The organism is Bartonella sp. AP11XZML, assembly GCF_042196445.1.
Taxonomy (GTDB): Bacteria; Pseudomonadota; Alphaproteobacteria; order Rhizobiales; family Rhizobiaceae; genus Bartonella.
In genome coordinates this window covers 57672-114464 of record NZ_JBHIQF010000019.1, presented here as the reverse complement: position 1 = coordinate 114464, position 56793 = coordinate 57672, and the positions used below count along the sequence as shown (strand labels likewise).

The following is a 56793-nucleotide window of genomic DNA, read 5'->3' as shown; positions in this document are numbered from 1 at the left end:
GTGGTCATGAATCCCATAAGTTCCCATACCTGTCTTGGAGATGCGGGTCCAAAATGCCAAAAAAGGTATGGCTCATCTCATCGTGAACAAAATAAGAAAAAAATCTTGGTATTAGTTTTCAGGAAGATATTGTTAATTGTGATGACAACGATGCTGTTAAGCAGCGTATAGGATTGATCAATGGTTATTTGAAGTCAGTAGTGAAAGAAGGTTGGGTGGATATTACTGAAGGGAAGAGCCTTTTTGATGATTGTATAATAGAAAAATCTAATAGTGGTTTTGTAGATTATTGTTTACAAATTAAATAAAGCAAATAACCTCTTTTTTATTTACATGAGAGAAGTAAAGGGTTTCGTTGGTTTTTTTGTTTTAAAGTCCTTACAGAAGTTCGCAGGCATAGAAGCAAAAATGGAATAATTTTTTTATTGGATGAGCCAGCAAATAATTTACATATTCATCCACAGAGAAAAATATTAAGCTCCTTACAAACTTTATCGAGCATAAAGGGCAATAAAGTAATTTATTCGACGCATTCCCCTTATCTTATTAACGACGATAATTTGGATAATTTGTTTACCGTACGTAATGAAGCAAATGATTTTGAAGCGCCTCGAATTGTTTGTGAAAGATTTCTGGAATTAACTACATCTCCTGAAGAAACTGTGAGGGCTGTTGAGCCTATTGTTCAAAAAACATGGATTACACACCTTGGAACAGGAGCTGATTGGATTATAAAAAAATTTAATGGAGTTGCTGCTAATGCAAAGAAAGTAAATCACATTGCTGATTGCGTGAAACATATTATTGGTGGATAATTTTCTCAGTTTATGCCGTAAAGCTTATACCCTTACGCGTTTTATTTAAATGCTAACACCCTTTGGTAAAATTTTACGGAAACTTCGCATTGATCACTCCGAACGCCTCTTAGATATGGCTAAGAAATTAGACATATCTGTAGGATTTTTATCTTCTGTCGAGATTAGCAAAAAATCTGTTCCTGTAGGGCTGGAGGAAAAGATCATAGAGCTTTATGGTTTAGATCAAGAGGCAGCAGAAATTTTGAGAAGAGAATCGGATGCTTGTTGTAAAAGTTTCACTATAAAGTCTTCTGATACATTTAGATGTGAAGCTGTTGGTATGTTTGCTAGACTGATAAACATTATTTCACAAGAAAAGATTTAGAACTATTAAAAAATTGTTAGAGAAAGCTGGCAAAAAGAATACGCTTTGTAAAGGAAATAGTGAAAACCCTATTCCCCTAACTTTATTAAGGCATCCCTCGCAGCAAAAAAGATATGAATTTCAAAAACTTAATAGGAATATAAAGCTATATGGTGGGCGATGAGAGACTCGAACTCCCGACATCCTCGGTGTAAACGAGGCGCTCTACCAGCTGAGCTAATCGCCCAATGCAATGATCAGCAATTGAATGGAAACTATTTAAGGAAGAATTTTTCTAAACGCAAGAATAAAGATGGGATTTGATAATTTTTTTTAAAAATGCAGAATCCTTCTTGACATAAACGCATGAACCCCTTACACGACCGCTTGTACCAAATTAAATTGGTTCGAAAAAAATGCGCGGGTGTAGCTCAGTTGGTTAGAGTGCTGGCCTGTCACGCCGGAGGTCGCGGGTTCGAGCCCCGTCACTCGCGCCATTTCGTGATTCCTTATGAAATTTCCTTTTTAAAATATCCATATGCTATGAGTAATGTGGTGGAGTGTTTGATTGGGAATAGATATGTTTTTTCTTTCTTTTTATATGGTTTATAAGAATAGGGCTTGCGTCTTTCTTTGCTCTGCGTTACCTATGCCGATAAGAAAAGTATCGCTCTGTATGCCTTTGAAGCAGTATGAATAGAGTTAATAGAGCGATTGTTAAATTTGTCTGTTTGGTCTCGCAATATTGAATCATTGTGTTAAACTCAGGCATTTCGTTATGATGGAAGAGGGTTATGGCTTATTTATTGAGCTCTTATTTACCAGTCTTGATTTTCATTATTATATCAGCGGTTATTGCTGGAGTTTTGTTGATTACACCTTACATTGTAGCATATCGTTCCCCCGATCCTGAAAAATTATCGGCTTATGAATGTGGGTTTAATTCATTTAGTGATGCACGCATGAAGTTTGATATTCGTTTCTATTTGGTATCAATTTTATTTATTATTTTTGATCTTGAAGTTGCATTTCTTTTTCCTTGGGCTGTTTCATTCGAATCAATAGGTATGTTTGGCTTTTGGTCGATGATTGTGTTTTTAGCGATTTTGACTATTGGATTTATATATGAATGGAAAAAAGGAGCCCTTGAATGGAATTAAGATCTAATAATTCAACGATTGAGGCTCCAAAACCAAAAGGAATCATTGATCCCAATACTGGTGGGCTGATAGGATCTGATGATAAGTTTTTTCGTGATATCAATGCTGAATTATCAGATAAGGGTTTTTTAGTTACCTCGGCAGATGCTTTGATTACTTGGGCACGTACCGGTTCTTTAATGTGGATGAGTTTTGGTTTGGCTTGTTGTGCTATCGAAATGATGCAATGCTCAATGCCTCATTATGATAATGAGCGTTTTGGATATGCACCACGAGCTTCACCCCGCCAGTCAGATGTGATGGTGGTGGCAGGTACTCTGACAAATAAGATGGCTCCTGCTTTAAGAAAAGTGTACGATCAGATGCCAGAGCCACGTTATGTGATTTCTATGGGATCATGTGCAAACGGTGGGGGATATTATCATTATTCCTATTCAGTAGTGCGGGGATGTGATCGTATCGTGCCTGTCGATATATATGTCCCAGGGTGTCCACCTACAGCAGAGGCATTATTATACGGCATATTGTTGCTACAGAAAAAAATCCGTCGTACCGGATCCATAGAGCGATAGAGAGTTTTCTTGTCATGGTGGATGAAACATTGGTTGAGCTTGCTGCTTATTTGGAAAACAAATTAAAAAATAAGCTTGAAGAGACTGTTCTTGCTTTTGGTGAATTGACCATTGTGGCACGTCTTGATGCAATTATCGATGTCTTAATGTTTGTTCGTGATGATTCTCGCTGTCAATTTATTAATCTTACAGACATTAGTGGTGTGGATTATCCTTCTCGCGATAAGCGCTTTGATGTTTCTTACCAATTGTTATCTCCTCGTGAGAATTTACGCTTACGTGTAAAAGTTCGTACAGATGAAAATACTCCTGTTGCTTCAGCTTGTACGGTTTATCCTGGCGCAGAGTGGTATGAACGTGAAACGTATGATATGTATGGGATTTTATTTTCAGGACATCCGGATTTGAGACGGATTTTAACAGATTATGGGTTTGAAGGATATCCTTTACGCAAAGACTTTCCTGTGACAGGATTTGTTGAATGCCGTTATGATAATGAAGCAAAGAGGGTGATTTATGAGCCTGTTGTTTTGCGCCAAGAGATGCGTAATTTTGATTTTCTTTCTCCTTGGGAAGGAGGACAGTATACTTTGCCATGTGATGGGAAAGCAGATGAAAAAAAATAATATTGGTTTTGATAAGGCATTATATTAGGGTACTGTATTTCTTAAATAATTAAATATTTTTTAGCGTGATAGATTTTTTTGATATTTGATATGAAGTTTTTTAAAAAGCAAGGGGTTGATTGTGGCTGAGGTCAATGTTCGAAACTTTAATATCAATTTTGGTCCGCAGCATCCTGCCGCGCATGGGGTTTTGCGCATGGTTCTGGAGCTGGATGGTGAAGTTGTTGAGCGTGTAGATCCACATATTGGGTTGTTGCATCGCGGTACTGAAAAATTAATGGAAACAAAGACTTATCTCCAAGCTGGTCCTTATCTAGATCGTTTGGATTATGTTGCTCCTATGAATCAGGAACATGCTTTTGTTCTTGCTATTGAAAAGTTATTAGATATAAAAGTTCCTAAAAGAGGGCAATTAATACGTGTTTTGTTTTCTGAAATTGGGCGTATTCTTAATCATTTGCTTAATGTAACGACACAGGCAATGGATGTTGGTGCTTTAACACCACCGCTTTGGGGATTTGAGCAACGTGAAAGATTGATGATTTTTTATGAGCGTGCCTGTGGTGCTCGTCTTCATGCAAATTATTTTCGTCCTGGTGGCGTGCATCAAGATTTACCAGAATCTTTAGTTGAAGATATTGGTGATTTTATTGATCCATTTCTTATTTCTCTCGGAAAACTTGATGCGCTTGTGACCCCAAATCGGATTTTTAAGCAGCGTAATGTGGATATTGGCGTTGTAAGTATTGATGAAGCTTGGGCACGCGGTTTTTCTGGGGTTATGATTCGTGGAGCTGGTGTTCCATGGGATTTGCGTAAAAGTCAGCCTTATGAATGTTACGATGAAATGGAATTCGATATTCCTATAGGTAAAAATAGCGATTGTTATGATCGCTATCTTATTCGTATGGAAGAAATGCGTCAATCAGCGAAAATTATGCGCCAATGTGTGGAGCGTTTACTGAGTACTGAAAAAAATGGACCAGTTTCGAGCTTGGATCGCAAAATTGTACCACCGACGCGGAGTGAAATGAAAAGCTCGATGGAAGCACTGATTCATCACTTTAAACTCTATACGGAAGGTTTTCATACACCTCCTGGAGAAGTATATGTTGCTGTGGAAGCTCCGAAGGGTGAGTTTGGTGTTTATCTTGTTTCTGATGGAACCAATAAGCCTTATCGTGTCAAGTTGCGTGCTCCTGGGTTTGCTCATCTCCAAGCTATGGATTTTTTAACCAGAGGTCATATGTTAGCAGATGCTACAGCTATTTTGGGTTCGATTGATATTGTTTTTGGGGAGGTTGATCGCTAATGTCCGTACGCCGTCTTGCAGATGATGTTTATCAGCCGGCTGAGTTTTCTTTTACAAAAGAAAATCAGATATGGGTAAAAAATACCATAAAAAAATATCCTGCAGGGCGTCAGCAGTCTGCTGTAATTCCATTATTAATGCGTGCTCAAGAGCAAGATGGTTGGGTGACACGTGCAGCGATTGAGCATATTGCTCAGATTCTTTCCATGGCTTATATCCGTGTCTTAGAAGTTGCTACTTTTTATACTCAGTTTCAGCTTAAGCCTGTTGGAACAAAAGCGCATATTCAAGTTTGTGGTACAACGCCTTGTATGTTACGTGGTTCTGACGAATTGATTAAAGTTTGTCAGAAAAAAATTCATCATGAACCTTTTGCGACCAATCAGAATGGAACCTTATCATGGGAAGAGGTAGAGTGTCTTGGTGCTTGTGTGAATGCTCCGATGGTTATGATTTTTAAAGATACTTATGAAGATCTTACAGCTGAACGCCTTGAAGAAATTATTGATGCATTTGCAGCAGGTAAGGGTTCTGAGATAGCGGTTGGTCCGCAAAATAGTCGTAAATCGTCGGAACCGATTAGTGGTTTAACTTCTCTTATTGATGATGAGAAAGAAAAAAAGATCTCTCAAGTCTTTACCAAAAAAGGATAAGGAAAGAATGGGGAACATAATTAAGTATTTTTCTTGAGAAAATATTTTATTATTCTACCCATGATGGCAACATTTAACGAAAAGTAAGAAATCTTGAAAAGATATTTAAAAATTGCATTTGAGGAAAAGCGGAAAATGCTATGGGTAATAGAAAAAAAGGTGGGGTATGCTAGCTGATAAAGATCGTATCTTCACCAATATTTATGGTTTAAAAGACAAATCATTAAAGGCTGCGATGTTGCGTGGGCATTGGAATGGTCTGAAAGAAATGATTGACAAAGGTCGTGATTGGATCATTGATGAAGTGAAGGCATCGGGTTTACGCGGTCGTGGTGGTGCTGGTTTTCCTACTGGAATGAAGTGGTCCTTTATGCCAAAGCAGAATGATGGGCGTCCTCATTATTTGGTTGTCAATGCCGATGAATCTGAACCTGGAACTTGTAAAGACCGTGATATTTTACGTCATGACCCCCACACTTTGATTGAAGGATGTGCAATCGCTACTTTTGCTATGGGAGCCAATGTTGCTTTTATTTATATTCGTGGTGAATATATTCGTGAACGTGAAGCGCTTCAAGCTGCCGTTGATGAATGCTATGATGCGGGTTTACTTGGCAAAAAAACGAAATATGGGCATGCTTGTGATATTGTTATTCATCATGGAGCGGGTGCTTATATTTGTGGTGAAGAAACAGCTCTTCTTGAAAGTCTTGAGGGAAAAAAGGGACAACCTCGGCTTAAACCACCATTTCCTGCCAATATGGGGATTTATGGCTGTCCAACAACAGTAAATAATGTAGAGTCTATTGCCGTTGTTCCAACGATTTTGCGGCGGGGTGCTTCGTGGTTTTCATCAATCGGACGAGCAAATAATGTTGGAACGAAATTATTTATGGTTTCAGGGCATGTTAATGCACCTTGTACATTTGAAGACGCTCTTGGTGTTTCATTCCGTGAATTAATTGAAAAACATACGGGTGGTGTTCGTGGTGGATGGAATAATCTTTTAGCAGTTATTCCAGGGGGGGCTTCTTGTCCAGTCGTTCGTGGTGAGGATATGATCGATGCGATCATGGATTTTGATGGGATGCGAGATGTCGGGTCTTCTTTTGGCACAGGGGGAATGATTGTTATGGATAAATCAACCGATATTATCAAGGCAATTTGGCGTATAGCTGCTTTTTTCAAGCACGAGAGTTGTGGTCAGTGTACACCGTGTCGTGAGGGGACGGGATGGATGATGCGTCTTTTAGGGCGTATGGTTGAGGGAAGAGCGCAAAAACGCGAGATTGATCTTTTGTTTGAAGTGTCTAAACAGGTTGAAGGACACACTATTTGTGCGCTTGGTGATGCTGCCGCATGGCCTGTACAGGGGTTGATACGTAATTTTCGTCCAGAAATCGAGCGTAGAATTGATGAATACACGCGAAATGTAGTCCAAAGCAAAAATATTGCTTTAGAAGCGGTTTAATAAAGGATTTTGTTCTAAGAGCGACCGAATGCAAATTTTAAGTGGGTTATCCGCAGGTTGGATGGGTGATGATAAATATTAAAGTTGATGGCAAAGAGATTGAAGTTCCTGATTACTACACGTTGCTTCAGGCTGCTGAGGCGGCTGGGGCAGAAATTCCACGTTTTTGTTTTCATGAATCTTTGTCAATTGCTGGAAATTGTCGTATGTGTTTAGTTGAGGTTAAGGGTGGTCCACCAAAACCTCAGGCTTCTTGTGCTATGGGGGTTCGTGATTTACGATTAGGGCCTAACGGTGAGGCACCTGAGATTTTTACCAATACACCGATGGTAAAAAAAGCACGTGAAGGTGTTATGGAATTTCTTCTCATTAATCATCCTTTGGATTGTCCAGTGTGTGATCAAGGGGGAGAGTGTGATCTTCAAGATCAAGCAATGCTTTATGGACGAGATTGTTCTCGTTATACAGAAAATAAACGTGCTGTAGAAGATAAATATATTGGACCTCTTGTCAAAACTGTTATGACACGGTGTATTCATTGTACACGGTGTGTTCGTTTTACAACGGAAGTTGCAGGTATTTCTGAGCTTGGTTTGATCGGTCGTGGTGAAGATGCTGAAATTACGACGTATCTTGAAAAAGCTATGACATCTGAATTACAGGGAAATGTTATTGATCTTTGTCCAGTGGGAGCTCTAACTTCAAAACCTTATGCGTTTCATGCCCGTCCGTGGGAATTGGTAAAAACGGAATCGATTGATGTGATGGATGCGCTTGGTAGTGCTATCCGTATTGATAGCCGCGGCCGTGAAGTTATGCGGATTATGCCGCGTACGAATGAAGATGTAAATGAGGAATGGATCTCTGATAAAACGCGTTTTATTTGGGATGGATTACGGACTCAGCGGCTTGATAAGCCATATGTACGCAAAGATGGAAAGCTTCAACCTGTCAGTTGGACAGAAGCTTTTGCAAAAATTAAAATGGTAATCTCTAAAATTTTTCCAGAAAAAATTGGAGCCATTGCGGGGGATCTTGCTTCTGTTGAAGAAATGTATGCCCTTAAAGCATTATTGAGTTCTTTGGGCTCAACGCTTTTTGATTGTCGTCAAAGAGGGGGGGCTTTATCGCCAGAGTTTGGGCGCTCGAGTTATATTTTTAATCCTACAATTGTAGGTATTGAACAGGCTGATGCACTGCTTATTGTGGGATCTAATCCACGTCATGAAGCAGCTGTTTTAAATGCGCGTATTTTAAAGCGCCAACGGATGGGCAATTTTCCTATTGCATTAATTGGAGAGAAAGTCGATTTACGTTATCCTTATTCTTACCTTGGATCTGGGAGTGATACATTAACGACACTTATTCGTGGAGAGGATGTTTTTTTTAATGTCTTAAAAGAAGCAAAGAGGCCCCTTATTCTTATCGGAGAGGGAGCGGTTTCAGGAAATGAAGGTTTATCTGTTTTAAAAAGTCTTGCTAAATTAGCTGATAGTATTGGTGCTCTTAGTGAGACATGGAATGGGTTTGGGGTTCTTCATAATGCAGCATCGATTGTTGGAGGGTTGGACATAGGCTTTACTTCTAAGCTTGGGGTTGCAAATATACTTAAAACCTGTGAAGTTCTATTTTTGCTTGGTGCTGATGAAGTAGAATTAGCCAATACAAAAGCTTTTACAGTTTATATTGGGAGCCATGGTGATAATGGTGCACATGCTGCTGACGTTATTTTGCCTGCATCTGCTTACACTGAAAAATCAGGGCTTTATGTGAATACAGAAGGACGTGTTCAAATGACAAATCGGGCTGGTTTTGCTCCAGGTGAAGCAAAAGAAGATTGGGCTATTTTGCGTGCTTTATCGGATATTTTAGGACAAAAGCTTCCTTTTGATTCTCTTTCTCAATTAAGGCAATGCTTGTTTAATGATTATCCACACCTTTGTGCTGTTGATGATATAGTGCCTTCTGATATAAGTGGTCTTAAGTCGCTTGGTTCAAAAATGGTTTCTCTCGAGAGTCAAGCATTTACTTCTATGGTTAAAGATTTTTATTTAACAAATCCGATAGCACGTGCTTCTGCTGTTATGGCTGAATGTTCATCTCTTGCAAAAAACCGTGCTACACAAACAGTAAAGTAAGGGCAAAGGAAAAGGAATAATGATGTATGATTTCTTTATGACTTGGCTGTTGCCATTACTCATTATAATCGGAAAAACACTTCTTCTTTTGGTCGTTCTTTTGGTCTTAGTTGCTTATCTTCTTTATGCAGATAGAAAAATTTGGGCAGCGGTACAATTGCGTCGTGGACCAAACGTTGTTGGACCATGGGGTTTGTTACAGTCTTTTGCAGATTTAATTAAATTTGTTGTTAAGGAGCCTATTATCCCTGCAGGTGCAAATAAGGGTGTTTTTCTTTTGGCTCCTTTTGTTTCAGCGACACTTGCTTTATCAACTTGGGCTGTTATTCCTGTCAATGAGGGTTGGGAGGTTGCAAAGATTAATGTTGGCTTGCTTTATATTTTAGCCATTTCATCTCTTGAAGTTTATGGTGTTATTATGGGGGGGTGGGCATCAAATTCAAAATATCCTTTCTTAGGAGCTCTTCGTTCGGCGGCACAAATGGTTTCTTATGAAGTTTCCATTGGTTTTGTGCTTGTGACTGTCATTTTAATAAGTGGTTCGTTAGATCTCACAACAATTGTTTTTAAACAAACGCACGGGCTTGGTACAACTCTTGGTCTTCCTTTTAACAGTTTTCTCGATTGGAATTGGTTGGTCCTTTTTCCAATGTTTATTATATTTTTTATTTCTGCGCTTGCAGAGACAAACCGTCCTCCATTCGATTTGGTGGAAGCAGAATCCGAACTTGTTGCTGGTCATATGGTAGAATATTCTTCAACGCCTTACATGCTCTTCTTTCTAGGTGAATATGTTGCGATTGTTTTAATGTGCGCATTAACAACCATTCTATTTTTAGGCGGTTGGCTGCCTCCCTTAGATGTTTGGTGGCTTAATTGGGTTCCTGGTATCATTTGGTTTGTTTTAAAAGTCTGTTTTGTATTTTTTTGGTTTGCTATGGTTAAAGCATTTGTTCCACGTTATCGCTATGATCAGCTCATGCGGCTTGGTTGGAAGGTTTTTCTTCCTCTCTCACTAGCAATGGTTGTGATAACTGCTGCTTTTTTAAAGTTTACGGATTTCGTTTAAGAGGAGATTTTACGATGTCAGGTTTCATTCAGGCGGCAAAGTCACTTCTTCTATTGGAATTTGTGAGTGCTTTTTTCTTAGCTATGCGCCAATTTTTTTCACCAAAGCCCACGATTAATTATCCTTATGAAAAAGGTTTTGTATCTCAGCGTTTTCGCGGTGAGCATGCATTGCGTCGCTATCCAAATGGTGAAGAACGGTGTATTGCTTGTAAATTATGTGAAGCGATTTGTCCTGCTCAAGCGATTACAATTGAAGCTGGGCCACGGCGCAATGATGGTACACGTAGAACTGTCCGTTATGATATCGATATGGTTAAATGTATTTACTGTGGTTTTTGTCAAGAAGCTTGTCCGGTTGAGGCTATTGTCGAAGGTCCAAATTTTGAGTTTGCGACGGAAACACGTGAAGAACTTTATTATGATAAAGAAAAACTTTTATTGAATGGAGATCGCTGGGAGCGAGAAATTGCTCGAAATATATTGATGGATGCGCCTTATCGTTAAGTGTATCGTTAAATGAGGTGTCGGATATTTTTCCGATAAATTGTAATCTGGTATGAAGTTTATACCAATTGTTTGAATAATTAAGGAGAAGCCTATGCTAACAGATCTAGCGGCGGCATTTTTCTATTTGTTTGCTTTTATTATGCTAACAAGTGCAGTTATTGTTATTACAGCACGCAATCCAGTGCATTCTGTTTTGTTTTTAATCCTCGCATTTTTTAATGCAGCAGCTTTGTTTTTACTTGCAGGAGCAGAGTTTTTAGGGCTTATTCTGCTTGTTGTGTATGTTGGAGCTGTCGCTGTTTTATTTTTATTTGTCGTTATGATGCTTGACGTTGATTTTGCTGAGTTAAAGAGTGGAACTCTTCGGTATGCTCCTATTGGAGCTCTTATTGGTGTTATTATCGCTGTAGAATTGATTGTTGTTTTTATGAGTAGCTATTTTTCTCCAGTCTTGAGAACGCATGTTACGCAACCAATGCCAGATTTAGCGCAGCGAACAAATACACAAGCATTAGGTGATATTCTCTATACGGATTATGTTTTCTATTTTCAAATTGCTGGAATGATTTTATTGGTTGCAATGATTGGAGCTATTGTTTTAACACTTCGTCATAAATTAGGAGTAAAGCGGCAATCTATTGCGGAGCAAGTTTCTAGAACGGTAGAAAGTGCCATCGAAATCAAACAAGTTGAATCAGGCAAAGGTATGTAAGGGGGGCTATGCAGATGTATATTGATATTACACATTATCTCACTGTTTCTGCTTTGATGTTTACAATTGGTATTGCTGGAATTTTTCTCAACAGAAAAAATGTGATTATTATCTTGATGTCCATTGAGCTTATATTACTTTCAGTTAATCTCAATTTTGTTGCATTTTCAGCATTTCTTCATGATCTCGTTGGTCAGGTATTCGCTTTATTTGTCTTAACCGTAGCAGCTGCTGAAGCTGCCATTGGTTTAGCAATTCTGGTCGTTTTTTTCCGTAATCGTGGTTCCATTGCGGTTGAAGATGTTAATGTAATGAAAGGCTAACCAGTAATGTATTATACGATTGTCTTTCTTCCGCTTTTGGGTTTTTTAATTGCTGCACTAGGTGGAAAAACGATAGGAGATCGTGCGAGTGAATTGATAACATGTAGCTTTATGGTTGTTGTTGCCATATTATCGTGGATAGCATTTTTCAGTACTGCACTTGGTCATATTCCAGCGATTGATGTATTGGTATTACATTGGATGACTGTTGGTGACTTAAGCTTTAATTGGGCTTTACATGTTGATGCATTAACAGCTGTCATGCTTATTGTTGTGAATAGTGTTTCGGCATTGGTGCATATTTATTCAATTGGTTATATGCACCATGACCCTTCAAGGTCTCGTTTTTTTTCTTATCTTTCTTTGTTTACATTTATGATGCTTATGTTGGTCACATCCAATAATTTGATTCAGATGTTTTTTGGATGGGAAGGTGTCGGACTTGCTTCTTATTTACTCATTGGTTTTTGGTTTCAGCGCGATTCTGCTAATAAGGCCGCAATGAAAGCTTTTGTAGTTAACCGTGTTGGAGACTTTGGTTTTCTCTTAGGAATCTTTAGTATTTTTGTTTTGTTCCAATCGGTTGATTTTGCCTCTATTTTTGCAAAAGCTGCCGACAAGAGCTTTATACAAAATATGACATTTTTAGATTGGCAATTTGATGGGCAGACGGCAATTACCATTACATGTCTTTTATTATTTATTGGTGCGATGGGAAAATCCGCACAATTTCTTTTACATACTTGGCTGCCTGATGCAATGGAAGGGCCAACCCCTGTATCAGCGCTTATTCATGCCGCTACAATGGTAACGGCTGGTGTTTTTATGATTGCGCGTATGTCGCCAATTTTTGAACTTTCTTCAACTGCTTTGACCGTGATTATTATTGTTGGTGCAACAACAGCGTTTTTTGCAGCAACTGTGGGGTTGGTGCAGAATGATATTAAGCGTGTTATTGCTTATTCTACATGCTCTCAACTTGGTTATATGTTTGTGGCATTAGGTGTTGGAGCTTATGGCGCTGCTGTCTTTCATCTTTTTACGCATGCTTTTTTTAAAGCCTTATTGTTTCTTGGTGCAGGTTCTGTGATTCATGCTGTATCTGATGAACAAGATATGCGAAAAATGGGTGGGTTACGCAAACATATAAAGGTCACCTATTGGATGATGATGGTCGGGACCATTGCCTTGACCGGAGTTGGAATTCCAGGAACACTTTTCGGGACTGCAGGTTTTTTCTCAAAAGATGCGATTATAGAGTCTGCTTTTGCATCTCATAATATTGCTTCAGGATATGCTTTTTATCTTCTTGTTTTTTCTGCCTTTTTAACAAGTTTCTATTCATGGCGACTTATCTTTATGACATTCCATGGTAAACCACGGGCAACAGTTGATGTGATGCATCATGTTCATGAATCGCCTCCAGTTATGTTGATTCCACTCTTTCTTTTATCTATTGGAGCAATATTTTCTGGTGTCGTTTTCCAACCTTACTTTTTTGGTGACTTGTATAATGCTTTTTGGAAGGGAGCATTGTTTACAAGCAGCCATAATCATATTCTTCATGATGCTCACCATGTTTTTAATTGGGTAAAATGGTCGCCTTTTATAGCAATGATTCTTGGGTTTATGTTGGCTTATTTATTTTATATTGTGGCTCCCTCTCTTCCCAAGAAAATGGTGCGTATTATGCCAGGAGTGTATCACTTTCTTTACCAAAAGTGGTATTTCGATCAATTATATAACTTTTTATTTGTTCGTCCTACCTTTAGAATTGGTTCTTTTCTTTGGAAAGTGGGAGACGGTAAGATTATTGATGGTCTAGGTCCCAATGGTATTGCAGCGCGTGTTGTTGATATTACAAATAGAGTTGTTCGAATGCAAACAGGCTATCTTTACCACTATGCATTTGCAATGCTTATCGGCGTTGCATTGCTCATTACATGGATGATGATCGGGGGCGTAAACTAATGACCGATTGGCCTATTCTTTCTACGGTTACATTTTTGCCGCTTGTTGGTGTTCTTCTGATTTTGTTTATCAAAGATGATAGTGAAGTAGCACGCCATAATATACGTAATGTCGCATTTTTTACGACTCTATTTGTTTTTATTATTTCTTTAATTATTTGGATAGGATTTGATTCTAGCAACCAAAATTTTCAAATGGTTGAAAAATCCAGTTGGTTAGGGGGTGGTATTAGCTATCATATGGGGGTCGATGGTATTTCTATTCTTTTTGTTGTTCTCTCGGCTTTTCTTTTGCCTTTCTGTATTTTAGCAAGTTGGGAGAATGTTAAAGAGAGATTAAAAGCCTATATGATTGCGTTTCTTCTTCTAGAAGTTGCGATTATTGGTGTTTTTTGTGCTCTTGATGCAATGCTATTCTATGTTTTTTTTGAAGGCAGCCTCATTCCAATGTTTATCATTATAGGTGTATGGGGAGGAGCACGTCGTGTTTATGCAAGTATAAAGTTTTTCTTATATACTTTACTTGGTTCAGTGCTTATGCTGGTTGCTCTTATGGTTATGTATTGGGAGGCTGGGACACTTGATATACCAACTTTACTCAATTATCAGTTTCCTGCTCATATGCAAATATGGTTATGGCTTGCATTTTTTGCTTCTTTCGCAGTTAAAATGCCAATGTGGCCAGTTCATACATGGCTCCCTGATGCTCACGTAGAAGCACCGACAGCGGGTTCTGTTATTTTAGCTGGTGTCTTACTTAAATTAGGTGGGTATGGTTTTCTTCGTTTTTCTTTGCCTATGTTTCCTATCGCTTCAGCAGATTTTGCGCCTTTTGTTTTCACATTATCGCTTATCGCTATTATTTATACATCACTGGTTGCACTTGTTCAAAGTGACATCAAAAAACTTATTGCTTATTCTTCAATAGCGCATATGGGGTATGTGACAATGGGTATTTTTGCTGCGAATGAACAGGGGATACAAGGGGCTATTTATCAGATGTTATCCCATGGAATTGTTTCAGCAGCATTGTTTCTTTGTGTTGGGGTTATCTATGATCGCTTGCATACACGTGAAATTTCAGCGTTTGGTGGTTTAGTGAATAATATGCCTAAATATGCTGTTGTTTTCTTAATTTTCACTATGGCAAATGTTGGTTTGCCTGGAAGCTCAGGATTTTTGGGTGAATTTTTAACCTTAATAGGTGTTTTTCAAGTAAATAAATTGGTTGTTGTTTTAGCAACAACAGGTGTTATCTTATCGGCAGCCTATGCCCTTTATCTTTATCGGCGTGTGGTTTTTGGTTCCTTGGATAAAGAGAATTTAAAAGTATTAATAGATCTTTCTTTAAGAGAAAAATTCCTCCTTTATCCAATGGTTATTCTTACAATATTCTTTGGTATCTATCCAACGCCTATTCTTAAGGCAACGGCGTTTTCCGTAGAAACCCTCATCAATAAACTGCACTAGATAAGGGAAGAATGCACATGCAAACTGAAATAATAGCGCAATTAGTCTTAATTCTTCCAGAGCTTTTAATTGCATTAGGAGCTGTCGTGCTGCTTATGATTGGTGTTTATTCCAATACACGTGCTTCTTTAACAGTGACAGGTTTAGCTATGGCACTTCTTGTGGCAACCATTATTATTCTTATAGTTTTTCCGAAAAATGGTTCATTTCAAACCAATGCGCTCGTTATCGATTCCTTTAGTCGTTATATGAAAATTTTAATGCTTATTGGTGCACTCTTTTCTCTTATTATGTCTGTTGGTTTTGCCAATGCACAAAAGTTTAATATATTTGAGTTTCCAGTACTTGTTCTTTTAGCAACCCTTGGAATGATGTTTATGATTTCAGCGGGTAATATGCTGTCGCTTTATATGGGGTTAGAGCTGCAATCTTTAGCTTTATATGTTTTAGCAGCGATTAATCGTAATAATGTAAAATCTTCTGAAGCCGGTATAAAATACTTTGTTTTAGGAGCATTATCTTCAGGGTTGCTTCTTTATGGTATTTCTTTGCTTTATGGTTTTACCGGTCAAATTGGTTTTCACGAAATTGCTCTTGCTTTAAAGGGCAAAAATGTACAATTGGGGGTCATTTTTGGAATTGTCTTTATTTTAGCTGGTTTGGCTTTCAAAATTTCTGCTGTTCCGTTTCATATGTGGACACCTGATGTTTATGAAGGAGCGCCCACACCGATTACAGCATTTTTTGCTGGTGCCCCTAAAGTTGCTGCAATGGCTTTAATCATCCGTATTATTGTGGTGACCTTTATTCCCCTAGGGCGTGTTGATAACGTGATGCCTGCATGGCAACAAATTTTGGTGTTCATGGCGATTACATCAATGATACTGGGTGCTTTTGCTGCAATCGGTCAGAATAATATTAAGCGCTTAATGGCTTATTCGTCGATCAGTCATATGGGTTATGCACTTGTTGGTTTATCTGCTGGAGATATGCTTGGGATAAAAAGCGTTATCCTTTATATGACTATTTATCTTGGAATGACGCTTGGTTCATTTGCTTTTATTCTTGGAATGCGCTCTCAGAATGGAAATGTTGAAAATATTTATGATCTTTCAGGGTTAGCAAAGACGAATCCGTTTATGGCTGTTGTGATGACAATACAGCTTTTTTCTTTAGCAAGCATACCTCCTATGGCTGGTTTTTTTGGAAAGTGGTATACATTTTCTGCTGCTGTCCACGCTGGACTTACGCCACTTGCTGTCGTTGGGATGATAGCGTCTGTAGTTGGGGCTTTTTACTATTTGCGAGTCATTAAAATTATGTGGTTTGATGATGCAAAAGCGCATTTTGTTGCTTTATCGAAAGAGCTTCAATTTTGTCTTGGTCTTTCTGTATTCTTTATTTTATTTTACGCGCTTTTTGGAGTTTGGTTCGCTGAGCTAGCAGAAAAAGCAGCAACAGCATTGTTTTAATGAATATGGTTTATACTTTATCAGATTTTGCACAAAAACAGGGATACACTGTTGAAGCGTACGATAGTGTTGATTCAACAAATCTTATTGCGCAACGAAAAGCGCAAACTGGTCATCAAGGTAATCTTTGGATTGTTGCACAAGAACAATCACAGGGAAGAGCAAGAAGAGGGAGGACTTGGTCTAGTCCAAAAGGGAACCTTTATTCTAGTCTTTTATTAATTGATGATATTGTTCATCAAACTGCGGCTCAACTTGGTTTTGTTGCTGGAGTAAGTGTGGTAGAGGCAATGAAACAATTGATAAAAGAGGAAAAGCAGACAAACAATATTGTGAGCTTAAAATGGCCAAACGATATTTTGCTCAGAGGAGAAAAAAGCTCTGGAGTTTTGCTTGAGATTTTAAAATTGTCATCACAACAATATGCCTTGGTTATTGGTATTGGAATAAATGTGAAATATAATTATGAAGATGCGCCCTATTCCACTTCAAGCTTAAAGAATATCGGGTTGCGTATTGATGCAGAACAATTATTTACGGTTTTGACGGAGTGTTTTTCTAAAAATTACCTTCTTTGGAAACAACCAAAAGGATGTGAAATAATCCGAAAAAAATGGCTTTTATATTCCGCTCATCTTGGGAAACATGTCAAAGTGGTGAATGATGAAAAAGTCATTGAGGGTATTTTTGATGGTCTTGATAGTGATTTTAACTGCATCATAAAGCGAAAAGACGGTCAGACAGCCATTATAACAGCTGGGGATGTTCATTTTGGTTTGGCTGATTCTGTTAATGCAGGCCGTTATTGAAAAATTATTTTATCATCAGATACCTTAATGATTTGGGAGATGTTTATGGTTGCAGCCAATAGATGTGAATTTGTTTTTTTACCTCTGGGAGGTGTAGGTGAAATAGGGATGAATTTAGCTGCTTACGGATTTGGTCCCCAATATCTTCGTGAATGGCTGCTGGTTGATATGGGGATTAGTTTTGCTGGTTCTGAATTACCAGGTGTCGATCTTGTTTTGCCTGATATTCGTTTTCTAGAAAGTGAAAAACACAATATACGGGGTCTTGTTTTAACACATGCACATGAAGATCATTATGGGGCCGTTCTTGATTTATGTCCAAAGTTACAAGTGCCGATTTACTGTACGCCTTTTACGGCAGGATTATTGGAAACTAAAAAACAATTAGATTTTGAATCTCAAAAAATTTTACTCAATATTTTTCAAGCTGGTGATTGTTTTCAGGTAGGTTCCTTTGCTGTAGAGGCTATAGCCGTTAACCATTCAATACCAGAATCTGTATCTTTAGCAATTACAACCTCTTTGGGGACTGTGATTCATACTGGTGATTGGAAAATTGATCATACCCCTTCACTCGGGGCTGTAACCGATGAAAAAAGATTTCGTGCTTTAGGCAAAAAAGGTGTTTTAGCATTACTTTGTGATTCCACAAATGCATGTCGGGATGGTATCTCTCCTTCAGAACAGCAAGTTCAAGCCAGTCTTTCAGAGATTATTTCTAAAGCTGAAGGGCGCGTTGCGATAGCAACTTTTTCTTCTAATATTGGTCGGATACGTTCTATTGCTCTTGCAGCTGAAGCTGCTGGACGTAAGGTGCTTGTCATTGGGCGTTCCCTTAAGCGAAGTATTATGGTTGCACAAGAGCTTGGTTATATGAATGGTTTAGCACCATTTGTAACGGAAGATGATTATGGGTACATCTCGCGAAAAGATCTTGTTTTAATTGTCACAGGGAGCCAAGGTGAGCCATGTGCTGCTTTGGCTAAACTGTCACGTGATGGAATGAAAAATATTGCACTTTCCGCTGGTGATACCGTTATTTATTCATCACGAAGTATTCCAGGAAACGAAAAAGCGATTATTGAGGTACAAAATCGTTTCATTGATTTGGGTATTAAAATTATTACGAATGAAGATGCACTTGTTCATGTTTCAGGTCATCCCCGTCGTTCAGAACTTTTACAGATGTATGATTGGATAAAGCCACAAATACTTGTCCCTGTACATGGGGAAGCAATGCATCTTAAGGCTCAGGCAACTTTAGCACGTCAAGCGGGTATTAAAACTGTTATGGATATCAGAAATGGCTATATGTTACGTCTTGCACCAGAGCCTGTAGAAGTTATTGATCAAGTTCCTGTTGGCCGCATCTATAAGGATGGTTGCTTAATTGGAGATGAAGATGAATTAGGGATTCGTGAACGCCGTAAACTAAGTTATGCTGGTCATGTTACTATTTCTCTCCATATAAATAGTAAGCATGAATTATTAGGGGATATAGGTCTAACAACATTCGGGTTACCTGAAAGTAATGGAAAGGGGGAAAGTTTAAAAGATATTCTTTTAGATATCGTAGAAAATACAGTTTATAATATCCCACGCATGAAACAGAAAAATAATGAACTTATTCGAGAGGCAACACGACGTGCAGTAAGAGCGGCTGTTCATGAAATTTGGCAAAAAAAACCTATCTGTACAGTTTTTTTACATCGGTCAAAATAAAAGAACTTTCCTATTACGTTATTTAAAAAGAGAAGAGCATTTTTATTTTATTGCTAAATAAGAAAAATAGAGAATAAAGCACAATAAATTTTTAAATGATAAGATCGTTATATTTGCAAGTATTCAGAATGCGGCTATAGATGAATAGAGGGTGTGATAAATTGTTCCGATATGATAGATCTGATTAGGAGTTAATTATTTCAATGCGTCTTTCTCAATATTTCCTTCCACTTTTAAAAGAGAATCCTAAAGAAGCAGAAATTGTTTCTCATCGCTTCATGTTGCGCGCTGGAATGATTCGACAACAAACATCAGGGATTTATTCTTGGCTTCCTTTGGGAAAAAAAGTGCTTGATAAAGTTTGTAAAATTATTCGTGAAGAGCAAGAACGTGCGGGTGCAATAGAAATATTGATGCCTACAATTCAGTCTGCTGATCTTTGGCGTGAAAGCGGTCGTTATGATGATTATGGTTTGGAAATGCTCCGCATTAAAGATCGTCAAAAGCGTGATTTACTTTATGGTCCAACCAATGAAGAGATGGTAACAGATATTTTTCGCTCTTATGTTCGTTCTTATAAAGATCTTCCGCTTAATTTATATCATATTCAATGGAAATTTCGTGATGAAATTCGTCCACGTTTTGGTGTGATGCGAGCACGAGAATTTTTAATGAAAGATGCTTATTCTTTTGATCTTGATTATGAAGGCTCTGAAACATCTTATAATCGTATGTTTGTTGCTTATTTACGCACTTTTTCTCGCCTTGGCTTAAAAGCAATTCCTATGCGTGCAGATACAGGTCCAATAGGGGGGGAACTCAGTCATGAATTTATCATTTTGGCTGAAACAGGAGAGAGTGCTATCTTCTGTGATAAACAATTTCTTGAACTTACCGTTCCTGATAGTTCAATCGATTTTAGTGATAAAGCTGTTTTAGATGATATTGTTAAGCAATGGACATCTTTTTATGCAGCAACGGAAGAAATGCATAATGAAGAGGAGTGGGCTAAAGTTTCTGATCATAATCGTCTTTCAGCGCGTGGTATTGAAGTAGGGCATATTTTCCACTTTGGTACTAAATATTCTGCTCCAATGGGAGCAAAAGTTATGGGACAATATGGAAAAGAGCATGTGGTCTCTATGGGATCTTATGGTATTGGGCCTTCGCGTCTTGTTGCTGCCGCTATTGAGGCTTCTCATGATGAAAATGGTATTATTTGGCCAAAGTTTATGGCACCGTTTGATTTTGGGATTATCAATATGAAGCCCGATGATGAAAAATGCACACAGGCATGTGAGTTTCTCTATCAGGGATTAAAGAAGGTTGGTTTTGATCCGTTATTAGATGATAGAAATGAACGCCCTGGATCAAAATTTGCAACAATGGATTTGATTGGTTTGCCAACGCAAATCATTGTTGGTCCTAACAGTATTGCACAAAATGAAGTTGAAATTAAAGATCGAAAAACAGGAATAAAAAAATCTCTAAAGGTTGAAGATGTGCTCAGCCAACTTTCTATAATTTAATAGGAAATATTATGAAGAGGCTGAAAAACAAATGCTTTTCATCTTATGAGTGGATGATCGCTTTTCGTTATATGATTCCCAATAAAAAACATGTCGTTGCATCTGTTATTTCAATTATTTCTCTTATTGGGATTATGTTGGGCGTATTTGCTCTGGTTGTTGTTATGGCGGTGATGAATGGCTTTCGTACAGAACTTCTCAATCGTATTCTTGGTATGAATGGGCATCTTATTATTCAAACAGTTGATTCTGGTTTCTCTGATTATAAGACTCTTATTTCTTCTTTAGAAACTACAAATGGTGTGAAGTTTGCTTTACCTGTTATTGAAGGTCAAGCGCTTGTTCAAGGTGAAGTTCAAGGTGGCTCTGGCGCGTTAGTTCGTGGTATGCGCAAACAAGATCTAGAAAAGCTTAAAACAGTCTCTCAAAACATTAAATTAGGATCGATTTCTCGGTTTGATCAAGAAGAAGGTGTTGCAATTGGAAGTGGCTTAGCAGAAAAATTAGGACTGACAGTTGGAAGAGATATTCGTATTATTACTCCAGATGGTGATGAGACTCCTTTTGGCGTTACCCCACGTGTGAAAGCTTATAAAGTCGTTGCTATTTTTGAAGTTGGTATGTCTGAATATGATTCAATATTTATCTTTATGCCTCTCCATGAAGCACAAATGTTTTTTAATTTGGGAGATAAGGTTCAGTCTTTGGAATTATTTCTAAATGATCCTGATGCTGTTGATCAAATAAAACCTGTTGTAGAAAAAGCAGTTGAACAACAGGTCTATTTAATTGATTGGCGTACACGCAATCAGGCTTTTTTTTCAGCCTTACAGATTGAACGAAATGTTATGTTTTTCATTCTTTCTCTGATCGTTCTTGTTGCTGCTTTAAATATTATTTCAGGGCTGATTATGCTTGTAAAAGATAAAAGTCATGATATTGCAATTTTACGCACGATGGGGGCTCAACAGAGTGCGATTTTGCGTATATTTATCATTACAGGAATGATGATTGGTTTTATTGGAACTATATTGGGTTTAGTTTTAGGTGTTATCGCGACCGCGAATATTAATCATATCCAAGATTTTATATCTTGGTTATTTAATGTCGACGTTTTTAATCCTCAACTTTATTTTTTAACAAAATTGCCTGCACAAATTGAGTGGAAACAGACCATCTTGGTTGCTATGATGGCTTTATTCTTGTCGTTTCTTGCTGCTCTCATTCCGGCATGGCGTGCTGCTAAGCTAGATCCCGTACAAGCTTTGAGGTATGAATAATGACAGCTATTTTAGAGCTTGTAGAGATTGAAAGACACTTTTTCGAGAGTCATAAGCCACTCATTGTTTTAGATAAAGCGAATTTTATTCTTAATCGTGGAGAGCTTGTCGCACTTGTTGCACCATCTGGTGCTGGAAAATCAACACTTCTTCATATTGCTGGATTATTAGAAAAACCAACAGCTGGTGATGTGATGTTACGGGGTGTTTCTTGTGCAAAGCGCTCTGATAGTGAGCGAACAGCTATAAGACGAAATGATATTGGTTTTGTTTATCAATTTCATCATTTACTTCCAGAGTTTACGGCGTTAGAAAATGTCATGATACCCCAAATGATAGCAGGATTAAAAAAATCTATAGCAGAAGATCGTGCGCGCAAATTATTGACGTATCTGCGTGTTTCTCATCGTGCGAACCATCGTCCCTCAGAGTTATCGGGAGGAGAACAACAACGTGTTGCTATTGCACGTGCAGTAGCAAATGGCCCTTCGGTTCTTTTGGCTGATGAACCTACAGGAAATCTTGATCCAGTAACTTCAGCTTATGTCTTTCAAGCTTTATCTATCCTTGTTCGTCAGTCTGGTCTTTCTGCTCTTATTGCAACACATAATTACGCTTTGGCTAAGCAAATGCATCGTCGAATTACACTTAAAGAACAAAAGATTATAGAACTTCCTTAAAGCAAGGTAAAAATTTTATACGACTAATTGAATAGTTTATATTACTTTATTCAAGGAGATTTTTTATGACAGTTTTTGTCGTTGACAAAAATCAATTAGATGCTCGTCGTCGTCGATTGATTTTTCGTGCATGGCATCGCGGTATTCGTGAAATGGATCTCATTTTTGGACATTATGTCGATGCTCATATTACTGGGATGAATGATAGAACGCTCTCTGAGCTTGAGTATATTATGTCTTTTGATGATCGTGATTTACTCACATGGATTACTGGAGAAATTTTTCCCCCCTCTGAAGTTGATAGTCCACTTTTCCGTGATATTGCCAATTATCGTACTTGCTTAAGTTATTAATCCCGATGTCTATATTTAAAAAAATTGTTATTCCCAAAAATAATTCTGTTTGTATGATTTTAGATGGCGTTACTGATGGATTTGAAGCCTTTGCGCTTGCTAAATTAAGTTCAGAAATTGCACAAGGTAAACCGCTCATCTATGTTGTCCGTGACGGAACAAAAATTGCGCACTTACAACAAGTTTTAAATTTTATTGAACCCAATTTACCCGTACTTCAATTTCCTGCATGGGATTGTTTGCCTTATGATCGCGTATCACCAGGAATTGCTGTTATGGCACGTCGACTATCAACATTGGCACACATAGCAAATTTACGGAAAGATCCATATTCTGCAATTATATTAACAACAGCAAATGCAATTATGCAAAAGTTGCCTCCTCGTGAAATGATAGAAGCTCAGCTTATTCACGCACGTGTTGGCCAGCGCAATAACATGGGAAATCTTATTCAATTTCTAGAAACCAATGGTTTTGAACGCGTTACGGTTGTCCGTGATGTTGGTGAGTTTGCTGTAAGAGGAGGAATACTTGATATCTTTTCTCCGATGGATGGTGAACCTTTACGCCTTGATTTTTTTGGAGATACCCTAGAAAGTATCCGCGTATTTGATCCAGAAAGTCAAAGGACAACAGGCCCAAAAACTGAACTTTTATTACAGGCAATGAGTGAGGTTGTTCTTACACCAGAACGTATCAGTCGTTTTAAAAGCAATTATACCCGTACATTTGGTGTATCACAAAAAAATAACATGCTTTATGAAGCAATTTCTCAAGGTCGGCGTTTTGCCGGTATGGAACATTGGCTTCCATTTTTTTATGAAAACCTTGATAGCTTTTTTGACCATTGTGGCAACTTACCGATAGTTTTTGAGCATCTCATAGAAGAAGTCTTCATTGAGCGCTATCGTCTTATTGAAGACTATTATAATGCGCGCAAAGAGCGCGAAAGTGATGAAAAAAATTCTACTTCTTATCATCCAATAGATCCTAGTCTTTTTTATTTAACGCCAGAGCGTGTTTTGGAAGGTGCGCAACAATCTTCGCAGCGTATTGATTTTTCGCCTTTTAATGTTCCACAAAGTTTGGAACAAACTGTTATTCACACCAAAGTTAAACAAGGATATGATTTTGTAAAAGAGCGTAATGCGCAGGAAAAAAATGTTTTTTCAAGTGTTATTAATCATATCGCATCTTTACGCGCTGCTGGTAAAAAAGTGCTTTTAGCGTGTTGGAGTGAAGGATCTCTCAATCGTTTGTTACAAGTTCTCGATGAGCATGGATTGAAAAAAATAGATGTTGCAAAATCTTTGCAAACTGTCAAAGCAACACCTCGGGATCGCATATTAGCAGCTGTTATCATGATAGAACATGGTTTTGTGGCTGAAGATTTGGCTATTATAGCAGAGCAAGATATCCTTGGCGATCGTTTTATAAGATCGCCAAAGCGGCGTAAGAATAATACAAATTTTATTTCTGAAATTTCTGCTTTAAATTCTGGTGATATTATTGTGCATATCGACCACGGTATTGGCCAATTTGTTGGTCTTAAAACCATCAGAACCACTGGAATTTTACGAGACTGCCTTGAAATTAGATATGCTGGAGGTGATTTACTTTTTTTACCTGTTGAAAATATTGAGCTTCTCTCACGTTATGGCTCAGAAGGAACAGAGGTAACTTTAGATAAATTAGGAGGTGTTGCTTGGCAAGCACGTAAAGCTCGGCTTAAAAAACATTTATTGGAAATGGCAGGGCAATTAATCCGTATAGCTGCAGAGCGTATGACTCGTGCTGCGCCTGCTTTACTTCCACCAATTGGACCATTTGATGAGTTTGTTGCTTGCTTTCCCTATGAAGAAACGGAAGATCAAATGAATGCAATTGATGCTGTTTTGGACGATCTAGCCTCAGGCAAGCCGATGGATCGCTTGATATGCGGTGATGTTGGTTTTGGAAAAACTGAAGTAGCCATTCGAAGTGCTTTTGTTGCAGCATTAAATGGATATCAGGTTGCTGTTGTTGTACCGACAACTTTGCTTTCACGTCAACATTACAAAACATTTATTTCGCGTTTTCAAGGATTACCGGTTAAAATTGGACATGCTTCGAGGCTTGTAAAAGCGAAAGAACTTGCACGAGTAAAAAAAGGTGTTTCAGATGGTACAATCGATATTGTCATTGGAACCCATGCATTATTAAGTGGTGCAGTTAATTTTTTACGGTTAGGTCTTCTTATCATTGATGAGGAACAGCATTTTGGTGTCAAACACAAAGAGCGTTTAAAAGAGCTTAAAAGTGATATTCATGTTCTCACACTTTCAGCAACTCCCATACCACGCACTTTAGGGTTAGCTTTATCGGGTGTACGTGAACTTTCATTGATAACAACCCCCCCCATTGATAGAATGGCGGTTCGTACTTTTATTTCACCCTTTGATGCACTTGTTATACGAGAGACCCTGCTTCGAGAATATTATCGTGGTGGACAAAGTTTCTATGTTTGTCCTCGTATTTCTGATCTGGCTTTTGTAGAAGAATATCTCAAAACACATGTGCCAGAACTGAAATTCGTTGTGGCTCATGGACAAATGCCGGCTGGACAACTTGATGATATCATGAATGCATTTTATGATGGACAATATGATGTGCTGCTCTCAACAACCATTATTGAATCAGGTCTTGATATTCCAACAGCCAATACCCTAATTGTGCATCGTGCTGAGATGTTTGGTCTTTCTGCCCTTTATCAGTTACGTGGTAGGGTAGGACGTTCAAAACAACGTGCGTATGCTCTCTTTACATTTCCTGCTGGTAAAGTTTTAACAACTGCTGCTGATCGCCGTCTTAAAGTGTTACAATCTCTTGACACCTTAGGGGCCGGTTTTCAATTGGCAAGCCATGACATGGATATCCGCGGTTCAGGCAATTTTTTAGGTGAAGAGCAATCGGGGCATATCAAAGAAGTTGGATTTGAACTCTATCAAAAAATGCTTGAAGAAGCTGTTGCTGAATTAAAAGATGGAGAGCTAAATGAAGATAAGCAATGGTCACCTCAAATTTCCCTTGGTACAACAGTGATGATACCAGAAAGTTTCGTGCCTGACTTATCATTACGTATGGGACTTTATCGTCGTTTAACAGAACTTGATGGTTTAGAACAAATTGATGAATTTGCAGCGGAGTTAATTGATCGCTTTGGTCCTTTGCCTCTTGAGGTTCAACATCTTCTTAAAGTCTTTCATATTAAAACATTGTGTCGAAAAGCACATGTAGAAAAATTAGATGTTGGACCAAAGGGGATTGTCATACAGTTTCGTAATAACTATTTCGCAAATAGTGTTGCTCTTGTTCAGTGGGTGGGAAAACAAGGTTCAATGGCAAAAATTCGACCAGATCAAAGTATTGCTCTTATTCGTGATTGGTCCTCAGCGGATGAAAGGCTTGTTGGAGCAGCGAATATTATGACACAGCTTGTCGAAATGGCAGAACAACATTCTGTTTAAAAAATATCTTTATTGTTTCAGAACTGTTACTCATTTTTATAAAATTATTCTATAAAAACAAAAAGTTATTGATTTTTTATAAGAATAAAATTTAAGTTTATAATAAAGAACCCTTTATATATTTATTTAGTTTTTATTATATACGTATTGATATAATGAAGAAAATAGATTAGACGGTTTAACCGCATTAAATAGCACTTGCATATAATAAGCTAATAAGCTCCTGTAAATTTTTTAGAAAGAAAAAATTTAGGTAAAGATAGCATGCTTTCTTCATTACAAAAGTGTCTAACTATCGTTTTTTTATTACTCACTTTGATATATGGCGTAAAAAACGCTCACGCTGAGTTTAGCTTAACCGAATTATCTCTTTCTGGTTTAACGCTTGATGAGAAATATAAGCGTATTAAAGAAAGACTACAAGTTATTGAAAAGAGGATGAAATTCATTGAAAAGACATTTGCTGATTTAACACTTTCGCAAATACGTTCTCATAATATAGAACATGATAAGCTGCTACAAGAACACGGAGACCTTAATGAAGAGCGTTATAAGCTTTCTTCAAAACTAAGTGATTTAGCGCAAGAAATGGAGAATTTAGCATATAGAGCGCATAGGGCAAGAGAGTATAGAGTAGGAGAGTATGAAAGAAAATTAAGTAAAGCAACAGAATATCTAAGGTCTCGAAGCGCTTCTGAATTAGGAATGAGTGATGATACAGCAAATGTAGAAACTCTTAACGATAGAGCGATTGATGAAACGATACGACTCTATCCCTTTATGGTTCTTTCTTGTAAAATTCAAGAGAGTCTGTTGGACAGTGATATAGGGGATTTATTACGGAAAGATTTTGGTTGGAGGAAAAAAGATTTTAGATGGGCAAAAGATGCAATCAATTCAATAGATCCTGAATTAATAAAGCACTTTGAAGAACGAATGGTGATTAGTGTCTCAGATTTTGAAGAAGAGATAATTAGTGGTATAAAGGATATGGTGATGCGCAATCCTTCGAATGTAAAATCTGCTCCTTTATTATGTAGAAGCACGAGAGAAATATATAATATAATGCTGCCAGAAAAGAGAAAGAGTATTATGAATCGTATGCGTTCCCATGTTGAAGAGTTATTCAATTAAAAATTTACTCATATAAATACAGAGAAATTAAGCTGATATACTAAACAATAGTTAAAACATATTAGTAATAATATATTTTATTTTTTGAGTTATTATTTATTATTTATAATAAAGTAATATTATACACGTAATATATTATCTGTTATTCTTATCATATAAGATTTAATATATATATATTAAATAATAAACTCATATATCTTTTTTATGTTTTCTTTTTATGCATGATTTTTTGTGTTTGTAGTTTTTTATTTTTATCTGATTAATTATTTTAATGACGATATATCTCATATCATAAATCTTGTTTCATTAATACGATCAGAGAGATATTTTATAGCTCTAAGTTGTGTTATATAGGGAAACAAAATGATATTTTGAATTCATTTTTTCTTAAAACTTAAATCATTAACGATTTATATCTTTGATATTGTGAAAGATGAAAAGAATTTATCAATTTAACAGATTCTTTTATTTGAGAAATAAATTAAAATAAATTGATAAAAGCTATATTTTTTATTCACGTTATAAAGCTGAGAGATGATATTTGTACAGAGGTGCAATAATAGATGTTTAATATATGAGCATAAATTTATTATGGCTTTAGGCACGTGAGATAATTCATAGGGGGGAATTCCTTTGTTCAGTAGTTTTATCTATAAAACTAACTCTTCTTGTGATGTACAAGTGGATAAATTTTATTGATTCAACATAAGAGAGGTTTGCGCTATTAGGATCTTTCATACAATATAGAAATAGAAAAAAGATAAATTATTATTATAAATTAATATGTTATTATATTTTAAGAAAGTTTTTTATAAATAAAATATTTTCAGCAGTTATAGATTTTCTCTCTAAGAAAATGTGTTGTTTAATTAAGAAAAAAGCACTTCTTTAGTAGCGTATTTTTAAACTAAACTGTTTAGTTAAACGCTATGGAATATAAAATTTTTATTACAAAAGCGTATCACCATTATTTTGTAAACAAGGGCAGAAAATTGTTCATTAGCAAAAAGCTCTCTTACAATTATGCAGAAATTTTAGACAATCAGTGGTTTTAATTCATTAAATGTTTCAATAATATCGTAGATGATTTTGTTTTTGTGTATCACACGAGGCACATAAGGAAAACAGTAAAATTTATCTGATATTTTGGAGCTTCATGCATTGCAACACCTGTTGCTAAGGTTCTATAAGCTTAACATGAAGAGTAATAAATGTAAAAATTTTAATTAGTAAGTTTTTTAGAGTAGTATCAGAGTTTATTTTAATTAATATTGCAATATTGATTCGTTTGTGTAATCTTAGTTTAAATGCACAGAGGTGTTTTATGGATAGATTGCATCAAATACCAATGTGATGAAGAGGGGAAATGATATGAGTGTATAAAAATTAGAATGGCTCGTCGTATTTTTTCTCTAAATTTGACTTTTTTTTTTATATTGAAGTAAAAATAGTAAAATTAATTGTTATTTCATTATAAGTTAATAAATTAAGTTGGAATTATATTTAATATTTTTTTGAAGTTACTTAAGAGCGCGTTGAAAGGATTAACTTAATCATGTCGCATAAAAATGTTTATTCTGCTGTTTCAGTATTAGTTGGAGCCGCTGCCCTTTTTCTTATAGCTGGTATTTCTGCAAATGCGCAAACTTTATCACAAGGTTGGTACAAAGTTTGCAGTAAGCAGCATGATGTTGATATTTGTAATACAATGAATACTGTATTATCGAATACGGGACAACCTTTAACGGCTTTTAATCTTGTTGAAATAAAAGGGAAGCAAAATGAAAAACGTATAGGTATTCAAGTGCCGACAGGTCGTTTTTTGCCAGAAGGTGTTCATATTAAAATTGGTGATGATTTCTCTAAAAAAATCCCTTATGTGATTTGTAATGGACCAAGTTGTATTGCCAATGATGTTTTAGATGATAAGCTTATAGCAGCTATGAAAAGTGGTACAAAAATGGTTGTAACCACAGTTAATTTCCGTGGTTCAGCTAATCCTATTGAATTTTCTCTGAATGGATTTACAGCAGCCTATACCGGTCCTGGTATGGAAGAAAAAGATTTTCAACAAGAACAAATAAAGCTGCAGCAAGCTATTCAATCAAAACAAAAAGAAATTGAAGAGCGTATGCGTGCTGAGCAAGAAAAAGCAAAACAAAAGTAATAAAACCACACCATAAAATTTGGTCAAAACGTTTTCTATAATTGTTTATTTGAACCGCCACAGTTTTCTGTGGCGGTTTTTTAAAATCCTTAATTTTTCGAAAGAATTCTGCGTTTCCACCAACCAATACGTTCAGTTTTGGAAGAATCATTAGGCGTTGATGAAATAACAACGGGTTGATTAATTGTTTCTTCAATTTGGGAAGGAGAGGTTTCGATAACTTTCTCCATCTCGATTACAGTTTCTTGCTCTAATATTTTTTGTATTTGCGTTGTCTCTTTAGAAGATGATTTTTTACGTGTTCTACGTGTTGATTTTTTACTCTTTTCAAGAGCTTTATCTTCTACCTCATGAATAGATTTGTCTGCTTTTTTTGTTTTAGTTTTACGCACCGAACTGATTGTAGGTTTTTCTTCAAGAGATTTTTGTTCTGCAATATTTTGATCATTCTCTAAAGAAAGTTGATTTTCTATTACTTTTGAAGAACGTGTTTTACGTTTTTTAGGTTTAATACTTGTATCATTTTTTTCAGATTCACTCTGTTGTTGTATATCTAGAGCTTGTGTATTATTTTTTGTTTCTTCAAGTTCAAAAGATTTAGCAGGTGAAACACGACGTTTGCGATGCGCTGCTTTAATTTCTGCTAAAGCTTGCTTAGCAAAATCTCCCACTGGTTCTGCATAAGGAACGCGAATCTGATGAAAATTATTATCTTGATTGCGTCGACCACCACGACGTCCTCGACGACGTCCTCGATGATAAGAATCATCATTCAAGGTATCTTCTTTTTTATGAACGTTGGAGAGAGAATGATCAGTAATTTCACCGTGACGATTTTTGCGCCGACGCTTTTGGTTTATTTCAATGGGAGAAGGATTTTCAATAGATTCACTTTTTATGAAAACAGAATCTTCAATTTCTTGCTTATTCTCATCTTCCAATGAAGATTGAGAAATTTTCTCTGCTATTGAGCCTTTAGAAATAACAAGATGTTGTGTTCCAATACTATCATCTGCTTCAATACTAATATTAAGTTTAAAGCGAGCTTCTAAATTAACAAGAATATTGCGTTTATGATTTAATACATAAAGCGCTGTTGCTACGGGGGTGCGCACGATAATATTATGTTGCGAATTATGAAGAAGATATTCTTCAATTGAGCGCATGACATGTAACGCAATTGATGATTCAGAACGTATAGTTCCTGTTCCTGCGCAATGTGGGCATGGCTGTGTCGTACTTTCTAAAACAGATATGCGAATACGTTGACGACTCATTTCTAAAAGGCCGAAGTGTGAAATATGACCAACTTGAATACGAGCACGATCGTTTTTTAAACAATCTTTTAATTTTTTTTCGACAAGCTTCACATTGCGTTCTTCAAGCATATCGATAAAATCAATCACAATTAAACCAGCAAGGTCACGCAAGCGTAATTGACGCGCGACTTCTTCAGCAGCTTCAAGGTTAGTTTGTAAGGCTGTCTTTTCGACAGAGAATTCTTTCGTAGAGCGGCCAGAATTTACGTCAATAGCAACAAGTGCTTCTGTTTGATTAATAACAAGATAACCACCAGATTTTAAAGAAACTTGTGGTTGCAACATTTTATCAAGTTGAATTTCAATATTATTTCTTGCAAAAATGGGCGTAGGATCACGGTAAGGTTGCACAACTTTTGCATGACTTGGCATGAGCATACGCATAAAGTCTTTCGCTTCACGATATCCTTGGTCTCCAGAGACAAGAATTTCACTAATGTTCTTATTGTAAAGATCTCGTATAGAGCGCTTGATGAGATTGCTTTCTTCATGGACAAGGCATGGCGCCGTTGACTCGAGTGTCAAAGTGCGAATAGTATCCCATAACCGCATAAGATATTCATAATCACGTTTAATTTCAGCTTTTGTTCTATTGGCACCAGCGGTTCGTAAGATAACGCCCATACCTTTTGGAACGGCTAATTCTTTTACGATTTCTTTAAGACGCTTACGGTCTTGTATGTTCGTAATTTTTCGTGAAATACCACCACCACGTGCTGTGTTGGGCATTAGAACAGAGTAACGACCAGCTAGAGATAGATATGTTGTAAGGGCAGCACCTTTATTACCACGCTCTTCTTTGATAACTTGTACCAACAAAATTTGACGTCGTTTAATGACTTCTTGAATTTTATACTGGCGCCCTTGTTTTCTTTGATAAATTGGGAGCTCTTCACGGATGTCCTCAGCACCGACCATTTCGATCTCATCATCAGAGATATCGGCATTTAATGCTTCTTCTGTATTATCAATTATTGTCGCTTCAGATGTGATGTCACTTTCAATATCGGTTGCTATGACATTGTTTTTTCCATTTTTTTTTGTTCTTCTGGAGCGTTTTTTATTTTTAGTTGCTTCTTCCGTAAAGGTATCTACAGAATTTTCTCCTATAGCTTCTTTTTCTTCTTCTTCAAGAAGAGCAAGGCGATCAGCAATAGGAATTTGATAATAATCAGGATGAATTTCAGAAAATGTTAAAAAACCATGTCGGTTTCCACCATATTCAACAAAAGCCGCTTGGAGAGACGGTTCTACACGCGTAATACGTGCGAGATAAATATTCCCCTTGAGCTGTTTTCTATGTTCTGATTCAAAATCAAGTTCTTCAATTTTGTTGCCGTGAACAACAACAACACGTGTTTCCTCCGGATGGGAGGCATCTATAAGCATTTTGTTTGACATAAGTTAATATCCTGAAGGCGACATGCACAATTTTATTCAAACGAATGCTATAACTATTCGTAAACATAAAAGGCTGTCTGCCATAAAAGGGAGGTACCAGAAAAACAGGACGAAACACCACGTGCAAAGGCATGACTGCATTTACACCATTTCTCATCATTATTTCCATCTGTTTTTTATGACTCATATTTTCTTAAAAGTCTCCGGTAAAATAATCTTTAAAACAGTTCGGATATCCGAACCAACGAATCTTAAGTAATGCAATCCTAATGTTACAACATAGAAATTTTTCATCCATAAAAAAGTCTCAACGCATAATAGACAAAAAACCTCTAAAGACAACTTAATATGAGTTACAGATAATTTAGATGACTATTATCAGCTAGGAAGCATAAATATTCTTTTATGTTGATATCATGCGTTTGGCAAGTAACAATGTAAATCATGTATAATTATAATATCTTTATGACCTTAATTTCGTTTTGAGGTGTTTATTTAGCTTTTATTGAAAAATAGATAATAAATTGGTGTATCGTTTTATGTAACCAAGATAAATTATTACAAAGGTAATGTAGAGTATTTTGCTTATGATAAGAGTTTTTTTTACCAAAAAGCTGAAAACAGCTTATGGGGATGTTATTGTGCTCGTCACATACTTTTTATTATCTTTTTTGCTACTCCAAACTAGTGTTCAAGCCGCAGATCCTCTGAGACTTATTAATTTTCGAACCATTGGTGATAGTGTTCATACGCGTATTATTGCGGTTTTTAATTCAAAACCAAATGTTCGTTTACAGATTTTGGACAGGCCCGCACGTTTGGTTATCAATTTACCTACAATTGACTTTTCGATGCAAAATACGCCTTTAAAGAAACGGAGTACATTATCCGTTATGCTTTCAGATGTGCGTTATGCTTTCTCTGACATACAGACTTCACGCATTATTTTGACAAGTAAAACGGCTTTTGTGGTTGAAAAAAATGTCGTAAAAAAATTAAATAATGGTTTATGGCAGTTGCTGATTGATATTCGTAAAAGTACACAAGAAAAATTTGATGAGATATTAAAAAAACAGCAAAGAAGCAATTTTGATACAAAAACACAGTTAATGCCAGCATATAATTTCCGTGTTGTTCTTGATCCTGGTCATGGTGGTATTGATGGTGGTGCACGGGGTGTTACTGGAATTTTAGAAAAAGATGTGACTTTAGACTTTGCGCGTGCATTGCGAGACGAATTACAAAAGGATTCTCATATTACCGTTGCTTTAACACGAGATTCCAATATTTTTTTAAGACTAAGTGAAAGAGTTAAAAAAGCGCAAGAGTTTGATGCTGATCTTTTTATATCTATTCACGCAGATACGATTGATCTACATTCTCTTCGCGGTGCCACAGTGTATACCATATCAGATAAAGCCTCTGATGCCATTGCAAAATCTTTAGCTGAAAATGAAAATAAAGTTGATTTGCTTGATGGTTTGCCTGCAGATGAAACGCTCGAAGTTACAGATATTTTGATGGATCTTACACGACGTGAAACACATACATTTTCGGTTAATTTTGCAAATAGTGTTATTTCAAGTTTATCAAAGAATCATATTAACTTGATTAATAACCCACATCGGTATGCTAATTTTCAAGTTTTAAGAGCTTCAGATATACCCTCAGTCTTGATAGAGATAGGTTATTTATCCAATAAAGAGGATGAAAAGTTATTAAATGATCCTCATTGGAGAAAACAAATGGCAGCCTCTATTGCTCATTCTATTCGTCAATTTGCTGATTATAGGCAGAAAATGATACAGCCTCTTTAAATTTATGAGAAAATAGAGTATCAATATGGGCTTCTAGTGTACCCTGGTATAAATAAAAGATAGAAAACAATTTCTCTTGATCTCAATCTTGTGGTGATATCCACTTGGTGTGTTTGAAGTAACGTATTTTTTCTTTAATTAATTCTTAAGAAAGCGATAGCCGTTTTTATGATGATTTTTTTAAGATATCTTCTTCGTTTTTTTATTGTTATTGGACTTTATGGTGCAATAACGTGGGGTGTTATGACCAGTGGTCAAGCAAATGCACTCCCTGATTATGAAGTTCTTTCACTTTATGAGCCGCCGGTAATGACCCGTGTCCATGCTTCTGATGGCCGTCTTATGGCAGAGTTTGCAACAAAACATCGCCTCTATTTACCGATTCAATCAATACCAAAGCTTGTTATAAATGCTTTCATTTCAGCTGAAGACAAAAACTTTTATCATCATTTTGGTTTAGATCCTGAAGGACTTTCTCGAGCTTTGATCAATAATATTCGTAATATTGGTTCTGGAAGACGTCCTGAGGGTGCATCAACTATAACGCAACAAGTCGCTAAAAACTTCCTTTTAAGTTCAGAAACAACGTTAGAACGTAAATTTAAGGAAGCTATTTTAGCAATGCGTATTGAGAAAACTTATTCAAAAGATCATATTCTCGAACTTTATCTCAATGAAATTTATCTGGGTCGTGGCACTTATGGCATAGCTGCTGCTTCATTGACCTATTTCAATAAATCCGTCAATGACCTGACGCTAGAACAATGTGCTTATTTGGCTGCTCTTCCAAAAGGACCAGCAAATTATGATCCATTTAAGAATACACAGCGTGCTATTGATCGGCGTAATTGGGTTATAGACCGGATGATTGCAAATGGATATGTAACACGTGAACAAGGTGAAAAAGCGAAAGCTAAACCTTTAGGAGCGACAATCCGTGGGAGTGATAGCTATGTTTTTGCAGCTGATTATTTTACTGAAGAAGTGCGGCGTCGTTTAATACATCGCTATGGGGCTAAAACACTTTATGAAGGTGGGCTTTCCATTCGTACAACGCTTGATCCGCATTTACAACTTATTGCGCGACGTGCTTTGCACGATGGATTAATTAGATTTGATCATGCGCAAGGATGGCGTGGAGCTTATGCGCATATTGATGAGAAAGTTGATTGGGGGACAGAACTTGCAGATATCACAGGGCTAAGTGATGTTCCTGAATGGCGTTTAGCTGTTGTTCTTTCTACTAATCCCAACAAAGTAGAGATTGGTTTACAGCCACAGCGCGAAGCTTCAGGTATATTATCAAAAAAACGGGAAATTGCTGTTTTATCTGAAGCTGATTCAAAATGGGCACTCCATGTTGTAAAAGAAAATGGTTATCGAAAAACTGTTCAGAGCTTATCTCATGTTCTACAAGTTGGGGATGTCATTTTTGTTGAAAAACTATCCAATACAAACAACACTTATCGTTTACAACAAATTCCAAAGGTTGAAGGTGCAATTGTTGCTATGGAACCTCATACAGGGCGCGTTCTTGCTATGGTGGGAGGATTTTCTTTTGCCGCATCTGAATTCAATCGTGCAACCCAAGCTTATCGCCAACCGGGATCTGCTTTTAAGCCTTTTGTTTATGCAGCAGCTCTTGATAACGGATATACACCAGCATCCGTTGTTTTAGATGGTCCCATTGAAGTTCGTCAATATAATGGTGAAGTTTGGCAACCCAAAAATTATGGAGGTACCTTTGCAGGACCTTCAACGTTGCGTTATGGTATTGAGCGTTCTCGTAATCTTATGACAATACGGCTTGCCAATGATATGGGAATGCCTCTTGTCGCTGAATATGCAGAACGCTTTGGGATCGTAGATAAATTGCAGCCTTATCTTCCTATGGCTTTAGGAGCTGGAGAAACAACAGTATTACGAATGGTTACAGCTTATTCCGTTATTGCCAATGGCGGACGCTCTATTAAACCTTCTCTGATAGACAGAATTCAAGATCGTTATGGGAAGACAATTTATCGTCATGATGATCGTATTTGCGAAAATTGTAATACGAATTCATGGAATAATCAAAGTGAACCCACATTGATTGATGAGCGAGATCAAGTTCTTGACCCTATGACGGCTTATCAAATTACATCGATGATGGAAGGGGTTGTTCAGCGTGGTACTGCGGCACGTTTACGTTATCTTAATCGACATATTGCCGCTAAAACAGGAACAACCAATGACTCTAAGGATGTCTGGTTTATGGGATTTACTCCTGACATTGTCGTTGGTATTTTTGTCGGTTATGATCAACCAGCTCCGTTAGGATATAATGGAACAGGAAGTTCATTAGCTGCACCTATTTTTGGTGATTTTATGACAGATGCTCTTAAAGGGAAGCCAGATGTTCCCTTTAAGATGCCAAAGGGTATGATTTTAATGCCAATTAATCGAAAAACAGGAATGCTTGCCGAAAGAGGAGATCAAGATGTCATTATAGAAGCATTTAAACCAGGGACTGGGCCTGCTGATATATATCAAGTTATTGGGAGTACAAATTCTTTTCAAGAAGGTGTTCCTGCAGTAACGACTTCTCCACAAGTCAACAAAGCACTTGAAAGTGGGACAGGTGGGCTGTATTAATCGACAAAATCTCCTTTTGCCATGAGTCATGGTTTTTATCTCTTTTTTACAATGTCGGTTCTATAAATAGAGTGATAGAACTGTACCATTTTCTGATAGCAGCTATTAAATTTGTATAAAATGCTAAGAGACACAAACAAAAAGAGTTTTTAAAAATACGGTGTTAAATTATGCGAGCAGAAATAGAAACATTAGTTGATGAAATCCAGAAAGCAATACAATTGCTAAGGGGGCATCTTTGACTGGGATCAATCACTAAAGCGTCTTGAATATCTTAATCAAAAAGCGGAAGATCCATCATTATGGGATGATGCACAACGAGCACAGGATATGATGCGTGAGCGTCAACGTCTTGATAATTCAATCAATGGTCTTTTATCATTTACAAAAACACTTGAAGAATGCATTGAGCTTATTGCGATGGGCGAAGAAGAAAGTGATGTGGAAATTATCGCTGATGCAGAAAGATCAATACGTAATCTTAAAAATGAGATAGATAAAAGGCAAATTGACGTACTTCTTTCAGGAGAGGCAGATCCGAATGATACCTATTTAGAAGTTCATGCTGGAGCAGGGGGAACAGAAAGCCAAGATTGGGCTTCTATGCTCTTACGTATGTATATGCGATGGGCTGAACAGCATGAAATGAAGGTTGAGATTTTAGAAATTCATGATGGAGAAGAAGCAGGAATAAAGTCAGCGACTATTCTTGTAAAAGGGCATAATGCTTATGGAATGTTAAAAACAGAATCAGGCGTTCATCGCTTAGTGCGGATTTCTCCATTTGATTCGAATGCAAAGCGCCATACTTCTTTTGCGAGCATTTGGGTTTATCCAGTTATTGATGACAATATTGAAGTTGATGTTTCAGAGGCAGATGTGCGTATTGATACGTATCGTGCATCTGGAGCAGGAGGACAACATGTTAACACGACAGATTCTGCTGTTCGCATCACACATATAAAAACGGGTATTGTTGTTCAATGTCAAACAGAGCGTTCTCAACATAAAAATCGCGCTACGGCTTGGTCGATGTTGCGTGCACGGCTTTATGAAGAAGAGCTTAAAAAAAGAGAAGAAGAAACCAATGCTGCTGAATCTTCTAAAACAGAAATCGGATGGGGACATCAAATTAGATCTTATGTTCTTCAACCCTACCAGCTTGTCAAAGATTTGCGTACAGGAATTGAAAATACGGATCCACAATCCGTACTTAATGGTAATTTAGATGCATTTATAGAGGCAGCACTCGCACGGCGCATTCATAGACAAGACAAAAAAATTGAGGATATTCGTTAATTATATATCCTTCCTTCAAGCCATGTAGATTTTTTCTTAAGCTGTTCGTTTTACTGATGTTGTGATGTTACGATAGTCCTTGATACTTTAAAGGTTTAAAGAGGGATTTTTTTGTTTCTTTCTTCATTTTTTTCTCACACACCAATTCTGCTTATGATATTGCAAGTGATAGGAAGAATCTAAAATAAGAAAAATTTGGGATATTCGAGGGACTAATATAAATGTAAAACAATTCATTATCCTTATAAATCAATATATTGTAAAAATTGAATCCGTTGAAAAACTAAAATCAATTAGGGAGAATAACTTTTGCTTTTGAAGATAAATCAAACACTCAATTTACAAGTTACCATTATGATATAAAAGTGTTGCAGTAGCTAAAACATTTTCAGCATGCCCAGATACGCTTACTTTGCGCCATTCTTCTACTATTATTCCATTTGCATCAATTAAAAAAGTGCTCCGTTCAACTCCCATATATTTGCGTCCATACATGCTTTTCTCAACCCAAACACCATAAGCTTCGAGGGTCGTTTTTTCTTCATCAGAAACCAAGATGACATCAAGTTCATGTTTTATTTTAAATTTATCATGTTTTTTTACATTATCTGGAGAGATTCCAATAACAGCAACACCGATTTCATCAAATTTCATCTTTAATTTTGTGAAATCAAGTGCTTCACTTGTGCAACCACTGGTGTCATCTTTGGGATAAAAATATAAAACAACAGGCTTTCCTTTAAAGTCAGAAAGACACACTGTCTCTCCTCCATCGCGCGGCAAAGTAAAATCAGGAGCAAGAGCACCTTTCATTGGTCTTGTCATTGTTTTCATCTTTCTTTTTTGTGTAACAGGTATAAGATATCAGATTACACAGAAGAAAAGAACTATTCAACTCTCTAGAATTTTATCGTTTTGAAGAGACTTTTATTTCCCTAACAAAATTCGCCCTATCACAACGATTGAATTGAAAGAACAAGCTCGACGTGAACAACATAAACAAAACAGCAAAAGATTATACTGGTTTCATCACAACATGTTTTTTCTTACCAAAAGAAAGTTTAATGGTTCCTTCTGCACTGACATCCCCTTCAATAATAAGATGTGTTTCATCCTCAATAATTTGATCATTTACACGGACACCTCCACCTTGAACGTGTCGGCGTGCCTCACTATTAGATCTAGCGAGTCCTGCTTCTACTAAAAGAGTGAGCAATCCAACACCTTTTTTTAATTCTGAGGCATTAATTTCAACAGTTGGAAGATTTTCTCCCAGAGTTTTTTCTTCAAACGTCTTGCGAGCCGTTTCTGCTGCTGCATCAGCAAGAACACGTCCATGCAACATTGCTGTAATTTCTGTTGCAAGAATTTTTTTTGCTTCGTTAATTTCAGTTCCTTGTAATAGAGAAAGTTTAAGAATCTCATCCATCGGCAATGGAGTATAGAGCTTTAGAAATCGTGTTACATCAGCATCTTCTGTATTGCGCCAGTATTGCCAAAATTGATAAGGTGAGAGTTTATCCGCATTTAGCCATACAGCCCCATTCAATGATTTACCCATTTTGGCACCGGAAGAGGTTGTCAGCAATGGTGATGTTAACGCATATAATTGCGGTGTTCCTAAACGATGTCCTAATTCGATTCCGTTAATAATGTTGCCCCACTGATCAGAGCCCCCCATTTGCATACGCAACCCATAACGTTTATAAAGTTCAACAAAGTCATAAGCTTGCAGAATCATATAATTAAACTCTAAGAATGACAAAGAGTGCTCACGCTCAAGTCTGAGTCTGACAGAATCAAATGACAACATACGGTTGACAGAAAAATGCTTTCCTACATCACGCAAAAATTCTAAGTAGTTTAAATTGCATAACCATTCAGCATTATTCACAATACAAGCATCAGTTTCTCGGTCACCGAATGTCAAATAGTTAGCAAATACCTTTTTAATACCATCAATATTTGCAGCAATATCATCTTGTGTCAGAAGGCGTCGCGCTTCGTCTTTGAAAGAAGGATCACCAATCAATCCGGTTCCTCCACCCATTAAAGCAATGGGGCGATGACCCGTTTTTTGTAACCAATAAAGCATCATAATCTGAAGAAGACTTCCAGCATGTAAACTCGATGCTGTTGGATCAAATCCAGTATAAGCGCTTACAGTTTCTTTTGAAAAAAGATCATCTAAGCCTTTTTCATCTGAAATTTGGTGGATAAAACCACGTTCGCTCATAATGTGTAAAAAATCAGATTTAAAGGCAAACACAGATTTAATTTCCTAATTTAAGAGTGCATTATTTTATATAATAGGCGATTATATAACGAATTATTAATGCGTTATCTATCATAACTGACGCACACCTCACAAGAGAAAGAGACATATTGGTAGTATAAAGATAATAATACAGGTATTATTATCTTTATACGCTAAAAAAGAGACTTCTTAGTAATAGAAAAAAGGTATTCTGTTATTCTCATTTCTATCCTGAAATAAAATTTAGAAAAGTTTTAAATGCAGACTAAAAAAATTACTTTGTTATGATCAGAGACGATTTTTGCTAATTTTTTATAAATCTATCGTATGTTCCTAAGTTAGTGAAAGTATTTCAGGAGGAGGAGCGAGAAGTTCATTGGAGATATGGTTATCCAAATAGTGGGCACATCGTTCAATAAGTTCTTCATGACATCCACTGAAAAAGTGATTAGCTTCTTCCAATATTTCTTGTGTAATGATGATACCTTTTTGTGTTTTTAATTTATCGACAAGTATTTGAACATCTTTTGGAGGGGCAACTTTATCGATACCGCCATGAATGATAAGTCCAGAAGAGGGACAAGGTGCAAGAAATGAAAAGTCATAAACATTAGGCTGAGGGGCAACTGAGATAAATCCCTCAATTTCCGGTCGGCGCATTAAAAGCTGCATACCAATCCATGCTCCAAATGAGTATCCTGCTACCCAACAATTTTTAGAGTCTGGATGTTGTGTTTGAACCCAATCGAGAGCAGCAGCAGCATCTGAAAGTTCTCCTATTCCATAATCAAATTCACCCTGACTACGACCAATACCACGAAAGTTAAAACGTAAAGTTGTAAAGCCACGTTGTTGGAACATATAAAAAAGGTCATAGACAATTTTATGATTCATAGTTCCACCAAATTGGGGATGAGGATGCAAGATGATCGCAATGGGTGCATTTTTTTGTTGTGAAGGTTGATAACGCCCTTCGAGCCGACCCGCGGGACCGTTAAAAATAATTTCTGGCATAAAATGCTCCTTAATGCAATAAAAGGCTCTCTTTGACCCTGGTCGACTTTTACCATAGAATCTCTTAAATAATTATTAGATATTCTTTTTTTAGTGCACTTTTCAAGAAAAATGCGCTATTTTTTCAATCAATTCATAAGATTAATGATTGCGATGTAAAATGGTTATAAAACGCCGATATTTTGATCATAACGCAACAACACCGCTCAAAAAAGTGGCACGGATAGCGTTACTGGAATCTTTAGAGATATTTGGTAATCCATCATCGGTTCATAAGGAAGGGCGTGCCGCTAAAACTTTGTTACAAAAGGCCCGTCGGCAAATCGCTGAAAATCTTAAAACAGATCCAGATCACGTGGTATTTACCTCTGGTGCGAGTGAGGCTGCAATGACTTTGTTAACACCCTTTTACAATATGGGGAAAGCAAAAGTTAAATTTTCTCATCTTTACCTTGGAGCGACTGAACATCCCTCTGTTGCAGAGGGAGGACGTTTTTCTAAAGAGTTGATAAGCGTCATTGATGTTGATCAAGATGGGCTCATACAACAAGATAAATTAACATCACTCTTAACGGTTCACGATAAAATAAAAGGTTTACCTCTTGTTGCTATTCAAGCTGCAAATAGTGAAACGGGTGTTATTCAACCGTTAACAGAAATCGCCGCTATTGTTCGGGATTTAGGAGGCACTCTTATAGTTGATTTGACACAATATATAGATAAAAATTTTGTGGATATTAATCAGCTAGGAGGAGACTTTTTTATACTGTCTGCACATAAAGTTGGTGGTCCTAAAGGAATAGGTGCTTTTGTTTCATGTGGTAATCTTCTCATGCCACACCCTCTTATTATTGGGGGAGGACAAGAAAAAGGTCTCCGTGGAGGAACAGAAGCATTGCCTCTTATTGCTGCTTTTGGGGCAGCAATGACTGATTGCTTCACACAGGAGGAAATAAAACAGTTAATATATTTACGCAATAAATTAGAAGCTGGACTACAAAAAATAAGTAAAAATGTTGAGATTTTTGGCAAAAGAGTTCAACGTTTGCCAAATACAACTTACTTTACCGTGAAAAATATAAAAGCTGAAACGATGCAAATTGCTTTTGATTTAGAAGGGTTTTCTTTATCATCCGGCTCTGCCTGTTCTTCGGGAAAAGTAAAACAAAGCAAAGTGTTGGAGGCAATGGGGTATCATGTTCCAAATGGTGCCATTCGCATTTCGCTAGGGCGTGGCACAACTTCTGAAGATATTGATGATTTTCTGTCGTTTTTTTCTCAAATTATAAACAGGAAAAAAGAATAAAACTTATCACTAAAAAAATAGAAAAATTAGAATTATTTTAAAGATAAAATAAGTTTGATTGAAATTTTTGCACTTTACCTATAGCTTAGGAGATAACTTGCTTACTTTAATATTATAAAAAACAAGACTTTTAGTTACCGGTTTTTGACGCCCAAAAATGGAGAAAATTTATGCCGGCAGTACAAGAAACGATACGCCAAGTACGTGAAATAGATGTTGACCAATATAAATATGGTTTTGAAACCAATATTGAAACCGATAAAGCTCCAAAAGGCTTAAATGAGGATATTATCAAATTTATTTCCGCTAAAAAACATGAGCCTGAATGGATGCTAACATGGCGCTTAAAAGCTTACCGCCGTTGGCTGACAATGCAAGAGCCTCATTGGGCGCGTCTTGAATATCCTAAAATTGATTTTCAGGAGCTTTATTATTATGCTGCTCCTAAAAATCATACAGGACCAAAATCTTTGGATGAAGTGGATCCTGAGTTATTAGCAATGTACGAAAAACTTGGCATTCCCCTTAAAGAACAAGAGATTTTGGCAGGAGTAAGAAAACAGTCTGATCCCTCCACTTTTGATGACAGTATGTCTGTATCGGGGCAGGTGGCTGTTGATGCAGTCTTTGATTCTGTTTCTGTTGTAACAACATTCAAAAAAGAGCTGGCACGTGCTGGTGTGATTTTTTGTTCTATTTCAGAGGCGATTATTGAACATTCTGAGCTTATTAAAGAATATTTAGGAACAGTTGTACCTATAAGTGATAATTATTATGCGGCCTTAAATGCAGCTGTCTTTACGGATGGTTCATTTGTTTATATTCCTAAAGGGGTTCGTTGTCCTATGGAGCTTTCAACTTATTTTAGGATTAATGAACGCAACACTGGCCAATTTGAACGAACATTGATTATCGCCGCTGAAGATTCCTATGTTTCTTATCTTGAAGGGTGTACAGCACCCCAACGTGATGAAAACCAACTTCATGCTGCTGTTGTTGAGCTTATTGCGCTTGAAAATGCAGAGATTAAATATTCTACAGTACAAAACTGGTATCCTGGCGATAAAGATGGAAAGGGCGGTATTTATAATTTTGTGACGAAGCGTGGAGATTGTCGAGGTGATAGCTCTAAAATTTCATGGACACAAGTTGAGACCGGTTCTGCGATTACTTGGAAATATCCATCCTGCTTACTCCGTGGTGATAATGCGCGTGGAGAATTTTATTCTATTGCTGTTGCAAACGGTTATCAACAAATTGATTCTGGTACAAAAATGATTCATTTGGGAAAGAATACATCCAGTCGCATTATTTCCAAAGGTATTTCTGCAGGTTTTTCAAATAACACTTATCGAGGACAAGTCACAGCGCATCGAAAAGCACAAAATGCGCGTAACTTTACGCAATGTGATAGTTTGTTAATCGGAAATGATTGTGGTGCGCATACAGTTCCTTATATTGAAGCAAAAAATGCAACAGCTCAGTTTGAACATGAAGCCACAACATCAAAAATTTCTGATGACCAACTTTTTTATGTTATGCAAAGAGGAATTCCCGAAGAAGAAGCTATCGCATTAATTGTAAATGGTTTTGTAAAAGAGGTCATTCAAAAACTTCCTATGGAATTTGCTGTCGAAGCACAAAAGCTTATTAGTATTAGCCTTGAAGGTAGTGTTGGATAATTTTATTTAATTAAATAAATAGAAGACTTTATGTAAAAAGGCTGTAACGGTAGCACATAATGCTAAAAATGACCTCTATGGTAATTACAAAAGTAGATGGATGCTAAGGTAAAATAATACGCATTGATATCTGAAAAACAGCCAAAACAGGATTAAATTATGTTAGAGATCAAAAATTTGCACGCCCGTATTGCTGAAACCGATACAGAAATTATTCGTGGTTTAAACTTGACAGTTCAAGATGGAGAAGTTGCCGCTATCATGGGACAAAATGGAGCCGGAAAATCAACTTTGTCTTATTTGCTTGCTGGTCGTGATGATTATGAAATAACAGAAGGAGATATTCTCTATAATGGACAATCACTTTTAGAAATGGATCCAGCAGAACGTGCTGCATATGGTGTTTTTCTTGCATTTCAATATCCAATGGAAATACCAGGGGTAGCAACAATGGAATTTTTAAAAGTTGCGATGAATTCTCAACGCAAAGCGCGAGGTGACGAAGAACTTAAAATTCCTGAATTTATAAAATGTGTTAAAGAAGTTTCAGCCAAACTTGAAATAGATATGGATATGCTAAAGCGTCCATTAAATGTAGGTTTTTCAGGTGGAGAAAAAAAACGCGCTGAAATTTTACAAATGGCACTTCTTGAACCTACACTTTGCATTTTAGATGAAACGGATTCTGGTTTAGATATTGATGCACTAAAAATTGTTGCAGATGGTGTTAATAAACTTCGGGATTCAAAACGTTCATTTTTGGTGATTACCCATTATCAACGGCTGCTTAATTATATTATTCCTGATACGGTACATGTTCTTTATAAAGGACAAATTATCAAAAGCGGTGATAAATCCTTAGCGCTTTATTTAGAGCAAAATGGGTATGCTGATCTTATTAGGGAAGCGGTTTGAGGTTATTAAATATGAATGCACAGCAAAACTTGTTAGCGGTTGAAGAAAATATACTCAGTAATTTCAATCAGTATGTAAACCACTTACCTGGTGATAAAGCTGTACAGGAAATCCGCAAGAAAACTATTGAGCAGTTTCAAATGACACGGCTTCCTTCCCGTAAAATCGAAAGTTGGCATTATACCAATCTGCGTACCTTACTGAAGTCTATTAGCAATTTTTCAAAAGTTCAAGACAATCAATTGGTTGATGCATTGCTTTCAGAAAGTGCTGTTTTCTCCATAAACAATGGAAAAACATCGATAGAGTCAAAGGTAGACAACATTGCAGTAAAACGCCTTTCAGACGCATTAGAAGATAATTCTGTACAGATAAATCAAAACATTTCTGATGAAGATTTTATTGGACAGTTAAATACAGCTTTTGTTACAGATGGTTGGCTTTTTCACATCCCTGAAAATACAAAGTTAAATATCCCCATTGAATTACAAAATATACAAATGGGGGGACAATCTCATATTTTTTCGGATATGAAAGTTGATAAAAATAGTCAAGTTATGTTTATTGAACATCAGGTTGGCAATGATAAAGATACCTTTGTCAGTTCAATATTTTCATTAAATGTTGCTGCTGATAGTGATGTTACGTGGATTCTCATTCGCAATCGTGATTTTAATTCTACACAATTTGGTCGATTTTGTGCTGTTCTTGATCAAAGAGCGAAGTTATCACTTTATGTCATTAATATAGGGAGTCAATTAAATCGCCAAGAAATCGATATTGAATTACAGGGAGAAGAATCTGATTTTCAATTACGCGTCATAAATTTATTATCAGGACAAACACATAGTGATCTTACAATGACTGTTCGTCACGTGGAAGAAAAATCAACATCAACCGAAATTATACGCAATGTGGTTACAGATAAGGCTGTTGGTGTTTTCCAAGGAATAATACGTGTTTCTCAAAAAGCGCAAAAAACAGATGCACGCATGGCTTGTAATAGCCTTATTCTTTCAGATGATGCAGAATTTAATGCAAAGCCTGAACTGGAGATTTTTGCTGATGATGTTGCGTGCGGTCATGGTGCAACAGTTGCTAATATTAATCATGATTATCTTTTTTATCTTATGGCGCGTGGTATCCCATTTAAAACGGCTCGTGCACTTTTGATTAAAGGATTTATCTCTGAGCTCATTGATGACATCAAGCAGGATAAGATTCAAATCGTTTTGGAGAATATCATTAGTAAATGGCTTGAAAAAAATGTTTAAGGTAGAAAAAATGGAAAATAACGTACAAACATTTACTTATAATGTCGAAGAAATTCGGCGTGATTTTCCTATTTTGCACCATCAAGTTTATGGAAAGCGATTAGCATATCTTGATAGTAGTGCTTCTGCCCAAAAACCAATGTCAGTACTCAATGCAATGAATAATTATTATCACTATAGTTATGCTAATGTGCATAGGGGAATGTATTTTTTAGCCAATATAGCAACACAATCCTATGAAAATTCTCGTGAAACCGTTCGTGTTTTTCTAAATGCTCAAAAAGCTGAAGAAATTGTTTTTACGAAAAATGCAACAGAAGCTATTAATACTGTTGCTTATGGTTGGGCGATGCCAAAACTCAAAGAAGGTGATGAGATTGTTCTAACGATCATGGAACATCATTCAAATATTATTCCTTGGCATTTTCTCCGTGAACAAAAAGGTGTTAAACTTATTTTTGTTCCTGTCGATGAAAATGGTGTTCTGCACATTGAAGATTTCCAAAAGGCTTTAAGCGAAAAAACGCGGCTTGTTGCTATAACGCATATGTCCAATATATTAGGAACTGTGCCTCCTGTTAAAGAGATTATTAAACTAGCACATCAAAATTCTATTCCGGTTCTTGTTGATGGTTCTCAAGGAGCAGTACATTTAACCGTTGATGTGCAAGATCTCGATTGTGATTGGTATGTCTTTACAGGTCATAAGCTTTATGGTCCCACTGGTATTGGTGTTTTGTATGGTAAAGAAGATAGATTAGAAGAAATGCGTCCTTTTCAAGGGGGAGGGGAAATGATCGAGGAGGTAACAACCGATAAGGTGTTTTATAATGCTCCTCCTTACCGTTTTGAAGCAGGTACCCCTCCTATCGTTGAAGCTATTGGATTAACTGCGGCGATTGATTATATACAAGAGAAAGGTCGTAGCACGATTCATGCCCATGAGAGGTCCCTTTTAGCTTATGCGCAGGAAAAACTTAAAATGGTTGAGTCATTGCGTATTTATGGTCATTCTCCCAATAAAGGAGCTATTATATCATTTACAATTGAAGGAATTCACGCCCATGATATCGCTATGTTTATTGATAGAAAAGGGGTTGCAATACGTGCGGGAACTCATTGTGCACAGCCTTTATTACAGCGCTTTGGTCTAACATCTATTTGCCGCGCATCGTTAGCCATGTATAACACTAAAGAAGATATAGATCAATTGGTAGAAGCATTGCAAGAAACAAGGACATTTTTTAATGGCTGAATTAATTGAAGAGCGTCATTCTACAGAATCTGTTGAAACTGTAAGTGAAAATAAAAAATCTTACATATCAGCAATTCCAGCAGATGAAATTGATCGTATGACGAATGATATTATTGCTGCTCTTAAAACAGTTTATGACCCAGAGATTCCTGCTGATATTTATGAGCTAGGACTGATTTATCGTATTGATATTGAAGATGATCGTTCAGTAAAAATTGAAATGACTCTTACAGCACCGGGATGCCCTGTTGCTGGTGAAATGCCGGGGTGGGTAGAAAATGCAGTCAGTGCAGTTGAAGGGGTTTCGTATGTTGAAGTCACTATGACTTTTGATCCACCATGGACACCTGATTGTATGTCAGAAGAAGCTCAAATTGCTGTCGGATGGTACTAAAAGTATTGTTAAGAGACTCTAATTTAGCCATTCATGAATAAGCTGTTTACTTTTCACAAGCGTTTGAATTTAAGGACGATCGCATGAGTTATAATAAACAAAAATTAGAACTTAACTGGATTGGAAAAGAAAAACGCCCAAAACTAGAGCCTCGTATCTTATTAGAGGATCTTGAAAAATCTTATCACGCTTCGCATCAAATATCATCCCAAGATATTTTTGATAATAAACTTATTTTTGGTGACAATTTGCTCGCACTCAAAGCGCTTGAACAAGAATATATGGGGAAGATAAAATGTATCTATATCGATCCGCCTTATAATACAGGCAATGCCTTTGAACATTATGAAGATGGTTTAGAGCATTCCATATGGCTCAGCCTTATGAGAGACAGGCTAGAATTGTTACATCATTTACTGGCGGATGATAGAAGTATCTGGATATCAATTGATGATGATGAACAAGCCTATCTTAAAGTGATGATGGATGAAATTTTTGGTCGCCAAAATTTCATCAACAATATTATTTGGCAAAAGAAATATGCTCCACAAAATGATACAAAATGGCTTTCCGATAACCATGATTTTATCATGGTTTATGCCAAAGATAAAACGATTTGGCGCCCTCAATTGCTTCCTCGTTCAAACAATATGGATGCGCGCTATAAAAATCCTGATAATGATCCTCGCGGTCCTTGGAAATCTGGAGATTTATCCGTAAAAAGAGTAACACCTAAGGATATTTATGAAATCATCACACCTTCTGGACGCAAGGTAATGCCTCCTAATGGTAGAAGTTGGGCTATGAATAAAAAAAATTCTTTGAATTATTGAACGATAATCGTATTTGGTTTGGTCCAACAGGAAGTAATGTTCCTTCTATGAAACGTTTTTTATCAGAAGTAAAAAATGGTATGGTTTCAATGACGATTTGGCTCTATACAGAAGTGGGACACAACCAAGATGCCAAAAGAGAAGTCAAAGTTTTTAATTCTGATAATGTCTTTACAACTCCCAAACCTGAGCGGTTAATGGAACGCATCATTCAACTTGCCACTAATCCTGGTGATCTTGTTTTAGATTCTTTTGCGGGTTCCGGCACAACCGGTGCTGTTGCTCATAAAATGGGAAGAAAGTGGATTATGATTGAACTTGGTGAACATTGTCACACCCACATTATCCCTCGTTTAAAACAAGTCATTGATGGAACTGATCAAGGGGGAATTTCCAAAAGTGTCAATTGGCAAGGTGGCGGTGGATTTCGTTATTATAGTCTTGCACCTTCTCTGTTGCAAAAAGATCCATGGGGACAATGGATTATTAGTCGCGAATATAATGCTGCGATGCTTTCAGAAGCAATGTGCAAACATATGGGATTTACCTATGCACCTGATGAAAATCATTATTGGATGCAAGGGTACTCAACCGAAACAGATTATATTTATGTCACAACAAGCGCTATGACCCATGAACAACTCCGTATAATGAGTGAAGAGGTAGGCTCTCATCGCACGTTGCTGATTTGTGGTACAGCCTTTGATACAAAATCAGCATCCTTTGAAAATCTGACACTCACTAAAATCCCCCGTGCAGTGTTAGAAAAATGCGAATGGGGAAGGGACGATTATAGTTTAAATGTAGCCAATCTTGAACCAGTGATTGTGGTAAAAGAAAACAACAAAAATAAAGATATTGCGCAAGCAGAATTAGATTTATTTGAATAGTATATAAAAAGCGGAGTTTTTCATGAACACTATTGAAAAAAGGATTTCTGCTCGCTTATCGTTACGTGATCCTCAACGTGAATCTTTAAATATTTTGGTAAAAATCTTAGAAAATATAGAGCTTTCTAAAAATGCTGATTTGGTTGCAGAGTTAGAAGTGATAAAAAATCTTTATCCTTCTGTACAAGATTTTGAACGAAACTTTCCCTCTTTTTGTTTTGCCTTAGCAACGGGTGTTGGAAAAACGCGACTTATGGGGGCTTTTATTAGCTATCTTTATTTAACAGGTCGCAGTCGCCATTTTTTTGTTTTAGCGCCAAATTTGACTATTTATGAAAAGTTAAAACAGGATTTTAGTCCCCAAAGTCCGAAGTATGTTTTCAGTGGAATGAGTGAATTTATTGCCAATAGACCCGTTATTATTACAGGTGAAGATTATGAAAGTGGTAAAGGTATTCGCGTTGATGAACACCATTTTGAAGGACAAAAGCGTTTGTTTGAGAATAGAGATACGGCCTTTATCAATATTTTTAATATTTCTAAAATTAATACAACAGATAATAAAAAAGGCGCACTAAAATCTAGTATTCCGCGAATTAAACGCTTACAAGAAACGATTGGTGAAAGTTATTTTGATTATCTCGCAAATCTTCCTGATTTAGTTTTGTTAATGGATGAAGCACATCGTTATCGAGCTTCTGCTGGTGCGGCAGCAATTAATGAGTTAAAACCTGTTTTAGGAATAGAGCTTACAGCGACACCAAAAACAATAGGTGCAAAACCTGTAGATTTTAAAATGTTGTCTATAGTTATTCACTTGCAGAGGCTATGAGGGATGGTTTTGTAAAAGAGCCTGCTGTTGCTACACGTAAAGATTTTCAACCTCAAAATTATACATCTGAACAATTAGAACATATCAAATTACAAGATGCAATTCATGCCCATGAAAACGTGAAAGCAGATTTAATTGTCTATGCAAAAGATTATAACAAAAAGTTCGTTAAGCCTTTTATTTTAGTTGTCGCTCAAGATACAAATCATGCACAGAAATTGCGTGATTTATTGGAATCAGATGATTTTTTTGCAGGAGCTTATAAGGGAAAAGTTATAGAGATTCATACAAAACAGTCGAATATAGAAGAAGATCAAAATATTCAAAAGCTGATTGCAATTGAAGATTCTCATAACCCAACAGAAATTGTTATTCACGTTAATAAATTAAAGGAGGGGTGGGATGTTACGAATCTCTATACTATTGTACCGTTGCGTGCATCGGCTTCAGAAATTTTAACAGAGCAAACAATTGGGCGTGGATTGCGTTTGGCTTATGGGTATAGAACAGGCGTGGAAGCTATTGATCGTTTAACAATTATTGCGCATGATCGTTTTCAAGATATTATTGATCGTGCAAACGATCCAAACTCAATTATAAAAAAGCATATTGAGATTGGAACAGGAGGGAATATCCCCTTTGAAAAGACCGATATAGTGACAGTTCCAAGTCAAGTAGAAGCTTTATTGATGCAAACGATGGTAACACGTAATTCCGATATAAATGGAGCATCTTCTGATTTACAAAGTATCATATTACGTAATACAGATTCCCCTACATTAACACCTGAAGAGCAAGATATTGTAGCGATCGCGTGGGATCTTATCAAAGAGAATGATAAATTGTCAAGTTCTCAAATGCTTTGTTCTACACAGATACAAGAAAAAATTGCTAATAAAGTTATGAATATTAAGCCTTCATCACAAAAGTCTCTTGTATCAAAAGTGGTGACAATTCTGACAAAACAATTAACAGAACTGATAATAGATATTCCAAATATTATACTCATACCTTCGCGTGATGTTATTTATGGTTTTTATGATTTTGATTTAAAAAATCTAGAAAGCTTAAATTTTCAACCTGTTAGTAAAGAACTTTTAATTCGAGAATTGCGTACCCATAAAAGCATTTTTCTTACTTCTAAGAATGAATATGTAAAAGAGCCTTATCTTGAAAACTACATCATTCGTGGTTTGATTGATAATGACTTTGTCGATTATGATAACCATACGCTCTTATTACGAAAATTAGCTAGTCAGATAGTAGAACATTTCCGATCTTATTTACCCAATGATACAGCTGTTGAGAACGTCTTAATTCACTATCAGCACAAGCTTACTAGTTTTATTGTTGCGCAATTAAGAGAACATCAATGGGAAACGCAAAAAGATTATGCGGTTAAAGTTACACGAGGTTTTACAACTTTATCACCTATCCATTATGTGTTACCGCAAGGGACGTCTCCTCTTGATTTTCGTAATATTCCTGCCATTAAAAGTGATATTAAAAAACTTGTATTCAGCGGCTTTAGTAAATGCTGTTATCCTTTACAAAAGTTTGATTCAGTAGAAGGGGAATTACGATTTGCTCAAATATTAGAGGATGATGCACAAGTCTTGAAATGGATAAAACCCGCTCGAGGTTTTTTCAGAATAGAATATGATAAAGGATCAATCTATGAACCGGACTTTGTTGTAGAAACGAAGGATGCCAAATATCTTTGTGAGCCTAAAAAAGCCTCTGAAATGCAAAATCCTATTGTTTTAAAAAAGAGAGAAGCTGGCAGTTCAATGGTGTTGTTATGCAACGCGCTATGCGGCGACTTATGGCGATAAAAAATGGTATTATGTTCTTATTCCCCATGATGCTATTAAAGCAAATAGTAGTTTTGAAGGTTTGTGTGCAGAGTTTACCATTTCAGAATCTATACTTGAGAGCTCGTAACTTTTTGCTTCAAAAATAAAACACATAAGTTTTTTTAATTGACGGGTGTGAGGTTCAATCAAATGTTTGAATAATTATTTTTAACTTTTTTCTAACGACGTTAAAATAAAAAGAAAAATGTATAGAAAAGTTATACAAGATTATGCTTTTGTATGGGGATTTGTAGCACATTTACAATTTTTTATAAAAGTACAATCTTATTTTCGTTATGTGAAAAGATCTTTGAGTTATAGTCATAAATTAAAAAAATATTTTGATTTTATTGAGTAATTTGATAAATGTTCTTTTTTTTAAAAACTTAAACAGTTTATTGTTCTTTCATTTAAAACGCCTGAATATAATGAAATACCCAGAGGATAAAAGGGGGAGTTTTTCATATGACTTTAAATTTAACAAACACTGTTTTTAATTTTTTAAAGAAAAACCCGACAAAAAAGTTTACAGCTCGAGAAATTGCTCAATGGATATTTGAAAATTACCCAGAGAAATGCCGCCAAAAACAAAAGCATTCAACGGCGATAATCAATCCCCTTAATAGTGATACAGTTCTTATTCAGCAAATTGTTGCTGAAATAGGATCGCAGCGCCCTCAATTACAAAAGCGTTATTCAGAAATTAAAACCACTGAAGGACGACCGCGACAATATTATTTTACTAAACAAACAGATAGTGCTGAAATTGACGCAATAGAGGACAATGCAAAGAGTAGAACAGAAGGTAGCTCTGTTAAAGAGCATGATCTTTATCCGTTATTATCTAAATTTTTATGGTCAGAGCTTGCAGTTTATAGCAAGCGCATTAATGAGAAATGTTCTCGTAATAAACATGGTGCAGGCGGAAATAAATGGCTTTATCCAGATCTCGTAGGGATGCAAGATTTAAGCAAGGAATGGAATCGTGAAATCAAAGACTGTGTTTTGCAATATTTTGATAAAAAGACAAAGCTTTGGTCTTTTGAAGTAAAAATTCTCATCAATCGTTCAAATTTACGAAAAGCATTTTTTCAAACAGTTAGTAATTCTTCATGGGCTAATTTGAGTTATTTAGTAGCTAGTGAAATTGAAGGAGTTGATACATTAAAAGAGCTTCGGATGCTTTCAAGTTTGCATGGAATTGGATTTATAAGACTTAATAAGGAAAACTCTTCCGAGAGTGAGATCTTAATTCCTGCCAAAGAACGTAGTGATATTGATTGGGATACTGCTAATAGATTAGTGGAGGAAAACAAAGATTTTCTTGATTATATTAAGCTCATTCGTCAATTTTATCAAACTGGTGAGATGCGTCCTCTAGATTGGGATCATATGTATCTATGAGGGGTATTTTTAAAAAGACTCTATTGTTTAAAAGCCTTTTTTCAGAATGATGAAAAATTACTCTAACTATTTTATTTGTCTTATTATATTGGTATAATATGTTGATTTACTAATGATAATTAGTCTTTAAACTTAAATGAGGGGAATGAATATCCTAGTATTCAATCCTTTTAAACCATCTCATATTGATATTGTATCAATTAAAATTTTTCTCACGTACCTCATGAGTAGGGTTGAGTAGGGGAAGAGTAAAAATTCTGTTTTAAGCCTGTTCTATTTTGTGCATTGAGCGTGATTCCATTAGATACTAGACTTAATGATTATAATTTATTATAAATTTGCTATTATAGAGGGTGAAATTCGACTTTTTTGCTTTGTTTACATCAAGCATGGAAAATATTACTTCCTCATATTGAAGTCTTCTTACGGAGAATTTACACTACTATTTCTTTAATTTCCATTGCTGTTCGTTTTGATGATTACTAAGCTTTTTGTTATCCGAAGTAAACATTCAAAAAAACATTAATTTTATAAAATATTCACATAGTTTACTCAATTTCTTGAAATAGATTTAAAAAATAAATTTCTCTCACACCTTATGGTAAAGGAAGTGTGTACTGTCGCAGTCTGCCACAATACTCTCTTTATTTTTCAATAATACCGCACGCTAAACGTGAACCACCTCCGCCAAGCGGTAATGGTTTATCTGATTGATTATCAGCCCCTAAATGAATGACTAAAGAGCGCCCTTTAATTTCAGAGATTTTTTTTAATCGTGGAGCAAGAACGCTCATTATGGCATATCCCTTCTTATCAACATAAAGTGCTGGTAAATCACCAAGATGACCATTGACATTATAAGGTCCTAAATGTTTTCCGGTATGTTCCGGATCATAATGTCCACCTGCGCTTCCACCAATTATACCATCTTTTTTATCACATGAAGGATTTACATGTACATGAAAACCATGTATTCCTTCTGATAAAGTAGATAAATTAGGGATGAAAATCAAACCGTGTATGTTTTCTTCAATTTTAATGCTACCAATAGCCTTTTTGGAATTGTTATCTTCTAATTTATAAATATTTACTTGTTTTGATAGTGCTAATGCAGAATTTTTATGAATTAAAAATGCCATAAAAAACAATAATGATAATAATATTTTTTTCATGAAATACCTTTATACTTATCTTTAAATAGATTATTATCTATAAATAATAATCTATACTAATTATATGTTATATAAGTGTCTTAAATTGAACTTTAAAAAAAATAATTTACATAGAAATATTAGTTTTTATAAAGAGCAAATAAAATAAAGTATGTTTATATATATTTCTGAACATAACTTTTATTTTTTGATCTATAAAAAATACAGCTTTTATGGATGGATAATTATATCTCACTTACATTTCTTCAAGAGATGTGTTTAAAAAATCTACTTTTTGAGGTATTATAAGAAATTAAATAAGGAATTTTAGTAAGTTAGCTATTATTTCATTTATAATATGATGATCGTTTCATCAAAAAAAGAACATATAATTTGTTGATGATTTAATTGTTTTTCGTAGAAAAAATGACGAGAAATTTCTATTCATTATGAAATTTATAAGAGAAAAAATTATTATGATTCATATAAATTTCCCAATAAAATACAGCATATACCGACACTCCCTCCCATTCCTGATCCTATCAGTGCTCCTATTATTATTCCGGCAGAAAGTGCTACTCCTATACCCATTGCGATAACTGGACCAAATCCTGGAAGAGCAATATAACCATAAGCTGCAAGAGTTGCCGCGATAGCTCCTGATATGCTACCATTTAAACCGCCAATGAAAGCAAATTCTTTAATAGAATGGCAGCACTCTTTTAATTTTTTTTTCTTACAGCTGTGAAAAGAAACGTTGCTGTAAGTTTTTAAATCAATCATATTCTTTTCTTTCATTTTGAATGCTAACTGTTCCTGAATAGTCAACGGATACGAAAAAATGGGACTTTTTAAATTTTACTAAAGCACGCCAGATACCATTGTCATCTAAGCGCAATCGTTTAATATTCTCAAAACCATTTTGCATAAGACAATTTTTAACTTGTGAAGCAGTAAATGAGTTCTGACCTATTTTAGTGACCTTTTGAGTAGAGCTATAGGTAAAGGTTTGACAATAAGGAAGGTGAAAAACTTCACTTATTGAAGTCGTGACTATCAACGAGACACATGCAATCATTATAAAAAAAGTACTTAATTTCAAAAAATTATTTAGTGTCATCTTGTTACCATTTGTTGAAACAACACTTCATTAACCTCTGTGTTACTAACAGGTTCCAAAGATGATTTTATTTTTAATATTATACTTAACAATAAAAATTTTTAAAAATATATTGATTAAATAAAACTGTTTTTTTTATTATCTATTTTCTTATTAAAATTAATTTTATAAAATAACTTTTTCAAAACGGTATTATTTTTCATTTTATTTATAGTTCTAAATTTAACAGTTATGATTTAGCAAGATATCTTTATAATTTAATTTGTAGTCTATAATTCAGTTTTCTCTTATTTCATATCAACATACTAAATAATATAATAATTTTTAATAAAAAATAATTTA

Annotated in this window: 41 protein-coding genes, 2 tRNA genes and 4 pseudogenes; 39 read left to right on the top strand and 8 right to left on the bottom strand. The window is 36.1% G+C overall.

What is annotated here, in order from left to right:
- Positions 1–380 precede the first annotated feature (380 nt).
- Positions 381–815 (top strand): annotated as a pseudogene (locus ACFIMG_RS02130) (AAA family ATPase); the annotation flags it as partial.
- A gap of 49 nt (positions 816–864) precedes the next feature.
- Positions 865–1216 (top strand): annotated as a pseudogene (locus ACFIMG_RS02125) (XRE family transcriptional regulator); the annotation flags it as partial.
- A 116-nt stretch (positions 1217–1332) separates the two neighbouring features.
- Here the strand turns inward: ACFIMG_RS02125 and ACFIMG_RS02120 are convergent.
- Positions 1333–1408: transfer RNA gene (locus tag ACFIMG_RS02120), tRNA-Val, on the bottom strand.
- 173 nt (positions 1409–1581) lie between these two features.
- Between ACFIMG_RS02120 and ACFIMG_RS02115 the strand changes: the two genes are divergently transcribed.
- From ACFIMG_RS02115 to ACFIMG_RS02000, 24 genes and pseudogenes are all read left to right on the top strand, one after another.
- A tRNA-Asp gene (locus ACFIMG_RS02115) sits at positions 1582–1658 on the top strand.
- A 297-nt stretch (positions 1659–1955) separates the two neighbouring features.
- Positions 1956–2321: an NADH-quinone oxidoreductase subunit A gene (locus tag ACFIMG_RS02110; RefSeq protein ID WP_375679111.1), complete on the top strand. Its 366-nt coding sequence runs from the start codon at positions 1956–1958 to the stop codon at positions 2319–2321.
- Complete coding sequence (locus ACFIMG_RS02105) at positions 2312–2893, top strand: NuoB/complex I 20 kDa subunit family protein (RefSeq protein WP_375606831.1); 582 nt, start codon at positions 2312–2314, stop codon at positions 2891–2893. The genes ACFIMG_RS02110 and ACFIMG_RS02105 overlap by 10 nt, the downstream gene beginning before the upstream one ends.
- Before the next feature lie 14 nt (positions 2894–2907).
- Positions 2908–3519 (top strand): NADH-quinone oxidoreductase subunit C, encoded by a 612-nt coding sequence (locus ACFIMG_RS02100; protein WP_375613458.1) that lies wholly within the window; start codon positions 2908–2910, stop codon positions 3517–3519.
- 121 nt (positions 3520–3640) lie between these two features.
- Positions 3641–4831: an NADH-quinone oxidoreductase subunit D gene (locus ACFIMG_RS02095; RefSeq protein WP_375611877.1), complete on the top strand. Its 1191-nt coding sequence runs from the start codon at positions 3641–3643 to the stop codon at positions 4829–4831.
- A pseudogene (nuoE, locus tag ACFIMG_RS02090) lies at positions 4831–5521 on the top strand (NADH-quinone oxidoreductase subunit NuoE). Before ACFIMG_RS02095 ends, nuoE begins: the two are co-directional and overlap by 1 nt.
- 129 nt (positions 5522–5650) lie before the next feature.
- Positions 5651–6955 carry an NADH-quinone oxidoreductase subunit NuoF gene (gene nuoF, locus ACFIMG_RS02085; protein ID WP_375613456.1) on the top strand — a complete coding sequence of 435 codons (1305 nt, stop codon included), beginning with the start codon at positions 5651–5653 and terminating at the stop codon, positions 6953–6955.
- 68 nt (positions 6956–7023) lie between these two features.
- Complete coding sequence (gene nuoG / locus ACFIMG_RS02080; protein WP_375679110.1) at positions 7024–9093, top strand: NADH-quinone oxidoreductase subunit NuoG; 2070 nt, start codon at positions 7024–7026, stop codon at positions 9091–9093.
- 22 nt (positions 9094–9115) lie between these two features.
- On the top strand, positions 9116–10162 hold the full coding sequence (gene nuoH / locus ACFIMG_RS02075) for an NADH-quinone oxidoreductase subunit NuoH (RefSeq protein ID WP_375679112.1): 1047 nt from the start codon (positions 9116–9118) through the stop codon (positions 10160–10162).
- A 14-nt stretch (positions 10163–10176) separates the two neighbouring features.
- The gene (nuoI, locus tag ACFIMG_RS02070; protein ID WP_273723184.1) at positions 10177–10668 is read left to right on the top strand and encodes an NADH-quinone oxidoreductase subunit NuoI; all 492 of its coding nucleotides are present in this window, start codon (positions 10177–10179) and stop codon (positions 10666–10668) included.
- Between the two features lie 94 nt (positions 10669–10762).
- Positions 10763–11383: an NADH-quinone oxidoreductase subunit J gene (locus ACFIMG_RS02065; protein ID WP_375611880.1), complete on the top strand. Its 621-nt coding sequence runs from the start codon at positions 10763–10765 to the stop codon at positions 11381–11383.
- Positions 11384–11397: 14 nt separating this feature from the next.
- Positions 11398–11706: an NADH-quinone oxidoreductase subunit NuoK gene (gene nuoK, locus ACFIMG_RS02060; RefSeq protein WP_273791275.1), complete on the top strand. Its 309-nt coding sequence runs from the start codon at positions 11398–11400 to the stop codon at positions 11704–11706.
- Positions 11707–11712: 6 nt separating this feature from the next.
- On the top strand, positions 11713–13677 hold the full coding sequence (gene nuoL / locus ACFIMG_RS02055) for an NADH-quinone oxidoreductase subunit L (RefSeq protein WP_375679109.1): 1965 nt from the start codon (positions 11713–11715) through the stop codon (positions 13675–13677).
- Positions 13677–15146, top strand: a complete 1470-nt coding sequence (locus ACFIMG_RS02050; RefSeq protein ID WP_273791287.1) for an NADH-quinone oxidoreductase subunit M — start codon at positions 13677–13679, stop codon at positions 15144–15146. Before nuoL ends, ACFIMG_RS02050 begins: the two co-directional genes overlap by 1 nt.
- 17 nt (positions 15147–15163) lie before the next feature.
- Complete coding sequence (gene nuoN / locus ACFIMG_RS02045; protein ID WP_375638390.1) at positions 15164–16618, top strand: NADH-quinone oxidoreductase subunit NuoN; 1455 nt, start codon at positions 15164–15166, stop codon at positions 16616–16618.
- Positions 16618–17427 carry a biotin--[acetyl-CoA-carboxylase] ligase gene (locus tag ACFIMG_RS02040; protein ID WP_375679108.1) on the top strand — a complete coding sequence of 270 codons (810 nt, stop codon included), beginning with the start codon at positions 16618–16620 and terminating at the stop codon, positions 17425–17427. The genes nuoN and ACFIMG_RS02040 overlap by 1 nt, the downstream gene beginning before the upstream one ends.
- A 45-nt stretch (positions 17428–17472) precedes the next feature.
- Positions 17473–19149, top strand: a complete 1677-nt coding sequence (locus ACFIMG_RS02035) for a ribonuclease J (RefSeq protein WP_375628074.1) — start codon at positions 17473–17475, stop codon at positions 19147–19149.
- A gap of 203 nt (positions 19150–19352) precedes the next feature.
- A complete protein-coding gene (gene proS / locus ACFIMG_RS02030) occupies positions 19353–20678 on the top strand; it encodes a proline--tRNA ligase (RefSeq protein ID WP_375679107.1) in 1326 nt (441 codons plus the stop codon).
- An 11-nt stretch (positions 20679–20689) separates the two neighbouring features.
- Positions 20690–21958 (top strand): lipoprotein-releasing ABC transporter permease subunit, encoded by a 1269-nt coding sequence (locus ACFIMG_RS02025; protein ID WP_273791270.1) that lies wholly within the window; start codon positions 20690–20692, stop codon positions 21956–21958.
- Positions 21958–22638 (top strand): ABC transporter ATP-binding protein, encoded by a 681-nt coding sequence (locus ACFIMG_RS02020; RefSeq protein WP_273791269.1) that lies wholly within the window; start codon positions 21958–21960, stop codon positions 22636–22638. The genes ACFIMG_RS02025 and ACFIMG_RS02020 overlap by 1 nt, the downstream gene beginning before the upstream one ends.
- 65 nt (positions 22639–22703) lie before the next feature.
- Positions 22704–22991: a succinate dehydrogenase assembly factor 2 gene (locus ACFIMG_RS02015; protein ID WP_375679106.1), complete on the top strand. Its 288-nt coding sequence runs from the start codon at positions 22704–22706 to the stop codon at positions 22989–22991.
- Positions 22992–22996: 5 nt separating this feature from the next.
- On the top strand, positions 22997–26497 hold the full coding sequence (gene mfd / locus ACFIMG_RS02010) for a transcription-repair coupling factor (RefSeq protein WP_375679105.1): 3501 nt from the start codon (positions 22997–22999) through the stop codon (positions 26495–26497).
- A 264-nt stretch (positions 26498–26761) separates the two neighbouring features.
- Positions 26762–27631 (top strand): hypothetical protein, encoded by an 870-nt coding sequence (locus ACFIMG_RS02005; protein ID WP_375632244.1) that lies wholly within the window; start codon positions 26762–26764, stop codon positions 27629–27631.
- A 1555-nt stretch (positions 27632–29186) separates the two neighbouring features.
- Positions 29187–29798 (top strand): invasion associated locus B family protein, encoded by a 612-nt coding sequence (locus ACFIMG_RS02000; RefSeq protein WP_375610352.1) that lies wholly within the window; start codon positions 29187–29189, stop codon positions 29796–29798.
- Between the two features lie 89 nt (positions 29799–29887).
- Here ACFIMG_RS02000 and ACFIMG_RS01995 read toward each other — a convergent pair whose 3' ends face one another.
- Positions 29888–32518, bottom strand: coding sequence for an Rne/Rng family ribonuclease (locus tag ACFIMG_RS01995; RefSeq protein ID WP_375679104.1), 2631 nt, complete (start codon positions 32516–32518; stop codon positions 29888–29890).
- Between the two features lie 587 nt (positions 32519–33105).
- Between ACFIMG_RS01995 and ACFIMG_RS01990 the strand changes: the two genes are divergently transcribed.
- The 3 genes from ACFIMG_RS01990 to prfB all read left to right on the top strand — a co-directional run bounded on the left by ACFIMG_RS01990 (position 33106) and on the right by prfB (position 38268).
- Positions 33106–34335: an N-acetylmuramoyl-L-alanine amidase gene (locus ACFIMG_RS01990; RefSeq protein ID WP_375679103.1), complete on the top strand. Its 1230-nt coding sequence runs from the start codon at positions 33106–33108 to the stop codon at positions 34333–34335.
- Positions 34336–34503: 168 nt separating this feature from the next.
- Entirely contained in the window at positions 34504–36969 is a 2466-nt protein-coding gene (locus ACFIMG_RS01985) for a penicillin-binding protein 1A (protein WP_375679102.1), read from the top strand.
- A gap of 170 nt (positions 36970–37139) precedes the next feature.
- Positions 37140–38268 (top strand): peptide chain release factor 2 gene (gene prfB / locus ACFIMG_RS01980; protein ID WP_375679101.1). Its coding sequence is split into 2 segments (ribosomal slippage): positions 37140–37208 and positions 37210–38268, totalling 1128 coding nucleotides; the frame shifts between segments, so codons are not numbered across the junction.
- 339 nt (positions 38269–38607) lie between these two features.
- Here prfB and ACFIMG_RS01975 read toward each other — a convergent pair.
- The 3 genes from ACFIMG_RS01975 to ACFIMG_RS01965 all read right to left on the bottom strand — a co-directional run bounded on the left by ACFIMG_RS01975 (position 38608) and on the right by ACFIMG_RS01965 (position 41539).
- Entirely contained in the window at positions 38608–39093 is a 486-nt protein-coding gene (locus tag ACFIMG_RS01975; protein WP_375611894.1) for a peroxiredoxin, read from the bottom strand.
- A gap of 190 nt (positions 39094–39283) precedes the next feature.
- The gene (gene tyrS / locus ACFIMG_RS01970) at positions 39284–40537 is read right to left on the bottom strand and encodes a tyrosine--tRNA ligase (protein WP_375628094.1); all 1254 of its coding nucleotides are present in this window, start codon (positions 40535–40537) and stop codon (positions 39284–39286) included.
- Between the two features lie 321 nt (positions 40538–40858).
- Positions 40859–41539 (bottom strand): alpha/beta hydrolase, encoded by a 681-nt coding sequence (locus ACFIMG_RS01965; protein ID WP_375632240.1) that lies wholly within the window; start codon positions 41537–41539, stop codon positions 40859–40861.
- 160 nt (positions 41540–41699) lie between these two features.
- Here ACFIMG_RS01965 and ACFIMG_RS01960 point away from each other — a divergent pair, with 160 nt between their 5' ends.
- From ACFIMG_RS01960 to ACFIMG_RS01915, 10 genes and pseudogenes are all read left to right on the top strand, one after another.
- Positions 41700–42845 carry a cysteine desulfurase family protein gene (locus ACFIMG_RS01960; protein WP_375679100.1) on the top strand — a complete coding sequence of 382 codons (1146 nt, stop codon included), beginning with the start codon at positions 41700–41702 and terminating at the stop codon, positions 42843–42845.
- Between the two features lie 170 nt (positions 42846–43015).
- Positions 43016–44527, top strand: a complete 1512-nt coding sequence (sufB, locus tag ACFIMG_RS01955) for a Fe-S cluster assembly protein SufB (RefSeq protein ID WP_375679099.1) — start codon at positions 43016–43018, stop codon at positions 44525–44527.
- A gap of 159 nt (positions 44528–44686) precedes the next feature.
- Entirely contained in the window at positions 44687–45442 is a 756-nt protein-coding gene (gene sufC / locus ACFIMG_RS01950) for a Fe-S cluster assembly ATPase SufC (RefSeq protein ID WP_375618156.1), read from the top strand.
- Between the two features lie 11 nt (positions 45443–45453).
- The gene (gene sufD, locus ACFIMG_RS01945; RefSeq protein ID WP_375679098.1) at positions 45454–46716 is read left to right on the top strand and encodes a Fe-S cluster assembly protein SufD; all 1263 of its coding nucleotides are present in this window, start codon (positions 45454–45456) and stop codon (positions 46714–46716) included.
- A gap of 10 nt (positions 46717–46726) precedes the next feature.
- Positions 46727–47971, top strand: a complete 1245-nt coding sequence (locus tag ACFIMG_RS01940; RefSeq protein WP_273791254.1) for a cysteine desulfurase — start codon at positions 46727–46729, stop codon at positions 47969–47971.
- Entirely contained in the window at positions 47964–48365 is a 402-nt protein-coding gene (locus ACFIMG_RS01935; protein WP_273791253.1) for an SUF system Fe-S cluster assembly protein, read from the top strand. Before ACFIMG_RS01940 ends, ACFIMG_RS01935 begins: the two co-directional genes overlap by 8 nt.
- Before the next feature lie 83 nt (positions 48366–48448).
- The gene (locus ACFIMG_RS01930; RefSeq protein ID WP_375679097.1) at positions 48449–49198 is read left to right on the top strand and encodes a site-specific DNA-methyltransferase; all 750 of its coding nucleotides are present in this window, start codon (positions 48449–48451) and stop codon (positions 49196–49198) included.
- The gene (locus tag ACFIMG_RS01925; RefSeq protein WP_375679096.1) at positions 49195–50088 is read left to right on the top strand and encodes a DNA methyltransferase; all 894 of its coding nucleotides are present in this window, start codon (positions 49195–49197) and stop codon (positions 50086–50088) included. The genes ACFIMG_RS01930 and ACFIMG_RS01925 overlap by 4 nt, the downstream gene beginning before the upstream one ends.
- Before the next feature lie 22 nt (positions 50089–50110).
- Positions 50111–52864 (top strand): annotated as a pseudogene (locus ACFIMG_RS01920) (DEAD/DEAH box helicase).
- A gap of 377 nt (positions 52865–53241) precedes the next feature.
- On the top strand, positions 53242–54180 hold the full coding sequence (locus ACFIMG_RS01915; RefSeq protein ID WP_375679095.1) for a COG2958 family protein: 939 nt from the start codon (positions 53242–53244) through the stop codon (positions 54178–54180).
- 644 nt (positions 54181–54824) lie between these two features.
- Here the strand turns inward: ACFIMG_RS01915 and sodC are convergent.
- The 3 genes from sodC to ACFIMG_RS01900 all read right to left on the bottom strand — a co-directional run bounded on the left by sodC (position 54825) and on the right by ACFIMG_RS01900 (position 56451).
- Complete coding sequence (gene sodC, locus ACFIMG_RS01910; RefSeq protein WP_375679094.1) at positions 54825–55352, bottom strand: superoxide dismutase [Cu-Zn] SodC; 528 nt, start codon at positions 55350–55352, stop codon at positions 54825–54827.
- Between the two features lie 453 nt (positions 55353–55805).
- Positions 55806–56114, bottom strand: a complete 309-nt coding sequence (locus tag ACFIMG_RS01905) for a hypothetical protein (protein ID WP_375679093.1) — start codon at positions 56112–56114, stop codon at positions 55806–55808.
- The gene (locus tag ACFIMG_RS01900; protein ID WP_375611907.1) at positions 56107–56451 is read right to left on the bottom strand and encodes a hypothetical protein; all 345 of its coding nucleotides are present in this window, start codon (positions 56449–56451) and stop codon (positions 56107–56109) included. Before ACFIMG_RS01900 ends, ACFIMG_RS01905 begins: the two co-directional genes overlap by 8 nt.
- Positions 56452–56793: the final 342 nt, after the last annotated feature.

Coding starts and splice junctions, on each gene's coding strand:
- ACFIMG_RS01975 (WP_375611894.1), bottom strand. CDS start 39,093: ATGACAAGACCAATGAAAGGTGCTCTTGCTCCTGATTTTACTTTGCCG.
- ACFIMG_RS02105 (WP_375606831.1), top strand. CDS start 2,312: ATGGAATTAAGATCTAATAATTCAACGATTGAGGCTCCAAAACCAAAA.
- sufD (WP_375679098.1), top strand. CDS start 45,454: ATGAATGCACAGCAAAACTTGTTAGCGGTTGAAGAAAATATACTCAGT.
- nuoN (WP_375638390.1), top strand. CDS start 15,164: ATGCAAACTGAAATAATAGCGCAATTAGTCTTAATTCTTCCAGAGCTT.
- ACFIMG_RS01935 (WP_273791253.1), top strand. CDS start 47,964: ATGGCTGAATTAATTGAAGAGCGTCATTCTACAGAATCTGTTGAAACT.
- nuoH (WP_375679112.1), top strand. CDS start 9,116: ATGTATGATTTCTTTATGACTTGGCTGTTGCCATTACTCATTATAATC.
- ACFIMG_RS01940 (WP_273791254.1), top strand. CDS start 46,727: ATGGAAAATAACGTACAAACATTTACTTATAATGTCGAAGAAATTCGG.
- nuoI (WP_273723184.1), top strand. CDS start 10,177: ATGTCAGGTTTCATTCAGGCGGCAAAGTCACTTCTTCTATTGGAATTT.
- ACFIMG_RS02020 (WP_273791269.1), top strand. CDS start 21,958: ATGACAGCTATTTTAGAGCTTGTAGAGATTGAAAGACACTTTTTCGAG.
- sodC (WP_375679094.1), bottom strand. CDS start 55,352: ATGAAAAAAATATTATTATCATTATTGTTTTTTATGGCATTTTTAATT.
- ACFIMG_RS02025 (WP_273791270.1), top strand. CDS start 20,690: ATGAAGAGGCTGAAAAACAAATGCTTTTCATCTTATGAGTGGATGATC.
- ACFIMG_RS02015 (WP_375679106.1), top strand. CDS start 22,704: ATGACAGTTTTTGTCGTTGACAAAAATCAATTAGATGCTCGTCGTCGT.
- nuoK (WP_273791275.1), top strand. CDS start 11,398: ATGTATATTGATATTACACATTATCTCACTGTTTCTGCTTTGATGTTT.
- proS (WP_375679107.1), top strand. CDS start 19,353: ATGCGTCTTTCTCAATATTTCCTTCCACTTTTAAAAGAGAATCCTAAA.
- ACFIMG_RS01900 (WP_375611907.1), bottom strand. CDS start 56,451: ATGACACTAAATAATTTTTTGAAATTAAGTACTTTTTTTATAATGATT.
- ACFIMG_RS02050 (WP_273791287.1), top strand. CDS start 13,677: ATGACCGATTGGCCTATTCTTTCTACGGTTACATTTTTGCCGCTTGTT.
- ACFIMG_RS01960 (WP_375679100.1), top strand. CDS start 41,700: ATGGTTATAAAACGCCGATATTTTGATCATAACGCAACAACACCGCTC.
- ACFIMG_RS02040 (WP_375679108.1), top strand. CDS start 16,618: ATGAATATGGTTTATACTTTATCAGATTTTGCACAAAAACAGGGATAC.
- nuoF (WP_375613456.1), top strand. CDS start 5,651: ATGCTAGCTGATAAAGATCGTATCTTCACCAATATTTATGGTTTAAAA.
- ACFIMG_RS01995 (WP_375679104.1), bottom strand. CDS start 32,518: ATGTCAAACAAAATGCTTATAGATGCCTCCCATCCGGAGGAAACACGT.
- sufB (WP_375679099.1), top strand. CDS start 43,016: ATGCCGGCAGTACAAGAAACGATACGCCAAGTACGTGAAATAGATGTT.
- ACFIMG_RS02000 (WP_375610352.1), top strand. CDS start 29,187: ATGTCGCATAAAAATGTTTATTCTGCTGTTTCAGTATTAGTTGGAGCC.
- nuoG (WP_375679110.1), top strand. CDS start 7,024: ATGATAAATATTAAAGTTGATGGCAAAGAGATTGAAGTTCCTGATTAC.
- ACFIMG_RS01990 (WP_375679103.1), top strand. CDS start 33,106: ATGATAAGAGTTTTTTTTACCAAAAAGCTGAAAACAGCTTATGGGGAT.
- ACFIMG_RS01905 (WP_375679093.1), bottom strand. CDS start 56,114: ATGATTGATTTAAAAACTTACAGCAACGTTTCTTTTCACAGCTGTAAG.
- ACFIMG_RS02065 (WP_375611880.1), top strand. CDS start 10,763: ATGCTAACAGATCTAGCGGCGGCATTTTTCTATTTGTTTGCTTTTATT.
- ACFIMG_RS02100 (WP_375613458.1), top strand. CDS start 2,908: ATGGTGGATGAAACATTGGTTGAGCTTGCTGCTTATTTGGAAAACAAA.
- ACFIMG_RS01915 (WP_375679095.1), top strand. CDS start 53,242: ATGACTTTAAATTTAACAAACACTGTTTTTAATTTTTTAAAGAAAAAC.
- ACFIMG_RS01930 (WP_375679097.1), top strand. CDS start 48,449: ATGAGTTATAATAAACAAAAATTAGAACTTAACTGGATTGGAAAAGAA.
- mfd (WP_375679105.1), top strand. CDS start 22,997: ATGTCTATATTTAAAAAAATTGTTATTCCCAAAAATAATTCTGTTTGT.
- ACFIMG_RS02005 (WP_375632244.1), top strand. CDS start 26,762: ATGCTTTCTTCATTACAAAAGTGTCTAACTATCGTTTTTTTATTACTC.
- ACFIMG_RS01965 (WP_375632240.1), bottom strand. CDS start 41,539: ATGCCAGAAATTATTTTTAACGGTCCCGCGGGTCGGCTCGAAGGGCGT.
- nuoL (WP_375679109.1), top strand. CDS start 11,713: ATGTATTATACGATTGTCTTTCTTCCGCTTTTGGGTTTTTTAATTGCT.
- ACFIMG_RS02035 (WP_375628074.1), top strand. CDS start 17,473: ATGGTTGCAGCCAATAGATGTGAATTTGTTTTTTTACCTCTGGGAGGT.
- sufC (WP_375618156.1), top strand. CDS start 44,687: ATGTTAGAGATCAAAAATTTGCACGCCCGTATTGCTGAAACCGATACA.
- ACFIMG_RS01985 (WP_375679102.1), top strand. CDS start 34,504: ATGATGATTTTTTTAAGATATCTTCTTCGTTTTTTTATTGTTATTGGA.
- ACFIMG_RS02110 (WP_375679111.1), top strand. CDS start 1,956: ATGGCTTATTTATTGAGCTCTTATTTACCAGTCTTGATTTTCATTATT.